Annotated in this window: 61 protein-coding genes, 1 pseudogene and 2 riboswitches (3 of these 64 running past the window's edge); of the genes and pseudogenes, 9 read left to right on the top strand and 53 right to left on the bottom strand. The window is 54.6% G+C overall.

Going from position 1 to position 55,509, the window contains the following annotated elements; genetic code table 11:
* The 19 genes from HZS52_RS15015 to HZS52_RS14930 form a co-directional block, all read right to left on the bottom strand.
* A protein-coding gene (locus tag HZS52_RS15015; protein WP_190373087.1) for a putative quinol monooxygenase crosses the window boundary here: on the bottom strand, window positions 1-159 show its 5' portion. 123 nt of this gene lie to the left of the window's left edge; the window shows 159 of its 282 coding nt (coding positions 1-159); its start codon is at window positions 157-159; the stop codon falls past the left edge of the window.
* Between the two features lie 23 nt (window positions 160-182).
* Entirely contained in the window at window positions 183-734 is a 552-nt protein-coding gene (locus HZS52_RS15010) for a GNAT family N-acetyltransferase (RefSeq protein ID WP_190373086.1), read from the bottom strand.
* A 141-nt stretch (window positions 735-875) separates the two neighbouring features.
* Window positions 876-1,367, bottom strand: a complete 492-nt coding sequence (locus HZS52_RS15005) for a RidA family protein (RefSeq protein WP_041158568.1) — start codon at window positions 1,365-1,367, stop codon at window positions 876-878.
* 145 nt (window positions 1,368-1,512) lie between these two features.
* Entirely contained in the window at window positions 1,513-1,971 is a 459-nt protein-coding gene (locus HZS52_RS15000) for an HIT family protein (RefSeq protein WP_141440954.1), read from the bottom strand.
* A 282-nt stretch (window positions 1,972-2,253) separates the two neighbouring features.
* Complete coding sequence (locus tag HZS52_RS14995) at window positions 2,254-2,781, bottom strand: GNAT family N-acetyltransferase (RefSeq protein WP_190373085.1); 528 nt, start codon at window positions 2,779-2,781, stop codon at window positions 2,254-2,256.
* Window positions 2,782-2,955: 174 nt separating this feature from the next.
* Window positions 2,956-3,339 (bottom strand): GFA family protein, encoded by a 384-nt coding sequence (locus HZS52_RS14990; RefSeq protein ID WP_479715076.1) that lies wholly within the window; start codon window positions 3,337-3,339, stop codon window positions 2,956-2,958.
* A gap of 48 nt (window positions 3,340-3,387) precedes the next feature.
* Entirely contained in the window at window positions 3,388-3,777 is a 390-nt protein-coding gene (locus tag HZS52_RS24440) for a LysE family translocator (protein ID WP_263364897.1), read from the bottom strand.
* A gap of 11 nt (window positions 3,778-3,788) precedes the next feature.
* Window positions 3,789-4,013: a hypothetical protein gene (locus tag HZS52_RS24435; protein WP_223827935.1), complete on the bottom strand. Its 225-nt coding sequence runs from the start codon at window positions 4,011-4,013 to the stop codon at window positions 3,789-3,791.
* A 51-nt stretch (window positions 4,014-4,064) separates the two neighbouring features.
* Window positions 4,065-4,442, bottom strand: a complete 378-nt coding sequence (locus tag HZS52_RS14980; protein WP_190373084.1) for a nuclear transport factor 2 family protein — start codon at window positions 4,440-4,442, stop codon at window positions 4,065-4,067.
* A 70-nt stretch (window positions 4,443-4,512) separates the two neighbouring features.
* Window positions 4,513-5,031 carry a class IV adenylate cyclase gene (locus HZS52_RS14975; protein ID WP_190373083.1) on the bottom strand — a complete coding sequence of 173 codons (519 nt, stop codon included), beginning with the start codon at window positions 5,029-5,031 and terminating at the stop codon, window positions 4,513-4,515.
* A gap of 98 nt (window positions 5,032-5,129) precedes the next feature.
* The gene (locus HZS52_RS14970) at window positions 5,130-5,549 is read right to left on the bottom strand and encodes a MarR family winged helix-turn-helix transcriptional regulator (protein WP_223827934.1); all 420 of its coding nucleotides are present in this window, start codon (window positions 5,547-5,549) and stop codon (window positions 5,130-5,132) included.
* 333 nt (window positions 5,550-5,882) lie between these two features.
* A complete protein-coding gene (locus HZS52_RS14965; RefSeq protein WP_022523101.1) occupies window positions 5,883-6,443 on the bottom strand; it encodes a hypothetical protein in 561 nt (186 codons plus the stop codon).
* 65 nt (window positions 6,444-6,508) lie between these two features.
* Window positions 6,509-6,952 (bottom strand): hypothetical protein, encoded by a 444-nt coding sequence (locus tag HZS52_RS14960; protein ID WP_190373081.1) that lies wholly within the window; start codon window positions 6,950-6,952, stop codon window positions 6,509-6,511.
* Between the two features lie 130 nt (window positions 6,953-7,082).
* Window positions 7,083-7,568 (bottom strand): YehS family protein, encoded by a 486-nt coding sequence (locus HZS52_RS14955; RefSeq protein ID WP_027957590.1) that lies wholly within the window; start codon window positions 7,566-7,568, stop codon window positions 7,083-7,085.
* Window positions 7,569-7,664: 96 nt separating this feature from the next.
* The gene (locus HZS52_RS14950; protein WP_009287042.1) at window positions 7,665-8,087 is read right to left on the bottom strand and encodes a hypothetical protein; all 423 of its coding nucleotides are present in this window, start codon (window positions 8,085-8,087) and stop codon (window positions 7,665-7,667) included.
* 265 nt (window positions 8,088-8,352) lie between these two features.
* On the bottom strand, window positions 8,353-8,787 hold the full coding sequence (locus HZS52_RS14945; protein WP_190373080.1) for a GFA family protein: 435 nt from the start codon (window positions 8,785-8,787) through the stop codon (window positions 8,353-8,355).
* Window positions 8,788-8,847: 60 nt separating this feature from the next.
* On the bottom strand, window positions 8,848-9,273 hold the full coding sequence (locus tag HZS52_RS14940) for an N-acetyltransferase (RefSeq protein ID WP_027957592.1): 426 nt from the start codon (window positions 9,271-9,273) through the stop codon (window positions 8,848-8,850).
* A gap of 432 nt (window positions 9,274-9,705) precedes the next feature.
* On the bottom strand, window positions 9,706-10,788 hold the full coding sequence (locus tag HZS52_RS14935; RefSeq protein ID WP_190373079.1) for an NAD(P)/FAD-dependent oxidoreductase: 1,083 nt from the start codon (window positions 10,786-10,788) through the stop codon (window positions 9,706-9,708).
* Entirely contained in the window at window positions 10,788-12,617 is a 1,830-nt protein-coding gene (locus tag HZS52_RS14930) for a LodA/GoxA family CTQ-dependent oxidase (protein WP_190373078.1), read from the bottom strand. Before HZS52_RS14930 ends, HZS52_RS14935 begins: the two co-directional genes overlap by 1 nt.
* A 428-nt stretch (window positions 12,618-13,045) precedes the next feature.
* On the opposite strand from HZS52_RS14930, the pseudogene HZS52_RS14925 reads away from it, so the two are divergent.
* Window positions 13,046-13,225, top strand: a pseudogene (locus tag HZS52_RS14925) (transposase); the annotation flags it as partial.
* A gap of 146 nt (window positions 13,226-13,371) precedes the next feature.
* Here the strand turns inward: HZS52_RS14925 and HZS52_RS14920 are convergent.
* Both HZS52_RS14920 and HZS52_RS14915 read right to left on the bottom strand, forming a co-directional pair.
* A complete protein-coding gene (locus HZS52_RS14920) occupies window positions 13,372-13,794 on the bottom strand; it encodes a VOC family protein (protein ID WP_141440946.1) in 423 nt (140 codons plus the stop codon).
* Window positions 13,795-13,910: 116 nt separating this feature from the next.
* Window positions 13,911-14,348, bottom strand: a complete 438-nt coding sequence (locus tag HZS52_RS14915; protein WP_190373077.1) for a VOC family protein — start codon at window positions 14,346-14,348, stop codon at window positions 13,911-13,913.
* A gap of 104 nt (window positions 14,349-14,452) precedes the next feature.
* Here HZS52_RS14915 and soxR point away from each other — a divergent pair, with 104 nt between their 5' ends.
* Complete coding sequence (gene soxR / locus HZS52_RS14910) at window positions 14,453-14,935, top strand: redox-sensitive transcriptional activator SoxR (protein ID WP_190373076.1); 483 nt, start codon at window positions 14,453-14,455, stop codon at window positions 14,933-14,935.
* Between the two features lie 23 nt (window positions 14,936-14,958).
* On the opposite strand, the gene HZS52_RS14905 is transcribed toward soxR, so the two are convergent.
* Window positions 14,959-15,366, bottom strand: a complete 408-nt coding sequence (locus HZS52_RS14905; protein WP_190373075.1) for a hypothetical protein — start codon at window positions 15,364-15,366, stop codon at window positions 14,959-14,961.
* Between the two features lie 313 nt (window positions 15,367-15,679).
* Here HZS52_RS14905 and HZS52_RS14900 point away from each other — a divergent pair, with 313 nt between their 5' ends.
* Window positions 15,680-16,876: a DEAD/DEAH box helicase gene (locus tag HZS52_RS14900; RefSeq protein ID WP_190373074.1), complete on the top strand. Its 1,197-nt coding sequence runs from the start codon at window positions 15,680-15,682 to the stop codon at window positions 16,874-16,876.
* 56 nt (window positions 16,877-16,932) lie between these two features.
* Here HZS52_RS14900 and rho read toward each other — a convergent pair whose 3' ends face one another.
* The 14 genes from rho to cbiE form a co-directional block, all read right to left on the bottom strand.
* Window positions 16,933-17,889 carry a transcription termination factor Rho gene (rho, locus tag HZS52_RS14895; protein ID WP_190373073.1) on the bottom strand — a complete coding sequence of 319 codons (957 nt, stop codon included), beginning with the start codon at window positions 17,887-17,889 and terminating at the stop codon, window positions 16,933-16,935.
* A gap of 605 nt (window positions 17,890-18,494) precedes the next feature.
* Window positions 18,495-19,295: a hypothetical protein gene (locus HZS52_RS14890; protein ID WP_223827933.1), complete on the bottom strand. Its 801-nt coding sequence runs from the start codon at window positions 19,293-19,295 to the stop codon at window positions 18,495-18,497.
* Between the two features lie 93 nt (window positions 19,296-19,388).
* Window positions 19,389-19,982, bottom strand: coding sequence for a hypothetical protein (locus HZS52_RS14885; protein WP_190373072.1), 594 nt, complete (start codon window positions 19,980-19,982; stop codon window positions 19,389-19,391).
* A 102-nt stretch (window positions 19,983-20,084) separates the two neighbouring features.
* Window positions 20,085-20,543 (bottom strand): hypothetical protein, encoded by a 459-nt coding sequence (locus HZS52_RS14880; protein ID WP_190373071.1) that lies wholly within the window; start codon window positions 20,541-20,543, stop codon window positions 20,085-20,087.
* A gap of 87 nt (window positions 20,544-20,630) precedes the next feature.
* Window positions 20,631-21,578, bottom strand: coding sequence for a hypothetical protein (locus HZS52_RS14875; RefSeq protein WP_190373070.1), 948 nt, complete (start codon window positions 21,576-21,578; stop codon window positions 20,631-20,633).
* A 644-nt stretch (window positions 21,579-22,222) separates the two neighbouring features.
* Window positions 22,223-23,041, bottom strand: coding sequence for an abortive infection family protein (locus HZS52_RS14870; protein ID WP_190373069.1), 819 nt, complete (start codon window positions 23,039-23,041; stop codon window positions 22,223-22,225).
* A 103-nt stretch (window positions 23,042-23,144) separates the two neighbouring features.
* Window positions 23,145-23,528, bottom strand: a complete 384-nt coding sequence (locus tag HZS52_RS14865) for a hypothetical protein (RefSeq protein ID WP_190373068.1) — start codon at window positions 23,526-23,528, stop codon at window positions 23,145-23,147.
* Window positions 23,529-23,642: 114 nt separating this feature from the next.
* Window positions 23,643-24,470 carry a hypothetical protein gene (locus tag HZS52_RS14860; RefSeq protein ID WP_190373067.1) on the bottom strand — a complete coding sequence of 276 codons (828 nt, stop codon included), beginning with the start codon at window positions 24,468-24,470 and terminating at the stop codon, window positions 23,643-23,645.
* 85 nt (window positions 24,471-24,555) lie between these two features.
* On the bottom strand, window positions 24,556-25,278 hold the full coding sequence (locus tag HZS52_RS14855; protein WP_190373066.1) for a hypothetical protein: 723 nt from the start codon (window positions 25,276-25,278) through the stop codon (window positions 24,556-24,558).
* 434 nt (window positions 25,279-25,712) lie between these two features.
* Entirely contained in the window at window positions 25,713-26,153 is a 441-nt protein-coding gene (locus HZS52_RS14850) for a YtoQ family protein (protein ID WP_022523082.1), read from the bottom strand.
* Window positions 26,154-26,223: 70 nt separating this feature from the next.
* Entirely contained in the window at window positions 26,224-26,988 is a 765-nt protein-coding gene (gene cobF, locus HZS52_RS14845; protein WP_190373065.1) for a precorrin-6A synthase (deacetylating), read from the bottom strand.
* Window positions 26,985-27,788, bottom strand: coding sequence for a precorrin-4 C(11)-methyltransferase (gene cobM / locus HZS52_RS14840; RefSeq protein ID WP_190373064.1), 804 nt, complete (start codon window positions 27,786-27,788; stop codon window positions 26,985-26,987). The genes cobF and cobM overlap by 4 nt, the downstream gene beginning before the upstream one ends.
* A complete protein-coding gene (locus HZS52_RS14835; protein WP_423250073.1) occupies window positions 27,785-28,150 on the bottom strand; it encodes a cobalamin biosynthesis protein in 366 nt (121 codons plus the stop codon). Before HZS52_RS14835 ends, cobM begins: the two co-directional genes overlap by 4 nt.
* An 11-nt stretch (window positions 28,151-28,161) precedes the next feature.
* Complete coding sequence (gene cbiE / locus HZS52_RS14830) at window positions 28,162-29,385, bottom strand: precorrin-6y C5,15-methyltransferase (decarboxylating) subunit CbiE (protein WP_190373062.1); 1,224 nt, start codon at window positions 29,383-29,385, stop codon at window positions 28,162-28,164.
* Here cbiE and HZS52_RS14825 point away from each other — a divergent pair.
* Complete coding sequence (locus tag HZS52_RS14825) at window positions 29,384-30,121, top strand: cobalt-precorrin-6A reductase (RefSeq protein WP_190373061.1); 738 nt, start codon at window positions 29,384-29,386, stop codon at window positions 30,119-30,121. The genes cbiE and HZS52_RS14825 overlap by 2 nt on opposite strands.
* On the opposite strand, the gene cobJ is transcribed toward HZS52_RS14825, so the two are convergent.
* The 9 genes from cobJ to HZS52_RS14780 all read right to left on the bottom strand — a co-directional run bounded on the left by cobJ (window position 30,118) and on the right by HZS52_RS14780 (window position 42,222).
* Complete coding sequence (gene cobJ / locus HZS52_RS14820; RefSeq protein WP_190373060.1) at window positions 30,118-30,867, bottom strand: precorrin-3B C(17)-methyltransferase; 750 nt, start codon at window positions 30,865-30,867, stop codon at window positions 30,118-30,120. The two genes, HZS52_RS14825 and cobJ, sit on opposite strands and share 4 nt — an antisense overlap.
* Window positions 30,864-31,589 carry a precorrin-2 C(20)-methyltransferase gene (cobI, locus tag HZS52_RS14815; protein ID WP_190373059.1) on the bottom strand — a complete coding sequence of 242 codons (726 nt, stop codon included), beginning with the start codon at window positions 31,587-31,589 and terminating at the stop codon, window positions 30,864-30,866. Before cobI ends, cobJ begins: the two co-directional genes overlap by 4 nt.
* A complete protein-coding gene (locus tag HZS52_RS14810; RefSeq protein ID WP_027957610.1) occupies window positions 31,586-32,215 on the bottom strand; it encodes a precorrin-8X methylmutase in 630 nt (209 codons plus the stop codon). The genes cobI and HZS52_RS14810 overlap by 4 nt, the downstream gene beginning before the upstream one ends.
* Window positions 32,216-32,416: 201 nt before the next feature.
* Window positions 32,417-33,583 carry a cobalamin biosynthesis protein CobG gene (locus tag HZS52_RS14805; protein WP_190373058.1) on the bottom strand — a complete coding sequence of 389 codons (1,167 nt, stop codon included), beginning with the start codon at window positions 33,581-33,583 and terminating at the stop codon, window positions 32,417-32,419.
* A complete protein-coding gene (gene cobN / locus HZS52_RS14800) occupies window positions 33,561-37,382 on the bottom strand; it encodes a cobaltochelatase subunit CobN (RefSeq protein ID WP_190373057.1) in 3,822 nt (1,273 codons plus the stop codon). The genes HZS52_RS14805 and cobN overlap by 23 nt, the downstream gene beginning before the upstream one ends.
* Window positions 37,382-38,518: a cobalamin biosynthesis protein CobW gene (cobW, locus tag HZS52_RS14795; RefSeq protein ID WP_190373056.1), complete on the bottom strand. Its 1,137-nt coding sequence runs from the start codon at window positions 38,516-38,518 to the stop codon at window positions 37,382-37,384. The genes cobN and cobW overlap by 1 nt, the downstream gene beginning before the upstream one ends.
* Window positions 38,505-39,875, bottom strand: a complete 1,371-nt coding sequence (locus HZS52_RS14790) for a cobyrinic acid a,c-diamide synthase CobB (RefSeq protein WP_190373055.1) — start codon at window positions 39,873-39,875, stop codon at window positions 38,505-38,507. The genes cobW and HZS52_RS14790 overlap by 14 nt, the downstream gene beginning before the upstream one ends.
* Window positions 39,875-40,468: a cob(I)yrinic acid a,c-diamide adenosyltransferase gene (gene cobO, locus HZS52_RS14785; RefSeq protein ID WP_190373054.1), complete on the bottom strand. Its 594-nt coding sequence runs from the start codon at window positions 40,466-40,468 to the stop codon at window positions 39,875-39,877. The genes HZS52_RS14790 and cobO overlap by 1 nt, the downstream gene beginning before the upstream one ends.
* Complete coding sequence (locus tag HZS52_RS14780) at window positions 40,465-42,222, bottom strand: AAA family ATPase (RefSeq protein WP_190373053.1); 1,758 nt, start codon at window positions 42,220-42,222, stop codon at window positions 40,465-40,467. Before HZS52_RS14780 ends, cobO begins: the two co-directional genes overlap by 4 nt.
* 334 nt (window positions 42,223-42,556) lie before the next feature.
* A riboswitch (cobalamin riboswitch) is annotated at window positions 42,557-42,747 on the top strand.
* 64 nt (window positions 42,748-42,811) lie between these two features.
* Here HZS52_RS14780 and HZS52_RS14775 point away from each other — a divergent pair.
* Genes HZS52_RS14775 through HZS52_RS14765 form a run of 3 tightly spaced genes read left to right on the top strand, consistent with a single transcriptional unit; the run spans window position 42,812 to window position 45,653 of the window.
* Window positions 42,812-43,828, top strand: coding sequence for an ABC transporter substrate-binding protein (locus tag HZS52_RS14775; protein WP_190373052.1), 1,017 nt, complete (start codon window positions 42,812-42,814; stop codon window positions 43,826-43,828).
* Window positions 43,825-44,889 (top strand): FecCD family ABC transporter permease, encoded by a 1,065-nt coding sequence (locus tag HZS52_RS14770; RefSeq protein ID WP_190373051.1) that lies wholly within the window; start codon window positions 43,825-43,827, stop codon window positions 44,887-44,889. Before HZS52_RS14775 ends, HZS52_RS14770 begins: the two co-directional genes overlap by 4 nt.
* The gene (locus HZS52_RS14765) at window positions 44,889-45,653 is read left to right on the top strand and encodes an ABC transporter ATP-binding protein (protein WP_022523064.1); all 765 of its coding nucleotides are present in this window, start codon (window positions 44,889-44,891) and stop codon (window positions 45,651-45,653) included. The genes HZS52_RS14770 and HZS52_RS14765 overlap by 1 nt, the downstream gene beginning before the upstream one ends.
* 79 nt (window positions 45,654-45,732) lie before the next feature.
* Here HZS52_RS14765 and HZS52_RS14760 read toward each other — a convergent pair whose 3' ends face one another.
* Window positions 45,733-46,344 (bottom strand): Yip1 family protein, encoded by a 612-nt coding sequence (locus HZS52_RS14760; RefSeq protein ID WP_039859168.1) that lies wholly within the window; start codon window positions 46,342-46,344, stop codon window positions 45,733-45,735.
* A 168-nt stretch (window positions 46,345-46,512) separates the two neighbouring features.
* Between HZS52_RS14760 and HZS52_RS14755 the strand changes: the two genes are divergently transcribed.
* Complete coding sequence (locus tag HZS52_RS14755) at window positions 46,513-47,403, top strand: NAD-dependent epimerase/dehydratase family protein (protein ID WP_190373050.1); 891 nt, start codon at window positions 46,513-46,515, stop codon at window positions 47,401-47,403.
* A 3-nt stretch (window positions 47,404-47,406) separates the two neighbouring features.
* On the opposite strand, the gene HZS52_RS14750 is transcribed toward HZS52_RS14755, so the two are convergent.
* Genes HZS52_RS14750 through HZS52_RS14735 form a run of 4 tightly spaced genes read right to left on the bottom strand, consistent with a single transcriptional unit; the run spans window position 47,407 to window position 51,887 of the window.
* Window positions 47,407-48,177, bottom strand: coding sequence for an ABC transporter ATP-binding protein (locus HZS52_RS14750; RefSeq protein WP_190373049.1), 771 nt, complete (start codon window positions 48,175-48,177; stop codon window positions 47,407-47,409).
* A complete protein-coding gene (locus tag HZS52_RS14745) occupies window positions 48,177-49,163 on the bottom strand; it encodes a FecCD family ABC transporter permease (protein ID WP_041158603.1) in 987 nt (328 codons plus the stop codon). Before HZS52_RS14745 ends, HZS52_RS14750 begins: the two co-directional genes overlap by 1 nt.
* Window positions 49,163-50,086, bottom strand: a complete 924-nt coding sequence (locus tag HZS52_RS14740) for a cobalamin-binding protein (RefSeq protein WP_152618911.1) — start codon at window positions 50,084-50,086, stop codon at window positions 49,163-49,165. Before HZS52_RS14740 ends, HZS52_RS14745 begins: the two co-directional genes overlap by 1 nt.
* A complete protein-coding gene (locus HZS52_RS14735) occupies window positions 50,067-51,887 on the bottom strand; it encodes a TonB-dependent receptor domain-containing protein (RefSeq protein WP_041158605.1) in 1,821 nt (606 codons plus the stop codon). The genes HZS52_RS14740 and HZS52_RS14735 overlap by 20 nt, the downstream gene beginning before the upstream one ends.
* Window positions 51,888-52,044: 157 nt before the next feature.
* Window positions 52,045-52,266: riboswitch (cobalamin riboswitch) on the bottom strand.
* Between the two features lie 107 nt (window positions 52,267-52,373).
* Here HZS52_RS14735 and HZS52_RS14730 point away from each other — a divergent pair.
* Window positions 52,374-52,670, top strand: coding sequence for an addiction module antidote protein (locus HZS52_RS14730; protein WP_190373048.1), 297 nt, complete (start codon window positions 52,374-52,376; stop codon window positions 52,668-52,670).
* 118 nt (window positions 52,671-52,788) lie between these two features.
* Here the strand turns inward: HZS52_RS14730 and HZS52_RS14725 are convergent, their stop codons facing one another.
* Window positions 52,789-54,225 (bottom strand): ATP-binding protein, encoded by a 1,437-nt coding sequence (locus tag HZS52_RS14725; protein ID WP_190373047.1) that lies wholly within the window; start codon window positions 54,223-54,225, stop codon window positions 52,789-52,791.
* Window positions 54,212-55,509, bottom strand: partial view of a tyrosine-protein kinase family protein gene (locus HZS52_RS14720; protein WP_190373046.1) — the 3' portion only. It continues 13 nt past the right edge of the window; 1,298 of the gene's 1,311 nt are visible here — the last part of the coding sequence; its start codon lies off the right edge, out of view; its stop codon occupies window positions 54,212-54,214. Before HZS52_RS14720 ends, HZS52_RS14725 begins: the two co-directional genes overlap by 14 nt.
* Window position 55,509, bottom strand: partial view of an SAM-dependent methyltransferase gene (locus HZS52_RS14715; RefSeq protein ID WP_190373045.1) — a 1-nt sliver only. Its footprint extends 425 nt past the window's final position; a 1-nt sliver of its 426-nt coding sequence is all that appears in the window; its start codon lies off the right edge, out of view — the gene reads right to left on this strand; only part of the stop codon is in view: it crosses the right edge, with 1 base visible at window position 55,509. The genes HZS52_RS14720 and HZS52_RS14715 overlap by 14 nt, the downstream gene beginning before the upstream one ends.

Below are 55,509 nucleotides of genomic sequence, written 5' to 3'. Positions count from 1 at the left end.
ATCAAATCGATAGGGGTTAATAGTGCATTGAACAACCTCAAAAACGAGGCAGCCGGGCTCAGACAGGGTTAACCGCTTATGGTTGATGAGCTCTGCTTTAACAGCGTCCAGATCCGGCTCGGGGACGATGATAAATCCTTTCAGTATGACCCTTGGCATTAAGCCTCCTCAGCGCATTACCATCAAACACCTATCGTGCCCACGGCATTGTTTTGTAATGCATGCCATTGCTGCAACGTTAACCGGTACAGCCTCACTGGACGGCCATGAAATTCAAGATTCTCGAACGCAGAAAACCCTGCTTTCTCTGCGACCTTAAGTGACGCACCATTTTCAGGCTCAATAATAACCACCACCGACGATAGCTGCTTTTGGTTAAATGCATTATAGAGTACCGCTTGCACTGACTCAGACGCCAGCCCCTGGCCCCAGTACCGTTTGGCTAGTCGATAGCCTAGACCAATCTCCTCAACACCGTTGACCTCTTCGTGACTGACACCGCAAAAGCCAACAAGCTTACCGGATCCCTTCTCGACTAAAGCCCATGGCCCGATACGGTGAGACGCATAGCTCTCCAAACACCACTCGATAAACCGCCGAGTCGCCGTTTCATCGCAAACGCCTCGAATCGAATATTTCATGACCTCAGGGTCGCTGAGAATATTGGTCAACTCGGGAACATCGTCTAAGGACAACGTTCTTATAACCAGCCTCTCCGTTTCACAAATTTGCACCCTTTCCTCCTTGTTGATGATGCTCTCGGAAAGCGCTAGCTCCGAACCCGATTGATTTCCGGCAGGAGTGTGCCTTTACTGAGCCTAAGCCCTCGGCGTTTGGCAAAAGCTACCAAAAGTGGGGACAGCTCAAGGAAGAGGTTAAGCGTCGCGATGGTGTGGCGAAGAGCCTGAAAACTCAACGATGGCTTCAATTTCCACAGCAAACCCCTTCGGCAATGAGCCAACACCAATGGCAGAGCGTGCATGCTCACCGCGCTCACCAAGAACGGTAACAAACAGGTCGGAACAACCGTTGATGACTTCAGTGTGAGAAGTAAAGTTAGGATCAGCATTGACCATACCAAACACCTTCACGACACGCTGAACCCGATCAAAGTCACCCAGCGCTTCTTTAATGAGCGCAAGGAGATACAGGCCAACCTCTTGAGCGTACATCCGAGCCTGCTCAACAGTGACTTCCTGCCCAACTTTTGGGACAACAACTCCCTCTTCTCGCAACGGAGCACCCTTACCTGACAGATAGAGCATGTTGTCCGAAATGGCATAGGAGCGAAAGCTGCCCCTTGGCGTGGTAACGACGGGTAGTTCCAATCCCAACGAACGGATACGCTCTTCCACGGTTGATTTCATTACAGGCTCCACGTATATGCTGTTAAGGTTTTAATGACAACGCGCACTGGTGCTGGTTTATTAAAGATCTAGACGATAAACATTCCACTTCTTGATCTCACTGAAACCAAAACACGATATAACAGACTTAACCATGCTAGTTTAATTAAATATTCGTCCTGATTTTGGCAGCGAGATCCGTTAAAATGTTATCGTCTTCACGTTTATAGTCATGGGACGAAATATAGCCTTCATACCGATCAAAATATTTGTTCACGCTAGACGCAATAGGCTTGAACGCCGAATGTTGACCCGTCCCGTGCATAGGGAATAGTTTCGCATGTAAATGATCCACTCCATAACCCTCGAATATCATTCCCGTACGACCAACATCATCCAATACTTCATCAAGCAGCAAAGCCACTCGCTTTGAAGCCAATACCAGCGCCGTAACGACATCATCATCTTGAGCAAACAGGTAGCTTGGAACATGATGCTTCGGAATGACCACTGAAAACCCAGGTGTATTCGGATAAATGGACAGAAAGGCCAAGTGATTTGCGTCCTCCCATATCTTGTGACATGGAACGTTACCAGCCACGATCTCACAAAAAACACAGCTCATGTTCACTCCTTGATTTCACTTTATACTCCGTTGTTCAGAGACAGCCCAGGTAGAGCGATGCGGTAAAAGGTCAGACTACAGATCAGATCCATGATTGATGCCGTCGCTAACCGGGACACCTTCCAAATCACAGGGGTTAACGCCTTCTAAGCACCCAACATTGAATCCATACACATTGGAGTTCAAGCGCGTTTGGTGATGAGTGTAGATGCCGCAATTTGAGCAGAAGTAGTGTTTAGCGAAGGCTAACTCAGAGCAAAAGCACCCCGAGACTAGCTTTTATTAACCCCTGAACTCGTAGTGGAAAACGTCCCTATACTCCCCGTTCAATTGTGGGGCTTGATAAAACTTTTCGGTTCTTGTCGTGAATCTAAAACCTGCTTTGGCTAAAGCCATTTGAGCAGCGACGTTCTCGACGTCAGTGAAGGTGCTAACTCTTATTGCGTGATTTTCTGCGAGCAAGTGCTGTGCGGTAAGTACCAACGCCTCTGCTGCGTACCCGCAACCTCTATATGGTCGCCCGATACCAAAGTGAACAACCATTGAGTCTTTACTTTTTACAACGGTTACCAACCCTATGGCACCTCCTTCCCTGATGGCATCTACAACCCAAATACACTTGCCTGTTAACGCCATACTTTCAGGAACGGAAAGATTTTGAAGCATCTTTTCAGTTTGTTCGGTTTCAGTGTGAGGGCGCCGTGCAAGGTATTTTGCTGAGCCTAAATCACCCGTATAGCTTTTAAAGATTGGGGCAATGTCTTCAGGCCAGTAGTACCTCAAAACTAGCCTTTTGGAAGCCGTAATCATGTTTGGACCCTTTACGTCGCCACAACAGCGCAGTTCCCCTGCTTCCAGACGAAAAGACTTTAATTTATATCATCTTTCAGGCGATGGATATGGATGGGGTATCCCAAAGCAACCTCGATATCCGGATTTAACCAACCGGGTAGGCACGCTGCACTAGCACTTCCTAGCTCTCCGCTACAGATCAGATTCATGGTTGATACCGTCGCTAACCGATACACCATCCAAATCACAGGGGTTAACGCCTTTCAGGCACCCGACATTGAATCCATACACATTGGGGTTCGAGCGTGTTTGGTGGTGGGTGTAGATGCCGCAGCTTGAACAGAAGTAGTGCTTTGCAACGCCCGAATTGAACTGATAGAGCTTTAGATGCTCAGCGCCGCGGAGAATGCGAAGACCGTTCAATGGTACATAGGCCATAACAGCGCCTTTGCGCCTGCAAATAGAGCAGTTACACCTTTTCGGGTCAACAAGCCCCTCAGGCAGATCGAGTTCGAGCTCCACCATGCCGCAGTGGCAGGTAGCCCTGTGCCTAGGTTGAATGTTAACTCCGCCCACTTGCTTGACCACAGCCTTCTCCCTCGTATCTATCGCTGGCGAGGCGTTTTATAAGTTAGCATCAACTTCCTTCAGACCTAGAAGCACCTCTGCGCCAATCAAAAACGATCCAGATACCTTACCTAAGTACTGGCGCGCTGATGACTTTAGTTTCGTACTAACCCATTCAGCTGATTTACCGTAGGAAAACAAGAAAACCGCATCCATGATGAGATACGTGGCACTCAGTATCGCAAACTGATGCAGAAGGGGCTCAGATGGGTTAATGAACTGTGGAAAAAGAGCAGCGAAAAAAATAACGGCTTTAGGGTTTGCGGCTGAAGTGATAAAACCTTGCCAAAACAAGCTTTTTTTCGACCGCCCCTGATTCGCCACACCTACATGGCCCCCACTCTTTGAGAAGATCAACCTTAGGCCTAAGTACGATAAATATGCCACCCCCGCCCACTTCACAACGATAAAAAATCACTGGATTGCTGAACAATGCTCACCAAACCTATCGAGGCGACAATCATTTGTAAAAAATTGGCTGACAAATCGCCAGCAGCGGTAAATAGCGACCGTTGGAAGCCATTGCTAACGCTATTGGAAAGCATCAAAAGCTGGCTAGGGCCCGGTGTACTCATCAAAATGAATACGGTGCTGACATACAGAAGCCAAATTTCCGTTCCCATAGCTCCTCACTTTTCAAAATTAAAGTGTGTAACGCCCGCAGAATCAACGATCTAAGACTGAACCTCAAAAGGAGAAATAGCCGTACCTTGGTTGTAAACCATTTTCCAGTCACTTCCCTCTTTCCGCCATATTGACGTTCGCCGAGAATAGCTTGTACCTAAGCCATTTTGACGACTGATAGCAACCCTATAAAAGAGCTGAATAAGATCAGAGCTCAATCTCCGGTGCTCAAAGTCCTGAGATATGGCCGACCATGCGGACTCCTGCGGCAAACAATCAAGGACACTATCTAACCCGAAAAAATCGCCTGATGCGCCGATCTCCAGGAAATCCGAGGACAGTAAAGACCGCAGCTTCGCCGGTGACCTGCGCACCTCGAAGCTAAGCAAGGCTCTTTCCTTTTCTATCAGATCCGCTTCGATTTCCATAGCTGATTACCCTAACGTATGAACTCGACAACCTTCGCGGCTCCTTGGTTAGAGCCTATAGAATCAATGGTTAGCCCCCCTTTTCCTCGAGCAAGTCGACATAAGCGCCTTCAATGAGCTGGGATGACTCGATACCGAGCTGATCCAATAGGCGGTGCGCGACTTCCACACCGGGCTGTGATGATTCACTGGAGGAAAGTACCACTTCAAGTTCAAGAAAGTGCCCAAGGCCCTCCACTCTATCGAGATGTACACGAGTCCTGTCAACAAGATACAGCGTGCGATGTTTTCGAACACGGCCAACTTCACCATAAGCCAGCGAAAGCGTCTCTCGCAACGCCTCAGGCTCATCGGTTTGCGAGCGAACGTAAAACGATTCTTTCGGGCCTGCCTGATTGGCGCGCCGGTAAAAAATGAGTTCGCCGTGCTTTTCTGAAAACACCCGAAGCTTCAGCCGACCAGCCTCACAATGGAAGAAGGTATCGTCTTGCACTATCTCAGTAGGCCCATTGTCCGCGATCTTAGCCACCTTGGATTCGAGCGCTTCGATGTTGTCGATACGTGCTTTGATCTCAATATTTCTGGCCATGGTAAGTGCCTCCGCCGCTTTCAGTGGCATGTTCGGTGCAAACCCTTGAAATCTGCTGACTGGTCTATCAAGAGTCAATGCCCAGTGGGCAAGCAAAACTACAACACTTCCTTTAACAGCTTATAAAACTCATCCAACTCTTTTTTATCAAGTGGTTCGAGCAATGCGGCAGAAGCGTGTTTAAACGAAACTTGCGCATCTTCATAAATTTTTGTCCCAGCTGTGGTAAGTGCCACCAGGCTGACTCTGGCATCACGAGGGTTTTCCTGCTTCTTAACCAGCCCTATTTTCTCCATAGGATTTAAAAGGCGAGTAACCCCTGATGGGCTCAACCCAACCTGTTCAGCAAGATCGCTACGGCGTACTTTTTGATTGGGTGCGGTGTATAGCTGATTGAGAACCAGATAATCGGACAGACCAATACCATGCGCAGAAAGCGCACTGCCAATCCGTTTTTGGATTTTACTTTGCAGGTTGATGACACTTAACACCAATCCTGCCTCTATATTTTCCGACATAGTCATTATTCTTGCGCGATGGTTGATTCCACAAATATATACTCAAATGATTGCGCAGTCAAACATATTGCAAGCAAATGGTCGTTAGCGGTTATTGATGACCGAGTGAAATGCCAAGTTAGCTGCTCTCATGCATGTATGCACGAGGCTGACTCTCCTAATTCATGACAAAGAGAATTAGAATCCGTCCTTCATCTTCAGGATAAAATACGACACGAAGGCACCACTGCTTCCCATTTCGAGAAAGGCATTAACGCTAAAGCCTACCTTCACCGATGCTTATATAGCGCAATTTTGCTGCCTTCATTCCCAAAAAATTGAATTAATTGTTTTCTAGGCTTTGAAGTTGGGTGGAGTGTCCCAAAGCTGCACCTCGATATAGAGCTCAAAATCTGTTTCCCAATAGCGCTCGTAAGGAATCTCGTGATCATTGGCAGGGATTCCGAAGCGTGTAACGAGCCTACTCACCTCATTAAGCAGAAACACTTGATTGTAGTAAGGCTTGTCGTCTCGGGTTAGCGCAATAAAGCTATCCGGGTAAGTCAAAGACGTTACTTCGGGATCGAGCTCAGAGAGAGGGATTCTAAGCTCACCTTGGTTTGCGTTCAGGTCACGAAACCAAGGGGATTCTCCAAGCACTAGATAGAAGGGATGATCGCGGCGCGGTTTACCTCCACGCGCAACGAAGAGTTCACGCAGCCGAGCCTCAACCTCACGTCGGACTCCTATGTAATTCCTACCGTAGCGCCGCCGGTAACCGGGATCACGCTGATGACGAGTTAGGATATCTTGAAATACAGGATCTTCCGAGCCAGCAGGAAGCTCTGAGAGACTCCGAAACGGGCCTGTCTCTCGCAAATAATAGTGGGTAGCGAAATCGGGTAGCCTGATCACTGTTTCATGCCTTCGGCCAAGCTAATAGCCATCAAACGCCCCGTTGAGCGACATATCAAAGCAACTTATTGACACGCCCTAGCCTGGCTAATGAAATCCTCTAAAAGAGCATTCGCTCGCTCGATATCCCGCTCGTAAATAAACAAGTGATCGAATACGGCACCACACTGCGGGCCAGCTTTAATGCCGTGTTCATTTAGCACTCGCAGAACAGGGCCGAGAAAACCAATCACATCGAAAGGAAGCTCGCCATCCGTTGATACAACTCGAAACGGGCCAAAGCTATCTCTTATCGAGACCTCAGTTTTTAAGCGTTCAAGAGCCGCCTCGTCGACTATCGCGGATACACCTGCCTGATCGCGAATTAAACAGCTGTACCGAGCATCGCTTGCCACGAACACGTTAGCCACATTTTGAGCGGATGTATCGCTAAGATCGAGCATCCAGTAGCGCTCAGGCCAGATTTTCAATGTCATATTCGCCCATACCGCCATTGGATCTATAGACATTACACTCTCCTGTTAGACCGCCAATAACCGCTCGATTCGACAGCTGTTAAAACGTCACATCGAAGCCGCAGCTGGCCTATACCGTATGATACAAAGTGCTGCAGTATTATATGAATTCAGGCGATTAAGCTCAGGACTCAGAGCTTGAAGCGTCCTGATTTGGCCGCAACTGAAGCTGGATGCCGAGTAAGAAATTTCGCAGCACCTGATCTTTACACTCTCGATAATTCTTATGGCTGGGCTTGCGGAAAAACGCGCTTAATTCATGGTTACTTAGATTGAAGCCAGCCAGTTCAAAAGCAGCCAAAATATCTTCAGCCTTTAAATTCAGCGCAATGCGCAGCTTCTGGAACACCATATTGTTGTTCAACTGCGATTCTGGCACGGGCTGTGGCCCTTCGCGCTTACCACGCTTAAAGCTAATGAAGCCGTTCAAAAACGCCGCTAGCTCTTTGTTCTTCATGGTGACAAAGGCGTCGTCGTCATCCTTTTTCAGCCAGGCCGTTACCTGCTCTTGAGCCACGCTGACCTCTGCCAAGGCGAAGATATCCACGATGGTGCTGTCTTTTAAATCAAAGGTGTAACGTATACGGCGAAAAATATCGTTATTGGTCAAAATAGTGTCCCTAGTCTTAGGCAAACCCAGCACAATCAGGCTTTATGTGCATCTACGTTTATCGTGAATATGATTAAAACCAGCAGCTTAAATAAACTAACCTGTGGTCAGTTTCCCAAGCAGCTCGTCAATTTCGTCTTTAAGCTCGCCATCTTCAATTTTATTGGCAGTGACTTGGGCATTTTTAAGATTACTGATAGCCGCATCGGTTTGGCCCAGTTCAACCTGCAACTTCGCCATGGAGAACGCAATGGATGACATGTGATCTTTTGAGTTAACGGCGACGGCCTTTTCAAAGGCTTTTTCGTAGACTGCCAGCGCCTCATCCAGCTCTTCCGTGAAGTCAGCCAAGGTTTCCCACTGCTCTGGATGATCTTTATCGGTGCTCTCATTCTCGGTGCAAATAGCTTCCAACTGCGCATAGAGCGCATCAAAAGCCTCTCTATCCTCTTTATCGGCAGCCTTCATGAGCTTTTCAGCGAGTTCGTAAACCGCCTTGTATATTTTGGTGTTAATCATGAACGACTGCCTTTTCTCTATTGAAAATATAGTAACAAGTAAACAAACCTGCTGAAAATCAACGTATGTAACGAAGCCATCCCACCGTCACCGGTGGCATTATACCCTTTGGGGATGGCTCTACGGGCGATCATTTTACGGTTTTTGTGCTGGGGTGTTGGTATGTTTTGCTTGAGTGGTCGTCTTAGCTGCTCGCGCCATCAGACCACTCCTTAGAGGCATTGGAGGACATTTCAGCTACCAATGGCAAAGATTCGACCTGCATTCAACGACTTGGCTTCTGCAATGCCTGGTTAAGCGATTCCAAACTATCAGGGCCACCATCTAAACGAACACAGCCATCTGATTCTGACGCCCAAGAAGCCGATGAAGAAAGGTGAAGATGAATAGATATTTGCGACACAGCCACATCATTCAGCAAACCAGCGGGAACCCACACCAACCCCGTGTCTCTCAGCTGGTTGGGTACCAGACTGCCGCAGACCGAGCAAAAATCATTCCGATAGCCAGTTGGCTTCTGAAAGGTACTGATTTTGGATTGGCCGGAAAGCCAGCGGAAGCTATCCGCTTTTACAAAAGTGGCCGTATTTGACGCAGACCCTGTCGCTTTGCGACACAAAGAGCAGTGACATTGATAGAAGTTCGGCAGTTCCCCTTCGATTTCGAACTTAATTTCCCCACACAGACATTCACCGTTCACCGAATATTCCTTAATGCTATACACCCTCGATCACAAACCGCTGCTAATCGCTACACGTTGTTAACAGTAGTGCTCCATGATGAATTCAGGATAGCCAGTTTGTTCGTCAATCTGCTCACTTAATGCAATGAAGCCATGTTTTTGATAAAAACTGATGCTGGAAGCGTTCTGCCTATAGACACTTAGCTGTAAACACGCCCTTCTGCTCTTAGCATCTTCAATCAACGCTGACCCTATACCATTTCCCTGCAGGCTTGGTAGCACAAAAACTGCTGCTAACGTATTTCCATAGAGGCAATAAAACCCTGTAATCTGCTCATCAGCCTCAAATACAAAGGTCTCTGATGCAGGGATGTATATATCCCGCATATCGCTAACTTTTGACTGCCAAAATTCAGAACCAATAAAGGAGTGGGCTTTAATCGAAGCTGAAAGCCAGATATCCAAAATTTGTTCAATATCCGCCTCACGGTATTTACGAATCATCTAAATGTTCCTAACGATGGTCAATGGCGCCAAAGGCGGTACTGAAAAGCTGCCTAGCCCTGGATAAGGTTGCACCTGAACCAGCGCAAGGCAGCTTCATAAATTTAGGCCGGTATGCTTTGTCTTCCTTAGGGTCAATCCGTTCCTTCCATAGGAGTAATTAGCTCTCATCACTTCCTGAAAGCCTTTTTGCTTCCAAGTCCCACTGAAAGATCCAGGAATTTTAACAGGTTATTCTAAAGATATTTCATGGTGCATCAAAGCTAAATCTATTACGGTTCAGCACCCCGGAAGGTGCTGAACTGCTTATTAAGTAGCATCTTGATTTAAATTCCGCTCGGCCGGGATATCGCTTAGCGCCAAGTAATGTTCGTCGTCACCAAAGTGCACCCATTTACGCGATTTACCATACCACTCGCCATGGCCTTCAATTCACTGCCTTCGTTGCCAGAAGGCCTCCTGACTGAAACGCCTTGGCCCCTGGTAGCTGGCCTTGAGATGCCAGAGATATCGCTGGCTGACTGCTTGCATCTCCTGCTGGTAGGCACCGAGTGATTGGTGCAAGCCAGACTCGATGGCCTTGGCCGCACTGGTTGCCGAGGCCAGGGAATGAAAGAGCCCTTGTGAAGCCAATGGGTCGAAGGCCAGCAGGGCATCGCCGATAGCCAGAAATCCCGGCCCCGCCTTCGGCAACTGCCCTACTTCCAACAGAGAAGTACCCGCCGGTCGGCCGCGTATACGGGCGGGAGCCAGTCCCTCCAGCACCTCAGCCAATAGGGTATGTTCCCTGGCTCGGGCCAGAAAGGCATCGGGGTGACGCAACAACTGACGGCATAGCGGATCATCGACGTCCATATGGTAGGCCAACACCCGTTGCCCTTGAGGCAGGGGCACCGTATACCACCAGCCACGGGCATCCGCCTGAATGCGCATAGTAGCGTCCTGGCTCTCGGCCGCTTGGTCCAGGAAACTGTAGAGGCACAGCAAAGGATCATCAGCATCGCGCCGTAACCCCAATCGGCGTCCCAAGTACCCACTACGGCCCGTGGCGTCAATCATCACAGGCGCCCTAAACGATCCCAGTGTTGTGTCCAAGTACCACTGGCCCTGACGGTGGCGGATATCCACTTGCTTGCAGCCCTCCCCCAGCGTCACCCCGACATCCTGGGCTCGCTGACGCAGCATCTGCTCAAATTCCTGCCGATCTAGATACCACCCAGGTCCGGCCGGATCCTGGATGGCATCCCGCCAGACCGGCTTATCATCGTCCCACACCGATACTGCAGCGCCCCGTTCCCGGTGTCCCGCGTCCCGAAAAGCCGCCATCAAATTAAGGCGCTGAAGCAGCACAGCTGCTGCTCCCGGCAGGGACTCACCAATGGGGGGCGTCCTAGCCAGGGAAGCCCGGCGTTCCAGCACCAGCACCCGCTGCTCCGGCCGCAGCAGAGTGCCGAGCGCCAGCCCAGCAGGTCCGGCACCGACAATCACTACGTCGAAGGGGCGATAGTCGGCCATTAGCGGCCGCGTCGTTGTTCGATCAACAGCTTCCGCATGCCTTTGTCTGTGTCGTGCCGCTCCTCGGTCGTCATGTCACGGCCGCCTCTATCTTCGACCTGCATCTGCGGCGGGAAGTCGGGATCCCCACTGAGTCCTGGCCGCACCTCCACGATCCCCATCTGATCGAAATCAGTCACCATTCTCGCCAACTGTTGCTTGTGGTCAGGGCCCAGGGTGCGGTCCCAGTCGGCGCGATGATGGTAGGCAGCTAGGCGCTTTTCCCTCGGCAGCGAGTCGTTCATCACCGTGTCATAGTTCTCTTTGCTCAGCACCTGATTGGGTACCCGAGCGGGCCAGAAGGTGGGCAGATAAGGATCGTATTCGGTGTCGTAGCCGGAGCGGCAACTGGCGGTGTCGGTTTGCCAGGGAATGGCCATCCAACGGGTGATAGAACCGGGGGATTGGCCGTACAGAGGACCGTTATAAGACTTCACCATGGCCGGAGTCAGGGTCGTACCGTAGTCCGGCTCCGAATCTTCGGGACTGCGGTGGCGCCAGCGGTAGGGTTCAATATACATGGTGCTGTGGCGTACCGGCCAGGTCATCTCACACCCCGGATGGAAGGCATCGGCAATGCAGAACTCTAGCGCAGCCCTATCCAGTATGGTGGGCTGCTGCTCCAACGGTACCTCGTCGATGCTCTCAGGGGGTTGCCGATTCGGATCGTAGTCCGCCTCGAAACCCCCTTCTGCCCACTTATCTAGCAGAGCCAGTTGAGTAGTGGTCAGGGCATTCATGGCGTCAGGCACCCTAGGCATGGGGACGTTCATGGCATCGCCATAGATCCAGGGCCAAGGCTTCATGGAGATATCGCCGTCCTGGGGATTGCGGAAGCTATTGGCCACGGTGCGCCTGAGTTCGGCGTAGGTTTCACCCGGCTCGGCCAGTTGCAACAGGTAGCGGGGCTCCAGGAAGTACTGGGGCATGCCATAGCCGAAGCCAGCGGCAAAGCCCGCATTCATCCATTGTAGATCGCACATGGCTTTGAGGATGGGCAGTATGTCGTCGGTAAAGGAAGGCCTGGTGGGTGCCGGTAACTGGCCAGCTTGGATAGCCACATCCGTCATCAGCGCATACATAGTACGCACTGCCTTCTGCTGGGGGCCATAATTGGGCGGAGCCACCACCACCCAGGCTGGAGTCACGGCAATCGGACGGCCATCCACCAATACTGTGGCCGTCACGGGACCGTCACTGGTGTCGTCATACCAGCCATCATTATTGGCGAAGGTGGTGGGGGGCTTTCCATGGTAGGAGGCGGAGCGCCCATAGCCGCCGAAGACCTGCAGCCGGCCAACGGCGTCGGTGCGCAACTCCCCCAGTGGCACCTCTATTCCCATGAACGTGCCGCCCTGAAACTGAGCCGCGTCGGAACAGGTATTGATGCTATGCGCGCCTGGGGTGATGGACAGATTGTGCCGATCCAACGCCACATCGGCGTTACGACGCGTAGAAGGCACTGCCATCTCCGCTTCAGGGATATCCAGCGCGAGCTCGAAGTTGTACCAAGCTGCTTTATGGTTAGCTACTTCCACCGTCCAGGTAATCTCGGTGGAGGCATCCATGGTCAGCTCCCGCACTACCCTACCGTTGCCGTCGTAAGCGTAGATGCGGAATTCGGCCACCTCGCGCTTCAAGGCACCGGTGGCGTCCCGGTAGGCGCCCGGCTCCCTGGGCAGCGGCTCGGTGACCTGGGGGCCGATGTAAAAACCCTCGCTTTGCTTGGAATTGCCCACCCTGGCGATACCAATGGCCGGGTGAATTTTGGCGTAAGCGATCTCAGACATCTGTCACTCCCTTTTTGTATGGGACGACACCATGAAGCGAAGATGTTCTGGCGCCGCATAGGCTCATGAATCTCTGAACTGTAACTGAAGAAATAGTAAAGCTGGATCAGCGGTACACTGCTGTTTACCAAGATAGAACAAGACAGCCACTTATTCACTGCAAAAGGTGAAATTTAATTTGGGTCTCATCTATTCAAATTGTGCTGCTACCTTTTACAAGGTAACTGGCCTCCCCCGCTTAAGCGTTTATTAAACACAACCCAAACCATTATCCCCTACGATTTCCAAAATCAGTCGGTGTAAACTCATAGCTGACCTCTAAACACATGAAGGCAGCTATCCAGCCTGAATTCATAAGAGCTCCTCGCAAAACCCTTGAAATAGCTCACCTACGTGCCTAGCTTAGCTATTATGGTTAAGAAGATTGTCCTGATAAACTTTGGGAAATTATTGAGCCGCTCTTGCCACTGGATCCACCCAAGCCTGATGGTGGTGGGCCATGTGTTTCCAACCGTGCCGCCTTGACCGGCATCCTGTTTGTTCTTAAGTCAGGCATCCCGTGGGAAGTGTTACCTCAAGAAATGGGATGGGGTTCCGGCGTCACTTGCAACACGATAAGAGCGGCGTACTGATCTCCGCCATGCGTTCACTTTGCTGGGCGGGCTGCTTACTGATTGGCTTTAAACAGCTCACACGACAGTTTTGAAAGAAGCTCAACAGAGCACTCGGCAACAGAGGCGGTATTGCTGTGCCCCTAAGTTTCCGATCTTTCAACCGTTAAGCCGATTTCCTGTCCATACGAAATTTCTAAAACATGTCCATCAGGATCATTTATGAATGCCCAATAGCCTACCGGATAGCCGCTATCAGTCGCCTCCCGGGACAATATTCCTTCGCGCCTAGCTTGGTCACATAAATCATCTACTTCACTCTTGCTTTTACAACCAACACCCAGGTGGGCAAAAGGCCCTAATATAGGAACCGGATTACTGCTTTGTACTAACACTAATACAAATGGCCGTGATTTATCTGACAACCAGACGACTCGCTTGTCAATTTCCTTATCTGTTCGCTCATGAATGACAGACATGTGGGCGTAGCGCTGATAAAAATCAATACTTTGATCTAAGTTACTTGCTGATAACGCAATGTGCGTAAAGCCGACATCTATTTTCATTATCAATCCAAAATTTCTAGTTTTCAAAAAGAGACTTTCTGGCTCGTTATTGCTTACAAACCCCTGCTTATCAAGAGCATGCTTGACTACTAAACACCGCTAATTGTCTATCTCTCCTACGTTGCTGTTTGCTGAGCATCGCGGTTTAAATTCCGCTCGGCCGGGATATCGCTTAGATACTCGACAAACTCCACCTCAAACCCAGCCGGATCGACAAAATAGACATTCTTGCGAAACGGCTCCACAGCTCCTGGTTTGGCAATGGCATAACCCGCGTTATTCAACCTGGCCACAACGGCATCCAGGTTATCGGTCACATAGGCAAAATGGGCCAGCCCAACACTGTGACCTTTCAGATCGCGGTTTGCCCCTTCGCCATGATCGCTTAGCGCTAGGTAATGTTCGTCGTCACCAAAGTGCACCCATTTACGCGGTTTGCCATACCACTCGCCATGGCCTTCATCGCGTACCCGCCAATGCGGGAATACCGCGCGGTAAAAATCCAGGATGGCATCCATATCATCAACGACCAGATTCACGTGTTCCAAGTACATAAGAGTCTCCTTGCGTTAAGTGAAATGGCAGGATAAAACCTCAACTTCACTTGAGGTAAAGCTGTTTTTGGAAAAAAATGGCAAAAAAGATTCAGGAGTGCGTGATGGCAGAGGCAATTTGGAGTGTTGGCAAGGTGGCAAAGCGCTGCGGCATTAAAGTCAGTACCTTGCACTTTTACGAACAGCAAGGGTTGATCCAAAGCTGGCGCAATGCGGGCAACCAGCGCCGTTACAAACCAGAAGTGCTAAGGCGGATTTCGGTGATTAAAGCCGCGCAGAAAGTCGGCGTCAGTCTGGATGAGATCAAGCGAGCTTTTGAATCACTGCCCAATAACCGCACACCGACGGTTGAAGACTGGCAACAGCTTTCAAAAAACTGGCAACAGATGCTCGATGGCCGGATTGCTTATCTGCAAAAGCTGCGTAGTAACCTGGCAGGCTGTATAGGCTGTGGTTGCCTAAGCATGACCAGTTGCCCGCTCTACAACCCGGAAGACAAGCTGGCGGAATCAGGTAGCGGCCCAGTCCTGTTGGATCAGGCAGAACAGAAAGCGAGAGCTCAGCAAGAACCAAGCGCTAGCTCATAGCGCTTATTAGCAGCCCTCAAGCATTAATCTACACGAATGAACCACTTGGGTTTGATGCGATCAAAGTCGCGACGGGTGTTTGTTTTCAGGGCTTTTTTGGAATCCAGCACCACGGCTTCCCGCTCACTCCTAACAAACACCACCCAATGCCAGAAAGGCCTGCCCTGCTCTATGCGCCATTTGATCGCCAACAGCGCCTTATCTGGAAGGCGCTCCCAGGTATCGAACGGCGTCTCCGTGGGTGCAGCGGTGATTCCCAAAGCACGCAAGAGCTTACGGACGTACTCGGTGTCTGACCAAAGCGCTGTGTCTTCGGCATAGATACCCAAAGCGTTTGCTTTTTCTTTGGCCTGGGCATAGCTAATGCCCGCAAGAACAGCACATGATGCGATGCCACAGCCGGATATTTCTTCTTGAATGACGGGGTTCATTTAGTTACCAATGCTCTCCATGATGATTCCCTAACAGCCTTCACCCACTTAAGGCCAGCCACATTGACAAGCCCTCTTGATAAAACCGATTTCAGCACACTTGGATTCTTTGTCATAGCTGAATAGCATTATTCGTTTCTATAACAATCTAATTAGTAAACTGAATCATAACTCAACGACATAGCACTCAAAATTAAAACATCAGACCCTGAAAAGCAAAACGCACTATTCGAGCAACGAGCGCTTGCTTTTACGCTATACTGCATCATTTTTCATTTTCTACACACCTTACGACCATCGGTCAGAGCTCCTAATGCCATTTTCAAAACTAGGATTATCCAGTCCTCTTGTTCAAGCGATTACCGAACTAGGTTACAACACGCCAACGCCCATTCAGGAACAAGCGATTCCTGCCATTCTCTCGGGTAACGACTTAATCGCCACCGCACAAACAGGCACAGGTAAAACCGCTGCATTTGTTCTTCCTCTGCTAGAGCGATTCAGTAACGCGGGCACGTTACGTGGCAAGCGGATACGTGCGCTGATTCTCGTGCCGACCCGTGAGCTAGCGGTTCAGGTCGAAGCCAATGTGGCTCAATACGCTAAACACACGCACCTAACCTCTATGGCGATGTATGGCGGTGTGGATACCGAAGCGCAAAAAGAGCGCCTAATCAAAGGCGTGGATATTCTAGTCGCCACGCCGGGCAGATTGCTTGATTTGGCGCATCAGCGTGCGCTGCATTTTGACGAACTTAAAGTCATGGTACTGGACGAAGCGGACAGAATGGTCGACATGGGGTTTGCCGACGATATCCATAAAATCATAGATCGCCTGCCTGAAGACCGTCAGAACCTACTGTTTTCGGCCACCATCACAGACGACGTTCGCGCCCTCGCCTACGATTTTTCGGATCGTCAGATGACCGATCTGGCGGCTGAAATATCCATTTCTCCCAACGTCCGCGCCGCCGCTAATGTCAAACAATGGCTCATCACCGTCGACAAAGACACTAAGTCCGCCTTGTTGAGCCACTTGATCAACGAACAACAATGGGATCAGGCGCTCATTTTTACCGAGAAAAAACACAATGCGGCCAAGCTGGTTACTCAACTGGAAAAACGCGGCATCACAGCGGACTCTATCCATGGCGATAGAAGCCAAGCCATGCGCGAAAAGATTTTGGCTCAGTTCAAATCTGGCGAGCTAAAGTACTTGGTCGCCACGGGGGTAGCCGCGCGTGGTTTGGATATTGATGAATTGAGCCGGGTGGTGAATTACGATTTACCTTTTAAGCCAGAAGAGTACATCCACCGCATTGGCCGGACCGGCCGCGCGGGCGCCTCAGGTGAAGCCATCTCGTTAGTCGACATGAGTGACTTTAAAAACCTTTGCGCTATTGAAAGACGCTTAAAAAACACTATTGAACGCAAAGAGATCGCAGGCTTTCCGGTACGAAAAGCAGTACCTGAATCAAACTTGAATTTTAGTAAACAAAGTAATCGTTAAAATTTACCCAAGAAGCTCACCTCTTAAAAAAAGGTGAGCTTTTTATTATAGATGTTTCATGAAGCTGGTAAAAACGCATCTAATAGCTCGGCATTAGTGGGATATTTATCCAATAAATTAAGCAACTTCTGGGCGCCTTCTACTGGCTTAAGCGTTGTCAGCGCTCTCCGCAATGTGCGTACTTTTTCAATATCCTTTGCATCAATCAACAGCTCTTCTCTACGGGTACTGCTTTTGGCAATATCGATCGCCGGGAAAATCCGTTGATTGGCCACTTCGCGTGATAACACGAGCTCCATATTGCCGGTGCCCTTGAACTCCTCGAAAATCACCTGATCCATACGGCTTCCCGTATCCACCAGCACCGTGGCCAGAATGGTGAGCGAACCGCCGTTTTCGATCTTTCTCGCAGCGCCAAACAGTTTTCGTGGTATTTCCATCGCTCGGGAATCCAGCCCACCCGACATAGTGCGACCATTGCCCCGCTGCTCGGCATTATGAACCCGCGAGAGTCTGGTAAGAGAGTCGATCACAATCATCACATTATGCCCCTCGCCTGCTTGCTTACGCGCCGTCGCAAGGAGCTGATCTGCCATACGCACATGGTGTGTGTAGCTTTCGTCTGAAGACGATGCATGTACTTCTGCCGACACACTGCGCTTAAAATCGGTCACTTCTTCCGGGCGCTCATCAATCAGCAAGGCATACAGCTTTATGTCAGGATGAGCTTCTGCTACGGCCTGACAGATATGTTTTAACATCGTCGTTTTGCCAGAGCCTGGCGGCGCAACAATCAACCCCCGCTGCCCCATACCAATGGGCGTAATCAAATCCATCGCTCGCACAGTACGCTCTTGAGAGCCAGGCTCTAAATAAATGCGTGGGGAAGGATGAATAGCGACGCCATTTAAAAAGCGTTTTTCGGGATCATCCGGGAATTGATCTTCAGCTTTGTCAGCTGGCTGGGCGTCTAACTGCCTTTTTGTTTTCAAGCCTAGTGTTTTTCTGGTCATAATATCGATGGCTCGCCTTTAATAGCCTGAATTAATAGAATAACTGCAGCGCTTTGAAAATGATATTAGGCTTGCAGCACCACTGTATCTCTCAGATAGAAGGGATGCCTTTTGAGCTTGGTATCCTGATCACCCCTCACCTATTTTCCTTGATCCCACCAAAACTTAGCCGTCTACAGAGTTTTTACAGTTTCAACGCCCAACCTCAGCGCACGAATTGGAAGCGCAGCAGAGCCGTTAAAACGGCCCACTGCAGCCCTTGTATAGCAGTTTACTCGATCCAGAATCCGGCAATCTCGCTTTCCTGCATAGCCAACTTTACGAGGCTATCGGTCTCTGAGTTTGAAGGCACAACCTTCCATAGGTGAACGCTGAAACCTTGCCCCGTTAATTCAGTGGGTAGCCTATACACGTTATCACTAGCCCTACCACACGGATGATTTTGTAAACGTACAGAAGAATCTCATCGTTCACATTCAGCTCTATCTCTAATCGAATATTGATGTTCACTTATTCTCACCTCCTGCTCGTAGCAATGAGGCAAGCATAAGCTTCAAACAATATGCCCACCTATGACACAAAAACGAAAATTTGCCGGGATTGTGTCATGGCGCTGTCCGTATTATCTGCCTCTCAGTTAGCGTAGGATCATCAAATACAGTTGCAGTAGTCTTGGTAACTATTTCTCTCAATGGCTGCCGAGTTTCACGACGGATCAACTGCGTCATCTTTTTAATAAAATAGCTACGTCTAGCGTTAGGATGATTTGGCTTTTCAAGCTTGACTGGTGATTCCTCAGTAAGCAGCAAATTTACGTCCGCATCTGATTCCAAATCCGCCAACCTGCGCAGATTCGTAGATAGCAAGCCAGGATTGAAGTCCGGACAATTTTCATATTCAGGTTGAGTCTTCGCATACTGCTCAGAGTCTATTTTATGATCAAATAGCTTTAACGAATGGCTAACCATGCTTTTAAGAACTCGCTTCCTTCGCTTATCAAAGTACTTTTCCTGAAGATATTGATCATAACTACGGAGCTCTATTAAATCCGCAAGCTTTAGAGAAGCCTCTCTCACCTCTTCTATCCAGCGCTTATACTCTTTCGTCGTGAGATTATGAGGCTTGGTCTCTATATAAAGCCATGACAACCTAACCATGCTACTGAAAACCGTTGGCTTTATTTCATATTTCGGGAGCTTCTCCCAGACAGTTTTCATGTCGGGGTAAGTCAGCAATCTATATAACAGGTCAAATTGAGCGGTATCAGGCTCAGCTTCTGGGAAGCGCCCTTGCCAATAGGCCACTTCCTCTCGCTCTTCTTCCCACTCTGAAATTACTTCTTTCGGAGCCCAGTCCGGAAACTTCTGATTATTCACAATAAAAGAATCTTCAATATTTTGACTCAAAATTTAGTTCTATTTCATGCTAATTTAAGCTAGCATCCGCAGCTACGAAATGGAAGCGAAGCCGCAATGTAGTAGACGTCGCGATTAGCCTTGTTATATTTTCTGGCATAACTGATCACCGTAGACGCGCTTACCAATCAATTCGAACACTTCCTCGTGGCTCTCATCCCAGTCGTTCAGAAGCTGGAAAATATTCGCTTGAAGATAAAAGTGACCACTAGCATGATTGGAGGAGTACCCTTCGACTCGGCCAATACGCATAGCGTGTCTGTCGAGGATAAAACTATGCTGATCGTCCCCTCTACCTCGGTTAGGCGAGTGAGCTGAAAAACTGTTTCTAAAACTTACAATCTCTGCAGTTTTGATTGGCTCCAAGCCATCAGTAACACCAAGCTCTCTGCACAATACCAAGATAGCCTGCTGTTGCATGTAACAGGCGTTGAGAAGGCCGTAATATAGTAGATATAACGTACCAAAATCTATGTTCTGAAAGTCTGCATTTCTGAAGGAAGCTTTCGCCAACTGAGTGTCCTCCAGAAGATAAAAAGCATCCAGAACGAAATTGTACGAACGTGAATTCTCAACCCCGACGAAGCGATACAAATCACTGTCACCTTTATCGTGATCTGTAGCGATACCAGATAGATCTGAGCGAATCGCCTGAATAACCTTATCAATTTTGCTCATTAATCTCCTCAAATATAACGCCCAGCTTAACCCAACAGCAGAGAAACCCACGGTCAGATTAGAGTTGTTGTTGGACGATCTACATTCGAACACTCGAAAGTGTCACGTTTCTGGGGGATCTTCAACGCACTTCAGAGCATCCCGAACCCGCAGAAGACCGGCGGAATACTTGTCCACACCCCATTTCGCCTTTGTCAACACTGTAAGCAATAGACCAAGCATAACCGTCAAGGCCCAGTTGCTGTCCCCAAAGAAGTAGGCAGTACCCAACCCAAGTACCCCAATCATCGCGGCGTAAAGCTTGCTGTAAACTGTCAAAGATGTAGCGTGGGCCTCGGCGCGTTCACCCCAATAGGCAGGATTCCGCGCTTCCCCACCTTGCTCCGCGAGCGCTACGCGAAGGACTCGATCTAGGGAGGTCACCCGCCCATAATCGACTTCTCTAACACACTGAAAGTGTTCTGAGCTTTCGCGCAGAGCTGCGACAAAAACACCGCAATTGAACCTTGCAGCCTTCCGCTGCTGTTCAAGCTCCGCGATACCTTTTTGGATAGGATCCATACGCCACCTTGACTCCTTCATCTCCCCGTCGTCCAACTCATTTTGGGCTTAGCGACCCCACGCACCTTCCAGAGCCACATTGCATGGTTACCCGCCAGTTAAAATCGCACCAATTGAAAGGATTATAACTGGGATCGCTAATAGCCCTATAATGATGAATATAACAACACTAGCTGCATTGGCTTCAGGTGTTCCCACCACGTTTAAGAAGCCAATGCTGGCTAACTTTATCTTTTCCAATGCCGCCGTAATCTGATAGGAAACCGCGATACCTAGCAGCGAAGCCTGGGCGGTCGCAGCGCAGTAAAATATCAGCGGTTCCGGCATGAAGTAAGTAGCAAACCAGCCTTGGCTAGTCACATGAATAGTGGTGGGGGGATGGAGAAGACTCAATGAAGATGCCATGTTAGAGAATGGCGCATACGGCATAACCGGCAGAGGGTCGGTCGGCGCCAGTTCTGAGTATAGCCAAACCATGTCTTCCACCCTGAAGAAATGCACCACAATGCTGAACAAGAAGTAGATCAGCACAATGCTAGAGGCAACCAAGATGTAGAACCACCAAGAACAGAACCCTCTTTTCTTACCGCTCCGCACCGACAGCTTTGTCAACTGAACAGCACAAAACACTAAAGCAATGGTGGCTATGACTCCTTTCGTATAAAAATCATGCGCTGCCTGCCTCATTGTAGGAGGCAAAGAAACAAACAAGCTGCTCGTTTGATTCTTAAATATGTATACGTATAAAACCCAGGTCAGGAAGAAACCAGCGGAGACAAATAATGAGAACAAGGGGACCGTAATTAGCTGCCGCCTCGCCAGGATTTCTTTACCAAACAAAGTTTCGAAATAAGAAGACCACAACTGCGAGAACTGTTCCAACCGTGGCGCACCGAAGGTATGCGCCTGAAGAACCCTAATCGTCGCGAGCCGATTCTTTTTCGTTGCGAGCCCGACGCCAACCATAACCCCGGTGGCAGTGGCCAAGACAGTGATCGGAACCATCACGAGCGCAACAAAGTCAACAACATTCATCTAACACCTCGCAACAGCGCCGCACATTATTTAGCTTGCTCCTTTGGAGCCCAACTGAACGCTGAGGCGCGTGAACTTTGCGAGCGTCGCCTCATGCGACTTGTTGTGCTAGTCATTATCGAGTCCCGCGAAATACCGACTAGAACATTCAGGCATAACACTGCCGGGAATGCCCCAGTTAACAATATGCAGCTCACGGGCAGTACTACTCGGCCCCTTCATGTACTCGGAGTTCAAAGCGGGGAGATGCACAGCAATGAGAAGAGACTCAACCCCACGGATCAAGTCCGGATCGTGCACGGATATGTTTGCTTCTGAGACGATGCCCGCGTGAATGAATAATTCCTTCTGAAACCAAAACCGCCCATCCAAGTGCTCTCGAAGACGTTGGCGAACGCCCCGACCCGTAATTGAGGCTTGGGTCTGACCGATATAAAGGAGAACATTGGGGCCATAAACTGGGTGTCGGCCATAAACAGCATATATCTGGGCTCCCTCCTCCAGTTCGCCTGGCAAGGAGGGCGTGTGGTATGCATCCTCTTCACGGCAATATAGCACAGCGAAGGGTCCCTCCCACTCAATATCTATCGCACGCACAAATACTCCTCCGTACAACGAAAAACCCGTCGCAACGACTGCGATTGTCAGGCTTTTTTGGCATGTAACACCTCCATGATGAAAACCACCAGTGTATGTGCAACATTAACCACAAGCCGAGCCTCAGCAACCACGATATTTGGCGGGCTGGAGCCACGCCCATGTGCTGAACCTATATGTGACCTAAACGCGCCTACGCCATCAATAATTGAGGAAATACCTTTCAGAACTTTGTGCTGGTCTGCGGCCAGAGTGGCATCAGTGTTCAAACTTAGGTGAGGCTGAACCACAGCCCACAATGGCATAACGTTTAATTTATTTGGTGCCACTAAATTAAAATGCTCTATGTAAAATTTCAGGGCCGACTCAATAATCGAGCTGGCAGCCGTGACTGATGCGTGTGGGTCAGTTTGAATATGCTCTACCGCCCTCTCAAACTCTTTTTCAATAGAGGAAAAATTGCCCGACTTCAGATAGTCTTCTAACGTTTTAGAGATGGGAGTTGAACCGGCTTGAGTAATGTAGCCATTCAGTCGGTACGAAAGCTGATTTTGCGCCAATGTCACTTTAATTCGTTCCTGTCCCTCTTCGATTCTTGAAGGCGAATCATTAAGGTACGATGACGGCGGCTCTTTATCCATGTAGTCCTGAACAATCCTGCCAAGCACCTCAAGGGCATCAACATCTGGCTCATTATTGCAACGCTTTAGCCACTCACTACATTTTCTTTCACAATTCCCTTCTGGCGCATCACCAGGAGCACCACTTTCCATGAAAAGCGTTTCTAGCTTCGAGTGACTGTAGTAATGGCCTGCAATTACCGAAGCCACAGCCCCTATTACAGAATTTGGAATATTACCGCTCAATCTCGAATCTCCATTAGCCTAACGCTGAAGGTAACGGGCCGCTTTGGAGCAGAGCTGAAGGCGGCACGGAAAAGCAATCCCCTTGATCGCTTGGTTAGCACACTCAATCAGCGTACCTGTAGTACTTGTTCTCAAGATCACCATCTGGAGAGAGAGTGATTTCAAAGCGCTTAAATAGGGCAAAAAAATCATTGATGGACATATCCGCACGAACCCTCTTCAGTTCTATTGGACTGCCTTCTTTTCCAGGCAGCCTCTGGGTATCGCGCACATGCGAGTCAATCAAGAATTCAACAAATATCGGTTCATTACAATCTCCGTGGTTTTCGCTGATAAACACTTTTATACCGACAAGGTGCTCGCCGTCCTGTATACGAGTTTTTTCAGATAGCCATTTTTCGGCGTCATCGAAATCTGCTCTATCGGCCGCTGCCGATCCCTTAAGATCATTGTATTGAACCGAAGCTTTAAAGTTCTCTGTTGCCATTTCTCGATCCTCAATTATCGCTGTGCTAACGCCAAACACAGCGGCTGGCAAAGCTGATTCGTAATTGCGCTGCAATTTAAGTGACAGGTTTTCTAGTCCGTTGCTGTTTGTTAGCTACTTATCTTCATTTAGTATTTGCGCTTTATCTGGCAGAGGCTCTTTAAAGTCTTCTGTTGAACTTTGCAACTCCGGCTCATTTGGTTCTGGAGGAGGTGGTGGGATATTCTGCTTTTGATTACTTTCCTGCTCCCCTAATTCATTATTTGGCATATTTATTGTCTCCTTATCTATCTCTACGGTTTGAAGGTTGGGAATACCACTATGAATACTTTCAATAGCATTTACCAAAGGCATTCCTTCATTGAAGGATGCGGAAACTTTCCTAGGCGATGAAGCATCAAGGTCATAGAATACAAAAATTATTGAAGAAAAAACGATTGGTATAGAGGCTAAAACCATGCCCCATATAGACTTTCTTATCACCTTCCTTCTGAATTCATTTATCTCATAATTGTGATCAATGCACTTTGAGAAGGCCTTGCTCACATACTTTTCGAATTTTTTCTCCGAATCAGGAATCTCAATATTTTGATTATATTCTGAATTGTACGCCTTCATTGCCTCCGCGTGACTATCGAGATCAGCGGCGTAATCAATTAAATCTTTTGCCTTTGGAAAAGTGTTATATTCAAACCCGGCTAATGCGACTATCGTGAGATACACAGACCAAATCAACAGTACGATCGAAACAGAAAGACCGACAAAGAATAATGTGACGGCAACACATGAGGAGCCATAGTCCACCGTTCTAACCATATAGACAAACAACGCAACTATACTTGCATAAACAGCAAAGTTAAGTTGAAGGCGCCCAAATATCCTATTCCGTGATTCGAGCTCGTTGAAATAGAGCTGAGAGAGCATGTCGTTTTTGTTAATCACGGTCTTCCTTATTAGCTAACGCCCGGCTCACGCGCCGGTTTGGAGCCGCGAAGCGGCGGAAAATTGGTCGCCGTGCAGCCGATTGTTAGGTATAGATGATGTCGGCACTCCGTTCAACTTCACTGTCTAGGTACTCTTTAAACCACCACCACTTGTACCTGACTGGCTCTGGATGATTAGCTCTCAGATTGCTTTCGACTATGCGAGAGTAATTTTCAAAGGCCCGCTCCGCCGCGCCATGGGAGTTGTCCTGTATGTAGTAGTCATGCAACACGTTGACTATGAAGCGATTCATGTACTCAAGGCACATCGTGCTGGAACTACCCTCAGTACCAAACCAATGGTTTTTGGCATTCGGTGACAACTCGACCCGGGGAACAAGGGTTTTTGTCTCTATCTGATATGCTTCCTGATAAGCGGGGCCTACGATATTTGAATCAGTGTGCCAAACGGGGCCGACCGATATGCCTCCTCGGAGCAGGTACCCCTTAGACAGCAAGATATGACTGATCTGAATAACGCGCATCACCAGAATCGACAATCCGCGGTAACTTGGCATTTGGCTTGAGGTCAGCGGAGCACTCAGAATAATGCTGTCTGATATGTAGAGGTGTTTCGGAATTAAATCCTTGGGTACCGTGTGATCTACTGTTCCATCCAGCTGTGGAACAGCACTCTCCAGCACGTCAATTAATGACTCTAGTTCCGTATGCTTGTGCGCACTTTGGCCCGCCACGTCGACGACCTGCTTAAAGCCAAGAACGTCAATGAAAGCTACGGCTCGGTCCTCAAATTTGATCTTCCGCACTGCCTCTCCCTTCGTACGTAACAATGATTAGACTGCGCTTTCTAATATTGGATAAACGCGCTGCGCTGTTTAACATTCTTATCATACGCGCGAAACAACTCTAACCAGCTGATATACAATAAAATTAATAATTGTTTGGCAGCATATCCAAAACTCACGTACGCGCTCGTTTTGCTGATCTAATCATACTCTATTCATAAAATTAGCTTAGGTCACGAGACTTTGAAGAAAAATTGAGCTGGTGCAGGCTTTGGGCTGCTGGCGCTGCCTTCACGCCGGGCCGCCGCTGCGGGTGCCTTTTGGCCCGCGTTACGCCGCGCTACTGGGTGGCTAGATTGATTATGTGGCAGAGTCTTCGCGCGCTGAAGCGCCCTCCCACAACACCGATACAACAGCACTAATGCAGTGGCGGGGTTGTGGGAGTAGTTTTGGATTTATGCTTTTAGAACGTAACGCAGGGTTTCAACCACTTGATCGGTGGTAGTACACCAGGCTTGCGCCCCGGCATCGACTTCTTTCAGTGGGTGAACAATATCTTCGCTGTGCAGGGTGATGTATGGCTTGGCGAGGGCTGCGCAGTAGCCTGCGTCGAAGGCGGCGTTCCACTGTTTGTACTGGTCGCCGAAGCGTACAACGACCAGATCCGCCTGCTCGATCATCGTGCGAGTGCGGATGGCGTTGACCTTGGATGACTGGTGGTCGCGCCAGAAGCCATTTTCCGGCTTGCCCAGGTGGTCGCCGGCGGCGTCAGAGGCGGCGTGGTCGGTGACTGGGGCTGTAAATACGATATCCAGGCCTGCGGCCTCGGCGCCGCGCTGGATTTCTTCGCGCCAGTCGGTGTGGATCTCGCCGGATAGATAAACGTAAAAGCTCATAGCCATTCCTCACAAGTTAGTTGGTCAGTAGCACTATTTTATGGAAAATCATTCCATATTAATACCGGCGTTATAGCAAGGGCTGTTTGGCCAGCAGATAAATATCCATTATCCAGCCGTGGGTGTCGCGCAGCTCCGCCCGGCGTTGGATGATTTGGTCGCTGACCTCATTTAGCCAGCCTTTGACTAGGCACTGTTTATCCATGCCCAGGTAGGCGCCCCACCAGATGTAGGTGTCCTCTTGCGGCAGCGAGGTAAAGGCCCCGCCGTTATCCAGCATTACGGCAACGGTGGCGGCATCGCTTGGCCAGCCACGCTCGCGCAGGCGGCGGCCGGTGGTGATGTGTACCGGCTCGGCAAGGGCGTTGAGGGGGATTTTATGTTCAGCAGTGAGCACTTGCAGGCTGGTGATGCCCGGCACTACCTCTACATCCACCTGCTTACCCGCAGCGCTTAGGCGCTGGGTAATGCGCAGGCTGCTATCGTAAAGCGAGGGGTCGCCCCACACTAGCATCCCGACCCGCCCACCGTTGGGTAGATGTTCATCGATTTGCTGCGCCCAGACGCTGGCGATGGCAGCGTGCCAGTCGTCCACCGCGCCCAGGTAGTCATCACGGCCATCACGACTAGGCAGATCGAACTCGACGATCTTGATGGTCACTGGCGCTTCCAGCAGCCGTTCGCAGAGCAAGCGGCGTAGATCGATAAGATCCGACTTGGCTTCACCTTTACGAGGCAGCAGGATCAGGTCGGCGTTATTGAGGGCGCGCACGGCGGCCAGGGTGACGTGATCGAGGTTGCCGGTGCCGATGCCTATGAGCGAGAGCGTGATCATGATTCGCTCTCTTGATCTTGGCTTGCCGCGGCAAAAGGCGAATCCGCCGATTGAGGGCGGAAGCGGCGGTCGTAGCCTACGGCATAGAGGCTGCTCTCCTGGAAGTCGTCGCTCTCCAGCACCGGCCCCACCAGAATTAGCGCGGTGCGCTGCATGGTGTCATCGATCAACGCTTCTATACTGGCTAGCCGCCCACGCACTACCCGCTCATCGGGCCAGCTTGCCCGCCACACAATCGCCACCGGGCACTGCTCGCCATAGTAAGGCGTTAGGCTTTCGACGACCTGGGAAAGGTTATGGATGGAGAGATGGATGGCCAGCGTTGCTCCCGTGCGAGCAAAGTTGGCAAGCGTCTCATCGCTGGGCATGGCACTGGCCCGACCGGGCGTACGGGTGAGCACTACCGACTGGGCGACACCGGGCAGCGTCAGTTCCTGGCCCAAGGTTGCCGAAGCAGCCGCAAACGCTGGCACGCCGGGGGTAATGCTGTAGGGGATATCCAGCTCGCGCAGGCGGCGCAGCTGCTCGCCCATGGCCGACCATACCGATAGATCCCCCGAATGCAGCCGGGCGACATCCAGGCCTTCGGCGTGGGCGCGGCTGATCTCCTGCATAATGTCATCCAGCGAGAGCGGCGCGGTGTTAATCACCCGCGCCCCTGTCGGGCAGTGTTCGAGGATTTGCTCAGGCACTAATGAACCCGCGTACAGGCACACCGGGCAGGCGGCGATCAGGTCGCGCCCGCGCAGGGTAAGCAGATCCGGCGCGCCGGGGCCGGCGCCAATGAAGTGTACCGTCATTCACTATCTCCTTCTGCCAAAGCCGCAGTGGCCTGTCGATCTGCTGAAATTACCCTTGGCCCGAGTAATGTTGCACCTGGGCCTGCCGCTAATAGCGCTACGGCCTCGGCAACGCTGCCCGTGCCGCGGGCCTGCAAACTTTGCGCTGAATGAGTCAGCGTTGTCACCGTTGGTAGCTCGGCGTCGGCTACGGTGATGACCTCAATGCCTCGCAGTCGGCCCAGTTCTTCGACTAACGGCAGCATTGAATGAGCCGCCGCCAGCTTATCGATTGCCCCGTACTGGTCGGCAAGTTGATCAAGCGCCTGACCGAGCGAAGCAAGCGTGGCCTCGCTACGAAAGCCAAATCCCGCTATTCTCAACGCCAATTGCTTCACCGAACGCCCCGCCACTGAACGATCGGGTAGCTGGCCTTCCAGCCCCGCCGGGTGCCGATGGGGGCGGCGTTAGCAAGTTCGAGGCGCAGGAGTTCGCCGCCTACTCTGTGCTGCCAATGCGCCAACAGCGCTTCGGATTCCAGGGTGACGGCATTGGCGACGACTCGCACGCCCTCGGGCAATCGCTGCCATAAGTCGTCTAACAGCGCTTGGGATAGCCCGCCGCCGATAAATACCGCATCGGGAAGCGGCGTATCGTTTAGCACTTCCGGCGCGCTGCCCTCTTTTACTTCCAGCCAATCAACGCCCAGGTTATCTGCGTTGATGCGCGCTCGCGCTGCCCGTTCTGCGTTTTGCTCAACGCCCACCGCCTGATTATCCGGGTGAGCGAGCAGCCACTCAATGGCGATAGAGCCCGACCCGGTGCCGATATCCCATAGCCGCTCGCCGGGCATGGGGGCCAGCGCCGCCAGGGTAATGGCGCGAATGGTCTGTTTGGTGATCTGGCCATCGTGGTCAAAAAAATGATCCGGCAGGCCGGGCGTCAGCGGCAAGGCGGGGCCGCTGCCTGCTACTTCCAGCCCCACCGCGACCGGGTGGGCAATATCCTGTGGCAAGGCGGCATCTACACGACAATGGCGAATGCGCTCGCTATCACCGCCCAAAGATTCCAGCAGCGTTAGCTGGGTATCCCCAAAGCCGAATCGGCTGACCAGCGAGGCAAGTTCGGCCACCGCCTCGCCGTCTCTTACCAGTACCAGCAAACGCCTACCGGCTTGCAGGTAAGGCCGAATGCGGGTCAGTGGTTTGGCGTGCAGGCCCAGGCAGGTGCAGCGCTCTAGCGGCCAGCCTAAGCGTGCAGCCGCCAGGTTGAAGGTGGAAGGGGCTGGAAGTGCCAGCCACTCGTCAGCGCTGAGATGCTGCGCCAGGGTGCTGCCCGCCCCAAACCAGAACGGGTCGTTTGAAACCAGCATGACCACCCGGCGACCGCGCTGATTGAGCAGTTCAGGAATGCCATCGGCAAAGGGCACCGGCCACTCAATCACCTCGGCGTTTAGGGGCGACAAAAGGCGCAGGTGGCGGCGCGCGCCGAATACCACCTCGGCACTTTCCAATGCGGCGCGGCTTGCCGCCGTTAGCGCCTGTGTGCCACCCTCCCCCCAGCCTAAAAGGGTCAGCCAGGGAGCCTGACCCACTGGAGCGTGAGAAATTTCAACCATGATCAAGATCCTAATTCTCGGGGGAACCTCGGAGGCCAGCGCCCTGGCCAGTGCGATTGCCAAGCGCGGGCTTCCCGCCATTTTCAGCTATGCGGGCCGCGTTGCCACGCCTAAACCCCAGCCGCTGCCAACCCGCATTGGCGGTTTTGGCGGCGTTAGCGGCCTTGCCGACTTTGTGGCCCGGGAGCGCATCACCCATATCGTCGATGCCACCCACCCCTTTGCCGCGCAAATGAGCACGAACGTGTTAGCCGCCGCGGCACAGTGCGGCGTAAAGGCCATTGCCCTCACCCGGCCTGCCTGGCAACCCGTTACCGGCGACCAATGGCAAAGCGTGGCAAGTATCGATGAAGCCGTCAGTACCCTGGCGGGCCCGCCCCAGCGCGTGCTGCTCGCCATTGGGCGAATGCATCTTAGCGCCTTTGCCGCCCAGCCCCAGCACCATTACGTACTGCGTTTGGTTGACAGGCCTACCAGCCCGTTGCCGCTGACGGATGTCAGCACCGTGATCGATAGAGGCCCGTTTACGCTGGAAGGCGATCTCGCCCTGCTGGAAAATCAGCGAATCCAGCGCATCGTATGTAAAAACGCCGGCGGCGAAGGTGCGGCGTCCAAACTCACCGCGGCAAGAACCCTCGGCCTGCCCATGGTGATGATCGAGCGGCCAGCACTGCCTTCCCGCCACGAAGTTCATCGCATTGATGACGTCTTTAGCTGGCTCAGCGACCACGGTTAATCCGCCGAGCGCGGCGTATAAACCAGCGGCGCCCCTGCTCGCTCGATCAAGCGCGTCTGCTGTGAGCCGACAATCACCAGAGTGCGCATATCGGCCATGTCCGGCGTCGCCTCGCCTAGGGTGGTGACGCGAATCGACTCTTCCGGCGTGGACACCGCCCGGGCGAAGATGATCAGCCTATCCGGCCCGCAGGCTTCCCGCAGTACGTCCAACGTGCGCTCGAAACCCGCCGGGCGCGCCTTGGAGCGCGGATTATAGAACGCCATGGCGAAGTCAGCCTCCGCGGCCAGACGCAGGCGCTTTTCAATCAGCGCCCAGGGCTTCAAATTGTCAGATAGATTAATGCAGCAGAAGTCATGCCCCAGCGGCGCGCCGACGCTTGCGCTGGCGGCCAGCATGGCGGAAATGCCCGGCAGCACCTCAATATCCAACGTGCGCCACTGGGCATCGCCCGCTTCCAAAGCCTCAAACACTGCAGCGGCCATGGCGAATACGCCGGGGTCGCCGGAAGACACCACCACGACCCGATTGCCCTCAAGCGCCAGCTGTAGCGCCTGCTCCGCCCGGCGGATCTCTTCGCGGTTATCCGAGCCGTGGCGGACTAATCCAGCACGCGGTGCGACCCGATTAACGTAGGGTACGTAGCCCACCACGTCGGTGGCTTCCTGCAGTGCGGCCGTTACCTCGGGAGTAATCATGGCCTCTGAGCCCGGCCCCAGGCCGACGATTTTCAGCCAGCCGCTCATGGCCGCCTCCCGTGGCCATGGATCAGCACAATCGAGAAGTACGGCACGCTCTCGCCCACGTCCGCCAGCGGCAATACGCGTTGTTGCGTCATGGCGGCGTACTCGATCAGCCAGGCTTCGCCTTCGCGGCCAGCGTGAACCAGGGCCCGGCGTAGCTTGGCCAGGTTGCGGCCAATCTTCATCACCACCAGCGCATCTGTCTGGGCGATGCGCTCGGCCAATGCCTCTTCCGGTAGCGTGGCCATCAGCACGGTCAGGATGTCATCGCCCCAGGTAATCGGCTGGTCGGTAGCCGTCCACGCCGCCGACATGCCGGTAATCCCCGGCACCACCGAGACGGGCACGCGGTTCAGCAGCCGTGTGTAGAGATGCATGAAGGAGCCGTAGAAAAACGGGTCGCCTTCACACAGCACCACCACATCGCACCCTGCTTCCGCCATCTCGATTAGCTGGGCCACGCTGCGTTCATAAAAGGCCGACAGCAGCTCGTTGTAGCGCGGGTCGTCGAAGGGGATTTCCGTGGTGACCGGGTACTCCATGGGCAGCTCGATTGCGCCGGGGGGGATCATGCCCTCCACGATGGTGCGCGCATGGCCGCAGCGGCCCTTTTTACGGAAATACGCCACGTGGGTCGCCCCGCGTATCAGGCGGTCGGCGCGCACGCTCATCAAGTCTTGGCTGCCTGGCCCCAGGCCAACGCCGTATACCGTTCCCTGGGTCATTCGATGCGATCCGCCATGGCGTTGATGGCCGCCACCGTCACGGCGCTGCCGCCCAGACGACCGCGGACGATACAGCTGGGCAGCGCCGGGTTAGCCAACAGCGCTTCTTTGGATTCCGCCGCGCCGACAAAGCCTACCGGGCAGCCGATAATCGCCGCTGGGCGCGGGCACGCCGGGTCTTCGAACATATTGAGCAGATGAAACAGCGCGGTGGGTGCATTGCCAATGGCGACCACGGCGCCTTCCAGGTGTGGCCGCCACAGTTCCAGCGCCGCCGCCGAGCGGGTATTGGCCATTTCCTGGGCGAGGCCTGGCGTGCGCTCATCGTTGAGGGTGCAGATGACTTCGTTGTCAGCGGGCAGCCGCTTGCGGGTGATGCCTTCCGAGACCATGCGGGCATCACAGAGAATCGGTGCGCCCTGCTCTAGCGCGGCACGGGCCTTATTGACCACGTCGTTTTGAAAATGAATATAGGCGGCCAATTCCACCAGCCCGGCGGCGTGAATCATGCGCACCGCCACGGTCTCTTCTTCCACTGAAAAGCGGCCAAGCTCGGCTTCACTGCGAATAATCGCAAACGACTCCCGGTAAATCGCCGGGCCACTGGTTTCATACTTATAGGGCACCCAAACTCTCCAAATAAACTAATTCGCTGCTGGTCTGCATGCTGGTCTGCATGCTGGTCTGCATGCTGGTCTGCAAGACACCCGTGCCAGGGCAGGTTTACGCGAGGGCGCTGTGAACCCATCCTTGGGCGCTACTTTTTCCATCCGTGGAAAAAGACCCTCGCTACAACCTGCCCTGACACTCAGCTACCGAGGAACAACCTAACTGTTTTCGCTGAGCTTTCTCAAAAAACCAACCACCTCACTCTCAGTGAGGCCTGACTTAACCGGCGTGCTATCAGCGCGGCCGTTAACAACAACATTAAATCGACCTGCTTGCCCGACCAAGCACACATCGGCTGGGGCGCGCCGGGCGCAGCCTTTAGCGCAGCCAGATATATGCACCGTTCCTTCCACCCAGCCGCTTAGCTTCTCGGCAAGCGGCTGGGTGGCGACACTCGCCTGTTCGCAGTAGGGCGCGCCGGGGCAGGCGTCCATCGCTAGCCGCGGGTCACTATTATGACGGATCAAGCCATCCACCGCGGGTAGTGTATCGCAATCCTTCAACAACAGGCGCCGCCAGGGGGTGACCTGCACAGCACTGATACTTGTTTGCGAGCCACTTGCCGGAAAGACCGCCTCGCGCAGCGTATCAGCCGCCACCCGGCCAAAGGGAAGCCCCACCACCATGCCCTCGCCATGTTCGCCCAGCGCCAGCTTCTCGCCGGGGGATGCGGGGGCGGTATCAGCGGGCGCCCAATCGGGCAGCGTTGCTGTATGCCGCCGCATGCGGCCTGACTCCCAGCCGCCGGTGTCCACGAACCAGTGGGTCAGGCGTATCAGCTGCTCGACGGCGGCATCAATATCGCTCACCACCGTGCCTAGCGCGTAACCATCGGCGCGTACCAGCAGGCCGCCTTCCGTTGAGCGCTCGATGCGAAAATCAGCGGCGCTATCGCCCAGTACCGGCGCTTCTCCCGCGTCAATGGCGATGCCGACCTTGCCGGGCATGGATGCCAATTCACTGCCCCGCGCCTGCAACAAGCGGGCAATGGTATGGGTGTCATCGCCCTTTTGCCAGGCGGGCGCCAGCATCAGCTGTGGCAGGCGTTCTGCTTCCGGGTCATCGCTCACCAACTGATGCTCGACCAGAAACGCCATCAGTAGCGGCCAGCTTTCGTCGGTCACCCCACGCAGCTGCAGGTTGGCCCGGCTGGTTAGCTCGATTAAACCGCTGCCGAAGGTCTCGGCGGCGTTGCACAGTGCCACTACCTGTTCCTGTGAAAGCTCACCCAGCGGCGGACGCACGCGTACAAGCCAACCATCGCCGGTGGCCATGGGTCGCCACGCGCCGGGGCACCAGCCTTTAATGCGCGGGCTGGGCGACATGACCATAGGTCTCTTTGGCTTCGTCCATTTCCAGCAGCAGATCCTGAAGCGCCTGGCCGTGCTTGCCGGGGGCTTGCCACATGCCCCGTTGGGCGGCTTCGAGTAATCGCTCGGCCATCTCTTCCAGGGCGGCCGGGTTGTGCTCGCGCAGGAACTGCTGATTGGCGGCGTCGAGCACCAGGGCGTCGCTCACCTGGGCGTACTGGTAGTCGGCAATCAGATCGGTGGTGGCGTCGTAGGCAAACAGGTAGTCCACCGTGGCGGCCATCTCAAAGGCGCCTTTGTAGCCGTGCTCGCGCATGGCGTTGATCCACTTGGGGTTCAGCACGCGCGAGCGAATCACCTTCGCCAGTTCTTCTTTCAGAGTGCGAATCTTGGGCATCGCGGGGTTGGCGTGGTCGGCGTGGTAAATCTCCGGTGCCTTTCCGCTTAGCGAACGAGTGGCGTTGGCCATGCCGCCCTGGAAGGCGTAATAGCTGTTGGAATCGAGGATATCGTGCTCGCGGTTATCCTGGTTTTGCATCACCGCATCTAGCCCCTGGAGCTGCTGCTCGAAGGCGCCGCGTGCGGCCGTACCCGACTCCTTAAACTGGCCGTAAGCGTAGGCGCCTGTCTCCATGTAGGCCTCGGCCAAATCGTCGGCGCTCTCCCAGGATCGGTTTTCAATCAGCCGGTTTAGGCCCGCACCATACTCGCCGGGCTTGCTGCCAAATATTCGGTAGCTCGCCTCTTGAGCGGCCATCTTGGGGCTTAGCCCCTGGTCTTCCAGTTCCTGCTGGCGGGAAAGCACCGCCTCGCGGATGGTGTTGCTGTTGCCCGGCTCTTCATAGCGCGCCACCGCCTGCACGGCGGCGTCAAACAGGCGAATTACGTTGGGGAAGGCGTCGCGGAAGAACCCGGAGACCCGCAGCGTGACATCGACCCGTGGGCGATTGAGCAGCATCGAGGGGATCACTTCAAAGTCGCTCACCCGCTGGGAACCCAGCGACCAGATGGGCCGCACGCCCATCAGCGCGAAGGCCTGGGCGATGTCATCGCCGCCGGTGCGCATGGTGGCGGTGCCCCAGATGGAGAGCCCCAACCGGCGTGGGTAGTCGCCGTGATCCTGTAGATAGCGTTCGACAAACGCCTGGGCGGATTTTTCGCCCAGCGTCCAGGCGGCGGGCGATGGAATCGAGCGGTTATCGACGCTGAAAAAGTTGCGCCCGGTGGGCAGCGTATCCAGCCGCCCCCGGCTGGGGGCGCCGCTGGGCCCGGCGGGCACGAAGATGCCCTCAAGGCCGTCGAGCAGCGACTGAATCTCCATCTTCACCCCGCGCTGCATGGTGACCCATAGCTGGTCCCGGGCGTAGCGCAGCTGCGCTGCCGTATCGGGGTAATCCTGGGCCAGGTCATCCAGGCTGCCGTTGGCCAAGACGTAGTCGGCCACCCAGCGCTCGGCCAGCAGTTCCAGGCGTTCACGGGCATCAGCCCCGGTGCGCCAGGGGGTATCGAGCTGCTGGGTTAAAATGGCCGGCTCGGGCCCCTGCCAGGGCTCATTGCCCGCGGCTAACGGATCAAAATCCAATCCTAAATCGCTGGCCAGATTGTGCAGCAGGCCTCGGCTGGCCACCGCTTCGCCACGGGGTAGTCGCAACAGCGCCACCAAGGTGCCCGCCCGCTTCTCTTCAGGCGGCAGCGTGCCAAGAATATGCAGGCCGTGACGGATCTGCGATTCCTTGATGTCGCACAGGAAGGTATCCAGCGCGTTGAGAAGCTCGGCATCGTCGCTGGCGTGCGCCAGTTCCTGGTCGATGCCGGTATCACGCAGGTGGGCGAGAATCTGGCTACGTATCAGCGCTTCCCGGCGGGGATCCATATCCAGCGCTTGATAATACTCGTCGGTGAGTGCTTCCAGCTCGGCCATGGGGCCGTAGAGTTCGGCCCGCGCCAGGGGCGGCATCAGGTGGTCGATAATCACCGCATGGCTGCGGCGCTTGGCCTGGGCGCCCTCGCCGGGGTCGTTGACGATAAACGGATAAAAGTGCGGCAGCGGCCCCAGGGCAATATCCGGCCAGCATTCCGCGCTCAAGGCGATGCTCTTACCCGGCAGCCACTCCAAATTACCGTGCTTACCCACGTGGATAACTGCATCGACCTGGTAGTGCTCACGCAGCCAAAAATAAAACGCCAGGTAGCTGTGAGGCGGCGCCAGCTCCATATCGTGGTAGGACTGGGTGAGATCGTCGATAAAGTCGCGCTCCGGCTGGATACCCACGAAGGTCTCACCCAAACGAACACCCGCGATCATCAAGCGTCCCTGGCGGCACTTGGGGTCTTCGTGAGGCTCGCCCCAGCGCGTCCACACGGTTTCCTGCAGCTCGCTGGGCAGGGTTTGAAACCAGGCCAGGTAGTCGTCAACGCTGATGCTCTGCCAGCAGGCGCGCTGGTCGAGGCTGCCGTGATCGTTGGTTACCGCGCCCTGAAGCTGGCGGATCAAGTCATTGCCGTTTTCCGGCAGCTCGCTGAGCGGGTAACCCGCCTCCTTGAGGGCGCTGAGAATCTGCAGCGTCGACGCGGGGGTATCCAACCCGACCCCGTTACCAATGCGGCCATCGCGATTGGGGTAGTTGGCCATGATCAGCGCGACACGCTTCTGCCCGTTGGGGGTCAGCCGCAGCGAACAAATCCGCCGCGCCAGCTCGGCCACAAAGGCGGCCCGCTCCGGGTGGATGACGTGGTGGGTCACCGCCAGCTGGCAGCGCGGGTTGTAGTGGGCTTCGGCTTTAAAGCCCACGGCCCGGGTGATGATGCGCCCGTCCATCTCGGGGAGTACCACCTGCATCGCCACATCGCGGCTATGCAGCCCGGCGGCCATGCCCTGCCAGTCTTCCGACGTGCTGCTGGCAAGAATCGCCTGGAGCACCACGGGTCGGCCTACAAAGAGGTTGTCAGGCAACTCCTCACCCAGGGCATCCAGCCCGTCGGCGTTGCGATTGACCGCAAAGCTGGTGGTGTTGATCACCAGCATGGCGCCGGTCTGCTCAATCAGGTGATTGATAAAATCAATGCACGGCCCCTCTTTCAGGGACGCCACGGCGACCGCTAACGGCTCAAGCCCCTGGTCTTTAAGCGCCGCCAGCAAGCCGTCGGGTACGGCGGTGTTCGCCCCCTGCAAATGGCTGCGATAAAACAGCAGCAGGCACACCGGCCGCCCGGGCACCTGGTGATCGCGCCACTCGCTGAGGCTGGTCGCCTGCTGCTCCTGCGACGCATAAATCACCGCTGGCGGGATGACCTTGGGCTCCTGCCAGTCGCCCATGTGCTTATCCATGTATTCATTGGCGACAAAGCGCAGCAGTTGCTCGGCGTTATCAGTGCCACCCTCCCGCAGGTAGCGCCACACGCGGTAAGCGTCATCGAAGGCGATGGTGGAATCTTCCAGCAGCGCATCATCCGGGGCATCGCAGCCCGGCACCATTATCAGTTGGCGCTCGGGTTTGGCCGCCGCCCAGGCCAGCAGGCGTTCGTGACCGTACTGCCAGTAGGCCTTGCCGCCCAGCAGCGAGACGATGACCAACCGGGCACCTTCCAGCACCCGATCTTCGTAAAGATCGTAGGCGGCGGGTTTTACCAGGTTCATCCAGTTGGCCAGCCGCACCGAAGGGTACGCCTCACCCAGACGATCCACCGCCTGGGCCAGCGCCGACAGGTTGCTATCGGCGGCGGAGAGTATCACGACCTCGGCGGGGCTCTGTTGCAGGTCGATGATGCCTTCATCATCGACAAAGCCTCCGGGCTTGGCGGCAAATAAGTGCATTAGCTGGCCGTATGCGCCTGTTCAGGGTTCATTTCAGCCGCGGCAAGTTCGTCCTGCAGCAGTTGGCTATCCAGCGATTTGCCGATGATCACCAGCTGGGTCTGGCGTGTCTCGTCCTGGGTCCACAGCCGGTCGAAGTAGCCTTCCAGGCGCTCGCCCACCGCCTGGATGACCCGGCGCATGGGCTTGCCGGGAATCGCTGCAAAGCCTTTGGCGCGGTAGATCTCGTGGCTTTTCAGCAGCTGTTGCAGCTTGTCGGCCAGGATGTCGCCATCGACTTCGCCCAGGGTGATCACGCAGGAATCAAAGTTATCGTGGGCGTGGTCGTGGTGAGCGCCTTCGGCGTGGTGTTTGTCGTGGTGATTGGTGATGCTATCGATATTTTTTTCGCTGGCCGCGCCGATGCCCATCAGCGCTTCCAACTGGGTGGTGTCGGTCGTGAGGGTCTGATCGATAAACAGGGTTTTCACCGAGGCACTCACCCGCGCCTGAATCACCGCTTCCACCTTTGTGCGCTCTTCCGGGCTGAGCAGGTCGGCCTTGCTGACCAGCACCAGATCCGCCGCGCTGAGCTGGTCATCGAGCAGCTCGCGCAGGCTGGGGTCGTGATCCAGGCTCTCGTCGGCGAGGCGCTGGGCGGCCACCTTATCCACGTCGCTGGCATAGCGGCCGGCGGCCACCGCAGGGCCGTCGATCACGGTAATAATCGCATCCACGGTGCAGTGTTGGCGCACGTCGGGCCAGTTGAACGCCTGCACCAGCGGCTTGGGCAGCGCCAGACCGCTGGTTTCGATCAGGATATGGTCGATATCGTCGCGGCGGGCGACCAGCTTTTTCATGACCGGTAGAAACTCTTCTTCCACGGTGCAGCAGATGCAGCCGTTGGCCAGCTCATAGATGCTGCCATCTTCCCCGTCTAGCTGCCCGCCTTCATTACCTTCTTCACACCCCAGCGCACAGCTGCGCAGCAGGCTGGAGTCGATATCCTGCTCGCCGAACTCATTGACGATCACGGCGATCCGCTTGCCGGTGACCTGGCGCAAAATATTGGCCAGCAGCGTGGTTTTGCCGCTGCCGAGAAAACCGGTCACGACCGTGGCAGGAATCTTATTCAGCTGTACGTTATTGGGCTGCATGGGTAAATGCCTCGCTGTTTTGCGGTTCGCAGTACGCCGGGCTGGCAGAAAAGAGCCTTGCCACAGCGTCAGGATTATTAGGGAAAAACAGATGTAAATAGGTCGCCGTCAAGCGCTTTTGACGGTAAATCGCCTCCCCCGGCGCGGGGTGCCGCTGGCGGCGGCCGTGGCCAATTGGCTCGGGGGTGCCTTCTGCCATGGAGCGGTGGTGCGCGTGACCGCGAACCGGGCCTTCCGGCAGCTCGGCGGTTTGCATCCCCTGGCAGCCACGGCGCCCGCGCATGGCTCCCTGCCCAGGCAGCAGGCCCAGCATGGTATGGGTGATATCGTTGTAGTCGGTCAGGGTTTCCAGGCAGTACAGCAGCCCGCCACACTCGGCCAGAATGGGCTTGTTGGCGCGGTAAAAAGCCTCAATGGCCGAACGCATGGCGTCGTTATCCGCCAGCGTTTGAGCGTGAAGCTCCGGGTAGCCACCGGGCAGCCACAGGGCGTCGCACTCGGGCAGGTGGCTATCCGTCAGCGGCGAAAAGAAGCGCAGGGTGGCACCCATCTGCTCCAACAGGTCGAGGTTGGCCTGATAGACGAAGCTAAAGGCGGCGTCCCGGGCCACGCCAATGGTGTGGCCTTTGAGCAACGGCTTAACGGCCGCGAGTTGTTCCTGGGGGGCGGTAAAGGTCACGGGTGAAAGCGCCGAGAGCGCGTCCAGCAGCCCGGCCGCTTCCAGCGCTTTGGCGCCCGCCTCGAAGCGGGCTTCCAGATCCTCGCGAATCTCCGCCGCCTGCACGAGGCCCAGGTGGCGCTCGGGGAGTGACAGCGCGGGGTCGCGGGGCATGGCGGCCAGCAGAGGAATCGTCGGCGGCAGCGCGCCTTCGATCAGCTCGCGGTGGCGCTGCGAGCCGCAGGCGTTGGCGATCAGCCCGGCGATATGGATGTCATCGCGAAAGCCGACCAACCCCGATACCAGCGCGGCGGCGGTTTGCGCCATGCCTTTTACATCCATGACGATCGCCATGGGAATATCGAACAGGGCCGCCAGATCAGCGCTTGAGGGCTCACCGTCGAACAGCCCCATGGCGCCTTCGACTAAAATTAAATCCGCTTCACAGGCGGCGTCATAAAACCGCTGGCGGCAGTAGGCTTCGCCTGCCATCCATAGATCCAACTGGTCCACCGGCTGGCCGGAGGCCTGGGCGAGTATCTGCGGATCCAGGTAGTCCGGGCCGGTCTTGAACACCCGCACTACCTTGCCCTGGTTGCGCAGCAGACGCGCCAGGCCCGCCGTGACGGTGGTTTTGCCCTGGCCTGAGGCCGGGGCAGCGATAAACAGCGCGGGGCAGCGAGCGGTTGGCGTCGTCATCAGTATTCGATCCCCGCCTGGGCTTTAACGCCGCCGCGAAAGGCGTGGCGCTCGTCCTGAACGACGCTGATAGTATCCGCGATTTCCTGAAGCGGCGTGGCCATGGTGCGCCCAGTAATGATGACGTTCTGGTGCGCCGGGCGGCGCTTAAGCGCTTCCACCACCGGTTCGGGGTCGAGATAGCCGTACTTGAACATATAGCTCATCTCGTCCAGCACGAGCATGTGATAGGCGGGGTTCTCCAGCAGCCCTTTGGCGACGGCCCAGGCGGCCTCGGCGGCTTCGATATCCCGCTCGCGATTCTGGGTTTCCCAGGTAAAGCCGTGGCCCATGATGTGCCAGTCAAGCTTGGGATGATCGCGAAAGAACAGATACTCGCCGGTTTCGCGGCGGCCTTTGATGAACTGGATCACCGCGCACTGCTGGCCGTGCCCCAGTGAGCGCGCCATGGTGCCGAAGGCGGAGCTGCTTTTGCCCTTGCCGTTGCCTTTCAGCAGAATCAGCACGCCGCGCTCTTCCGTCGCCTTGCTGATGCGCTCGTCGACCACGTCTTTTTTGCGCTGCATGCGATCTAAATGGCTTGCGTCGCTCATGAGAAGTTCCCAGGTTGATGTGCAGAAACAGTATGCGCCATAAAGGGTCTGCCAAACGAGGCCGGCCAGTAACGCGCGCCCAACTGCTGGGCGATGCGTGCACCCTGCCCGCGTTTGACTTTGGATTGTTCGGTGTCGATCAGCAGGCAGTCCGCTAGCGGGGCGAGATCGTCAACGGTTTCCCGGGTGCGGCCATCGGTGATCAGATAGGTGCGCACCTTCAGGCCGGGCTCGCGGCGCTGCCACTGGCGGATCAGCCGCTTGGCTTCAATAATCGCCTCCCGCAGCGGGGTGCCGCCACCGCCTTTGGCACTATCCAGAGTGCCCCGCGCGTTTTTGGGCGCTCGGCGGCGAGAGAGTATCGGCACCACGCCGCCGTTGCCAAACCCCAGCACCGCGACCTGCTCCCGCGCGGCGTAGGCTTGGCTGACTAGCGACTCGACCAGCCCCTTTGCCTGGCCCAGCAGGCGCTGACCCAGGGTGGAACCCGACGTATCCAGAAGTACCAGGTGTGCCGTCGCCTGCCCAGCGCGGGTCTTGCGCATCTTTAGCTGCTGCCAGGGCCACTGGCCGCGATTGGCGATCAGCGTTGCGAACCCGTCCAGCCGTGAAGTTGCCACTTGAGAACGCCCCCAGCCCGACGCCCCCCCTTTGCCCGCGCTAGCGTTGGTATCGGTGCGGTTGGCCAGCTTAAAAAGATCTTCGCTATCGGGCAATTTCACCGCTGGTTGGATAATCGCTTCCTGGGCTATGGGAGGCATTGCGCCCCACTGGCCCTGTTCAGCGCTCTGTTGGGATGAACCAGCGGTCGATGCGTTATTGCCCGACGACGAACCGCTCTCGTCTTTCGAAGGTGTTCCATTAGGTGGAGATGATGGCGGGCTCTGCTCAGGCGGTTGGGTACGCCGATGAGCCAACACCCAGGGTTCAACGGTGTCGATATCCTGCTGCTCCACGCTAGCCACACCTCGCCAGGCCGCATGGGCCTGGGCCGCCCGGTGCCAGATAACGTCCGCCCGAAGACCTTCAACGCCCGCGGCTTCACAGCAGTTGGCAATCGTTCGATACACCCAGGTGTCGGTGGTGATCTCTTTGAGCAAGCACTGCGCTTTAGCAATGCGCCCGGCCAGAGCGGCCTGGGCATCCTCAACGCGTTCGAGCGTGCCAGTGGGGTCGCGGTCAAAGGCTTCCCGTTGCTGCACAATGGCAATGCGCTCGTCGATGCTTATGGTTCCAGCCTGTTCAAGGCAGAGGCCAAAGCGGTCAAGCAACTGAGGACGCAGCTCGCCTTCGTCCGGGTTCATGGTGCCGATAAGGCTAAAGCGCGCCGGGTGGGAGTGGCTAATGCCATCGCGCTCAACAATATTGGTACCGCTGGCGGCCACGTCTAGCAGCAAATCAACCAGGGTATCCGGTAGCAGATTGACTTCATCCACATAGAGCACCCCGCCGTCGGCTTTAGCCAGCAGCCCGGCATGAAAGGTAGCTTCACCATTGGCGAGTACCTTTTGCAGATCCAGACTGCCAACCAGCCTGTCTTCGCTGGCACCCAGCGGCAGAGTGACAAAAGGGGCATGCTTTCCTTCGCTATCGCTGGGCAGAATGGCGGCCAGCGCCCGAGCTAAGGTGGATTTAGCGCTGCCCCTTGGCCCACTAATCAATACCCCGCCGATGCGCGGGTTAATGGCGTTAAGGAGCAGCGCGGTCTTCAGCGACTCCTGGCCGACCACCGCCGCAAAGGGGAACTCACTCACCGGCACCTCCCGTGCTGGCCAAGCCCGCTAACCGATCACTACTAGCCAACTGATCTGGGGAGCATGGAACTTGAATATGATTCATGGCAACTAGCTAAGTGTTAATAAAATCATTCATAAAGAAGCGGGAACAGAAAAGGCGTTCAGTATAGAGGAAGGGGTGGCGGCGAGGCCAATTTGTTGCAAGCTATTAACTTTGCGAGGACATATATCACTTATGCTAAGGATACAGTTGGATTTTTACGCTCCTACATAACACAATGTTATAACATCTCATTTTAAACAAAGACTCATAAGATCCTTAGGCTTTCTGTTGTTCGCTATCCACCTGCAACCTAGAATGGCCAGTGTCGGTGTTCCCACGGAACTTAATAGAGAATCCGCCGCGGCTTGCCGCGAACCGGAACTGCCCCCGCAACTGTAGGCGGCGAGCGATGCTCTTTGATGCCACTGGACACAGAGTCTGGGAAGGCGAGCTAGCCATGACCCGTCAGTCAGGAGAACTGCCGATATATTACTTACATCGAGCAAAGTGGCTCGGTCAGTATTTTCTGCCCGAATGCGGAGCTCATCATGCACGGGAGTGTACATGATGTTGAGATTGACCACGGCCATCGCCGCGAGCGCTGTTGGCCTTGCACAGGCGGCTTACGCCTCCACCGACTACCCCCTTACGCTAACCAATTGCGGCGTTGACTTCAGTGTGACGTCCCCCCCGGAGCGAACGGTGACGGTTGGCCAGTCAGCCACGGAGATTCTCTATTCGCTGGGGCTCGCTGATCGAGTGAATGGCACCTCGGTTTGGTTTAATCCGGTTCTTCCCCAGTTTGCTGATGCCAATGAAGCGATCGAGCGGATCGCCAACGACGACCCGAGCTTCGAGGCCGTGGTCAATAAAAGGCCTGATCTGGTGGCGGTGCAGTATGAGTGGCACGTGGGCCCCACCGGCAGTGTCGCCACCCGTGAGCAGTTTCATGAGCTGGGTATTAATACCTATATTATGCCCGCCGATTGCGACACCAAGGATAACTCTACCGGCGGCGATGGCACCCGCACCGCCGCCTTCTCGACTGACTCCATCTATAAAGGGATCACCGAGTTAGCCGAGATCTACGATGTTCAAGACGCTGGCGAGGCGCTGATAGCCGACCTTACCGCCCGCGAACAGCGCGCTATCGACTTGGCGAGCAGCCTTGATTTACCGGAAGACTTGTCGGCGGCATTCTGGTTTTCATCGACAGACCTGGGGGTTAGCCCTTTCGTGGCGGGGCAACTGGGTGCACCAGGGTATATGATGGAAAAACTCGGCATTCGTAATGTCATCGAGTCTGACGAAGAGTGGCCCACGGTGGGCTGGGAAAGCATCGCCAGAGCCGATCCCGATGTGCTTGTTATCGCCAGTATGGATCGCCGCCGCTTTCCTGCCGATGACATTGAAGCAAAACGTGAGTTTTTACGTAGTGACCTGGTCACCCGCGAGATGAACGCGGTTAAAAATAACCGTATCGTCGAGATGGACGCCCACGCCATGAGCGCCACTATGCGCACTATTTACGGCCTTGAATCACTTGCCGAGGCACTATCCAATATGTCGTTTAACGAATGAGCATAGCGCTAACGAGGGCTTCCTCCGCACACTTCGGGTTGCGCTGGCTATGGATAACGCCGCTCGTGCTTGTGACGGCACTGATCGCGGGCACCGCCATCGGCGAGACGCCGATTCCCGTGGATACCATTGTCAAAGTGCTCGCCAACCAGCTGATAGGAACGGATTACCCGGTTGACCGAATCGACGCGGGCATTATTTGGAACTATCGTCTCAGCCGCGCCGTGGTTGCCGCCTGTTGCGGCACCAGCTTGGCCCTGGCCGGGGTCGTGCTACAGGCGCTGCTGCGTAACCCCTTGGCTGACCCCTACTTGATGGGTATTTCCGCTGGGGCTTCTACCGGGGCGGTGGCGGTGGCCGTCGCCGGGCTGGGCGCAGGAGCACTTTCGCTCTCCCTCGGCGCCTTTATCGGCGCCCTACTCTCCTTTGGTATCGTGGTGATGCTCGCCCATGCAGCCAACAGCGGTGTGGGTGGCGGGCGCGGCGTTCAGGCCGCCGGGGCAATTATTTTGGCGGGTATTGCAGGCTCGCAGCTGTTCAATGCGCTGACCGCTTTTATCATTACCAAGTCAGCGAGCGCCGAGCAGGCCCGGGGCATCATGTTTTGGCTGATGGGCAATCTATCCGGGGTACGCTGGGCCGATGTATCCTTGGCGGTGCCTGCTGCGCTATTCGGGCTGCAGGTTTGCCTGTGGCACCGGCGTTCCCTGGATGCATTTACCTTCGGCGCAGACAGCGCCGCCTCCATGGGCATCGCGGTGCGCCCGGTGCGTGGCATGCTGATTATCGCCATGGCGCTGGTCACGGCGGTGATGGTGTCTATCGTAGGGGCGATTGGGTTTGTGGGTCTGGTGATCCCTCACGCGATGCGTTTTATCGTGGGGAGCCGCCATACCCGACTGGTGCCAGCAACCGCTCTGGCAGGCGCCGTGTTCTTGATCGGTTCGGATATTCTTTCCCGGGTGCTGATCTCCGGCCAAGTACTTCCCATCGGGGTGATTACCTCACTGATCGGCGCGCCCGCGTTTGCGCTGATCCTGGTTCGCGGCAAGAGGTCCTGATGCGCTTATCGGCTGAACAGCTTGCGTGGTCAGTGCACGGCACGCCATTGCTTGCTGACGTCAATCTTACCGTCGAGCCCGGCCAGACCTTTGGGCTGGTGGGGCCGAACGGCTCGGGGAAAACCTCCCTGTTGCGTCTGTTGGCGGGATTGAACAAACCCAAGGCAGGACGGGTGTTGATGGATAGCCAGCCCCTGCACACGCTCAAGCAACGGGCGATCGCACAATCCGTTGCCTTGGTGGAACAGCAGGCGGACACTACCGACCGCATTACCGTGCACCAAGTGGTATCACTGGGTCGTACACCTTTCCTTTCCGCGTTGCGTCCCTGGTCAACGGAAGATGATGCCATCGTGGCGCAGGCGCTGGCAGATGTGGATATGGCGCACATGGCCGATCGCCTTTGGCATACCCTCTCTGGCGGTGAGCGCCAGCGAGTTCATATTGCCCGAGCGCTGGCACAACAGCCTAAAATTCTGCTATTGGATGAACCCACCAATCATCTGGATATTCGCCACCAGCTTTCGATTCTTGAATTGGTCAGGCAACTACCGATCACGGTGGTTATCTCACTGCATGATCTTAATCAAGCCATGGAATGTGACCGCATCGGCGTCATGGATGGCGGCCGCCTGATCGATAGCGGCCTCCCCCAAGACATACTCACGCCTAACAGGCTACAACAGACCTTTGGGGTCTATGCCCATGTGATCGATGATCCTGTCGATGGCAAGCAAGTCATGCGTTTTCACAGTGCGATTTAGCTAGCTCCTAGTCTGCTAGGAAAAATGCTCAGTTACCGACAGCGCAAACTTTCGTGCCCCCCGGCGCTACAGTCCTCATTCACCGAAAAAAATGCCAAACCACACTGTGATCCGTGCCCATACTCCACAGAAGTACAACGACGACAAGCAGCGCCTCCAGCACCAAAACACCGATACCCAGCGTCGTGGTCGACAGAATAAACCCCTGCTTATGACTGATTCCCAGAAAGCTGGGCGTTCCCTTGTAGAGCAGATAGGTGCTATAGAGCAGGCCGATCACCATCCCTAGCACACACAACCAGAAAACCGGATAGAGCGCAAAAACGCCGCTGAGAAACATCGGGGTCGCAATATAACCTGCGAAGATAATACAGTCGCGGCGGCTAGGTCGATTATCAATACGGCGGGCCATCCAATGGATCACACTCCCCACCACCCCCACAGCCATTAGCATCAGCGCATAAAAAGCCACGCCTAAGGCAATACCGTTGGCAAGGGAGACTTTATAGGTTGCCGAACCACCATAAGTCCAGCCTACCTGGGTGGTGCCTATCAGGGCACAGACAACAGGAACGGCAGCGAGTAACAGGACATGGTGAGCATAGAGATGACTGACAGACTCATGCTCCTCACTGATCTTATACCACTCCCGTTCAGGATGATGGAGAAGCCCCCAAACATGATTGACCATAACGACCTCCCGTTTTTGTGGACACGCTATTGTTAGGATCAGACGATGATCGATCGGATCAACAAGGTTCCGAATCATTTTTAGTGTAGAACACAAAATCATTTTCGGAGGTGAGGATTTTTCTTTGCTAAGGTGGAGGAGCTCATTCTATTCATTGGTGGAGTTCATATGCGTATTCTGTTCACCGGCGGCAGTGGCAAAGCTGGTCGTCATGCGACCGCTTATCTTCGCGATCAAGGCCATCGAGTTACCAATTTGGATTGGGTGGCGTCTGACGTGCCCGGTATTACTACCCTGAAAACCGATCTGACCGATGCAGGGCAAGTGTTTAATGCTTGCCAAGCCTACGCTGGGTTCGATGAGCTTGAATCCGGCACCGGCGTGCCGCGTTATGATGCGATTGTCCACTTCGCGGCCATACCAGCCATTCTGCATAGGCCGGACAACGAGACCTACCGCATCAATGCGCTAAGTACCTACAACATTCTTGATGCCGCCACCAAGCTAGGCATTCCCAAGGTCATCTTCGCCTCTAGCGAGACCACCTACGGTGTCTGCTTCGCTGATGGCGAGCAAAAGCCCGACTACTTGCCCGTCGATGAAGAGCACCCCACCGTGCCTCAAGATAGCTACGCCATGAGCAAGGTGGTAAACGAAGTAACGGCACGCTCCTTCCAGGCGCGCTCGGGCATCGACATCTACGGCCTGCGCATCAACAACGTTATCGAGCCCCACGAATACCGCCAGAATTTCCCAGCCTACATGGACGATCCCGCCCTGCGCCGCCGCAATATCTTCGCCTATATCGACGCCCGCGACCTGGGCCAGATGGTCGATTGCTGCCTGAAAACGGATGGCCTCGGCTACCAGGTGTTTAACGTCGCCAATAACGAGCTATCAGTAGGCCTGACCAACGCCCAGGTAATAGAGCGCTTCTACTCCGGCGTACCCATCAAGCGAGAAATGGATGAATTCGAAACCTTCTACTGCATCGAAAAGGCCCGTCGTCTGGTCGGCTTTGAACCACGCCACTCCTGGCGGGAAGAGCTGGAGCAGTAAGTATCACCCCTTTATCGGCACAAACACCGGTGCACCATCCACCTCTACTACTGCTAGCTTTTGGCGGTAGAGATCTTCCAGCGCGCTGGGCACCAGCATGTTATCCCGCGAGCCCCAGCACGCCTCGCCATTGGGATAAAGCAACAGCACATGGTCGCACCAGCGGGCAGCAAGGTTTAGGTCGTGTAAACACATGATGACCGCCTGCCCCTGAATGGCCTGTTCTGCCATTAGCGCCATCACGGCACTCTGGTGATGAAGATCCAGATGGTTGGTGGGTTCATCCGCTAGCCACACATTGGGCGCTTGCGTCAGCACCGTGGCAATCGCCACCCGCTGGCGCTCGCCACCGGAAAGTGTGCTTACCAAGCGGTCACGGAGGTGCGCAACATCCAGGCGCTCAAGGGCGGCTTCCGCGCGGGCGTAGTCTTCAGCCCCCTCCATCTGCCACGGCGAGAGATAGGGATGACGGCCAATCAGCGCGGTTTCCAGCACGGTTGCGGGAAAGCCATCCTGGCGATCCTGAAACACCAATCCCAAACACTGGGCGATATGCCGGCGGCGCAGCTGACCAAGCACTGACTCGTTGAGCTGAACGCTGCCCGAACGTGGGGCATGCAGCCCCGCCAAAGTATGCAGCAGCGTGGTTTTACCCGCCCCGTTAGGGCCCAACACACCCCACACTTGGCCTGGTTCAACAGTTAAATTAAGCGGTGTGCCACCTTCACGTCCCGGCACGTCGATGATGAGGTCTCGGGTAGCCAGTACGCTCATCAGCGGCTCCGGTAGAGCAGAAACAGGAAGGTGGGCACGCCCAACAGCGCAGTGATCACGCCTACGGGCAGCTGTTCCGGAGCGATCATGGTGCGGGCTAGTGTGTCCGCCAACACCAATAGCGTGCCCCCCGCCAACGCACAGGCGGGCAGTATCAGCCTCTGGTCGTTGCCTAACAGCAGGCGCAGCATATGCGGCACCACTAAACCGACAAAGCCAATGCTGCCGGCGGTGGTCACTGCCGCTGCGGTGAGTAGGCTGGCGGCAATATAGATACACCACTCCAGCGGCCTAACCGCAACGCCCAGCGCGGCAGCCTGCTGAGGGCCTCGGGCCAGAACATTCAGGCTACGCCCAAGCGGAATCAGTACCACGCAGGTAACCAATAACAATAGCAGCGGCGGCCAAGGGGTACGCGCGTAGGAGAGATCGCCCATCAGCCAATAGAGCATACCCGGCAGGCGTTCGGCGGGGCTCATCGCCAGCATCAAGGTAATCACCGCGCCCCACCCCGCCGCGACCACCACACCGGTGAGCAGCAACCGCGAAGGCGTCCAGCCGCCGCTGCCGTGGGCCAAACCAAACACTAACAACGTCGAAAACAGCGCGCCGCCAAAGGCCGAGCCCGAAATCGCCAGGCCGCCTAGCCCGCCCAGCATGGCTGCCAGTGCGCCAATCGAGGCGCCACCGGAAAGGCCAAGCACGTAAGGGTCTGCCAGGGGGTTACGCAGCAACACCTGCATCAACGTACCGGCTACCGCCAGCAAGCCACCCACCGCAAAGGCACTTAGCGCTCTGGGCAAGCGCAGCTCGATCACCATGGTACGCGCCAAGGCATCGCCCTGGCCTTGCACATTGTCACCCATCAACACCTGCCAAATTTGCGCAGGAGAGAGTTGCGCACTGCCGACACCCATGGCGAGGATCAGCGAAGCCAAGGCCGCTAGTAATAGCAGGCTCAGCGGCAGGCCCAAGCGTGCGAGCATTAACTGCGCTCACGTTTTTGGCGGGCGATATCGAGCTTCTCACAGAGGAGCTGGGTGCCCTCCATCAGTCGCGGCGTGGGCCGCTGAATCAGTGAGGGCGGCACAAAAAAGAGATTATCTTCCGCAACCGCCGCCAAGTTGGGATACTGCTCCCAGTGGGTCAGCCAGTGGCGGTTCTCTTCCCCCATGCCACCGGCAACAATCGCTTCAGGATTAGCTGCCAGCACGGCTTCATCATCGATACGGGGTACCAGGCGTGCCTGTTCGCCAAACACATTCTCACCGCCACAGATCTTAACCACTTGGCCGATCAGGTGCTGATCGTTAACGCTCATTAGCGGCACATCCCACACTTGGTAAAACGTGGGTACCGGCTCCCGGTCTCGATAGTGCTCTTCAAGGGCGTTCATGGTATTGCGGAAATTGTCGGCCACTGCTTGTCCCGCTGTTTCTGTACCTGCCAACCTTGCCAAGCGCTCAATGGCGCTGGCCACGCCTTCTACATCGCGGGGCTCGATATAGAACACTGGCATGCCCAGGGCTTCAAGGGTTTCAAGCTGTTCGGCGGGGTTACCCGTCACCCAACCAATCACTATATCGGGTGCAAGCCCCACCAGCTTTTCTAAATCAATTCGGGTATGGCTGCCCACTGACGCCACTTGCTTGGCTTCCGGGGGATAGTCACTATACGAGACGACGGCGACCACTTGATCTCCTGCGCCTGCCGCATAAGTCAGCTCGGTTGCGCCAGGCGAGAGCGTAGCAATGCGCTGAGCAGCATTATACAGACAGACCTCACGGTCACGATCATCGACTGCGCAGCGCGAGTGCTCGTGTGCCGGTGCAACAGACACCATCAATAGCAGCGCGAGGCCCAGGGCTCCGCGCGCAAAACCACTTTTTCTATTGGCCAAAGTGAACACTCAAGAACCCTGCTCGGCCAGCGTTGATGTAATCACGGGTGGTTGAATACTCTTTATCAAAGGCATTTTCTAGCGTAACACGAGCGCTCCAGAGTGGCGCAAACTGCCAGCCAGCGCGCAGGTTAACCAGCCCATAGCCTCCTAAACGCTGGGTATTGGTGGTGTTATCGTAACGGTAACTCTGCGCTACAAGTGATCCGCCCAACGACCAATCGCCAAGTTCCCGATCTGCATCCAATCGCACACTTTGAGTGGCCCGGCGGGCTAATCGATTGCCGGTTGCCCGGTCTTCCGGATCCAGGTAGGTGAAGGCAGCTTGGAGTGTCCAGTCGTTGACCTCTACGCCGCTTGACAGCTCAGCCCCGCGTATACGCGCGCTGTTAACGTTTTGCGGCGCCCATAAGCCACTCGACGTTGGCGCCCAGGCAATCATGTCGTCGTAGTCGTTTTGAAAGGCGGCCAAGTCCCAGAACCACTGGCTGTATTGGCCGCGAACGCCCACCTCGACGGTTTCAGAGGTTTCCGGATTGAGATCAGGGTTACCCGAATCCGGCCAATAAAGGTCATTGAAGCTCGGTGCTTTAAACGCAGTGCCTACACTGGCACGCAGCGTGTGGTAGCTATCCAGATCGTAGCCCAGCGCCAAGCTGCCGGTGACTTCATCACCATAGGCTTCGTTATCGTCATAACGCAGGCTTGCTTGAATGGCGAACGGCGAAAAGTCAAGTAACCCTTGGGTAAACACTGCTTTGTTATCACGGCTGGTAACGTCAAAATCGTTGGTGCTTGAAACGCGGTCTTCGCTGATTTCAGCGCCAGCGATCAACTCATGGGCACCAAACTGAATGTTGTTCTGCCAACGTGCGGTTTGCGTGCGGGTATCGATGATGGAGGCGCCGAAATTATCGATTGTGTCCAACTCATCGCGGGCTTCGCTAAGGGTCAGTCGGCTCTGCCACGTATCAGTTACCGGCAACTCAGCGTAGACGCCTGCTACCTGCTGGACGAAGTCATTCTCCCCACCGTCATATTCGTTGTTACCGCGAGCGCGCAGTGCCAGCACGCCAACTTCAGCGCCACTCTCAAAGGTATGCGCAACGCGGGCTAGCGCTGAGGTATTGTCGTAGCCTTTGTCCTCACCACCCCGACGAATGGGCTGGCCATCGGTATTGAAATGGCTAGCGGCAAAGCTGTAACGCGTGCCCCCCTCGCGCCCTGAAACGCCTGCGCTTAACCTCTGGGTATTGAATGAACCACCGCCGACTGAAATTCTCGGTTGCGGCCCCTCTTCGTCACCATCAGGGGTAAAAAGCTGTATCACGCCGCCGACGGCATCCGCTCCGTAAAGACTACCGCGGGGGCCGCGCACGATTTCCGCACGATCAAACATACGCGGATCCAAGTACTGAAATGCAGCACCGCCCGCCGTGGCGGATCGTAGCCGGATACCATCGATCATTAGCACAGAGGCATCGCTGGGCGCACCCCGTAGATAAACGCTGCTACTTTTACCAAAGCTGCCGTTACTCGTGACATCAACGCCCGGCTGGCCGCGCAGAAGATCGGTCAGGCTGGTGGGGTCTTGGCGGCGAAAAGTAGCTTCATCCAGCACGCTAACGGAAGAGAGGCTTTCATTGGCGGTGCGGGGCGCTAACGCAGCGGTAACGACGACAGGATCAAGCGTGGCCAAATCGGTCGTTGTTTCGGCGTATTGGGCTTCGGCTTGGATGTGAAAGGCTAGTGGTAAAGCAGCCATACTAAACGCCGCCCGTTTGGCGGTGGTGTGGTAACGATGGTTCATGTGAGACCCCTTGCTCGTTGTGCTCACCCGCACAGCGCAGTTTTTTGACCGAGCGGAGGATCAAACAAGGGAGTCTCGGTCGCGCTGCATGATCGCATCGCACCACCGTTAATCGCCCTGAGAGCGCCCACCGCACCTCGGCATATATCGGTTCAGGTTGAACCATTACTCTCGGGCCGGTCTCCGGGCTGACGAGCGAAAGACGTCTTCATTCTTTCCGAACGACCACCTTCCCGTGCGTTAGCACAGTGGCGTCTTAGCCGTTCTTATCTCGATCACCGTTGCGGGGGCAGCGTTGGAATCACGCAAGGCGTTCACCAACTTCCCGTTTCACTAGCGGCTTTAATCCACCGCCAGCACCTGAGAGTGGGCGTAAGCTAGCAACTTGCCCAAAGGAGGTCAATTGAAAGGGAAGGTCAATTTTACTGTTGCAAAGCTTGTAGTTTATAAACTACATTCACGTTTATCGGGGGGATGGAGGTAAAGATGAGCGAACAACTTTACGATTACGATCCTGCTGCAGCGCTGGATAACGAAGAAGCCATTGCGATATTTCTTGCAGATGCTTTTGAAACCGGTGATGCCAGCTACATTGCAAAAGCTGTTGGCGTAGCCGCCAGAGCGAAAGGCATGTCTCAACTGGCGACTGAAACGGGATTGTCACGCGAACAGCTTTACCGCTCCTTTGGCGAAGCAGGTAACCCAACGCTCAAGACTATGTTAGCGGTAACCCGTGCGTTAGGGGTGAATATCACAGCCCGCCCCCACAAACCAGCAGCTTAACCTGCTAGCCCCTAGATGCTCTTTTCAGCGACTGATTCGTCAGCTACTTAACCGCCATCACCAACCCATGTCGGACATACCATACTTGCTCTGTTTGAGCGGCGGCGTTTGATATTGATTATTTTTTCGGTTTAACACCACCCCGGCGCCCTAGCCCAAAACCCACTCGATATAGGTCGGGCATGTCGATTCGGCCGTCTTTGCGTTGCTCAAAAACACCAACGGATAATAAATCGTCGCGAACGCCAATCCAGCCTTTCTCCCCATGCTGCGGCGGCAATCGGCCACCTGCATCAGCATCTTTGGGGCCACTGGGGAATCTCTCCTCCCAGCGCTGTTGAATAACTTCAAACGTAATGGGTACTGTCATTCCTCGTAATGGAACAAGTACTTCGCGCACCCAAGGGTAATCTTCAGTTAACTCACTGACCCGAATTGCAGATGCCTCTTGCACGCCTCGTTTGATACTTTCAAAGTGCAAGGCATATGGATGCTCTGGATAGCGTTCATGGGTGTCCTCTATCGCTTGTCGAATAGCCGCAATAAATGAACGCGGTGACGTTCGCCCTTGCCCATCAGCTAAGTGTCCAACCGTCCAACTGTAGGGCACGCCTCGCCGGTGGTCTCTTCCCATCCAAGGCCCTGCTAATGCCTCAAACAGTGCTCGCTGTGCAGGTGTTTCTCTTTTAATCTCATCATTAAGGATAAATAGCCCATCCTCTTGCCGAGGATCATTTAGCAAGGTACGCGAATACAACTCTCGCAGCAGCTGACCATGTTCGTTCGGGCCATTTAAAAAATATTGCCAAAGCAAACCATGTAAGTCATGGCGCGCCCAGGATAACTCAGCTTTAGTAGCCAAAAGCTTTGAAGCGTCAGGGAAATCTGTCACCGTTCGCTCCAACTGATCGTCACGGAGGAAGATTTTGGCAAAAATACGAGGATAAGGCTTTAGCCAAAGGGCAACACGCAGTAGATCACGTACGATCTCATCCATGATATGCCAATCACTACTGATTCTATCCAAGGCATCGAAAAGTATGAACGCGTCCTTTTGTTCCTCGTTAAGTCGCTCGCTAGCAAGTATCATCATTTGGGCAACACGCTCTGGATTACCACTAACCCATTCGACGCTTTCTTGCCAACTTGAGCGAGGAATGCTCTCTTTTAGAAGCTCTGCTAACCAACGTACAACCACGGCTCGCCAGACGGCATAAGGCTCAGCGCCAGCCTTCATTAGTTGATCTAGTGTAGCCGCATCTGGATAACGGTCAGGCTCAGGACGTTCTGAGAAGCCTATCCGAATTTCTGCTTGATCCAGCTTTGGAATTGAGGAGCCCAACCGGCTTCTTAAAGCTCGATCATTCAGGGCAGCCGTCCAGACCGACTTCCCTACCCCTCGAGTACCCACCACCAACTGACACTCGGGTCTTAGAGCTTTTAAATGTGTAGGTGGCACATAGAGATGCTCTTGCGGGGGAGCACCTCCATTGTAAGACGTATCAACTGGCAGCGCCTGCAAGATGGCTTCCCTTATTTTGCTAAGCCCTGTCATCTTTTTTCTCCTGAAAAGAAGCGGAGACACCTAATCCATTAATTAATGAGCCATATATAGAATCGACCTCATGACGATCTATTTGCTCCAAGCGACTGTGTAAGGACGTTAAAGCGGCAAAGCCACGGTGCCAATTAATCGGCCATGGGTAATGCGGAGCAGTTTCATCGCTATCATCGAAGTTCCATAGCGTTTCGGTCGTCTCGCCGGGGGGAACATCATCGTACAAAGACTCAGCAAACAAATCCCAACTGTGTTCATTCAAAGATCCAAAATACTCAGCAGCGCCAATGTCCGGAATCATCGCGCCGACTAGTTGCAAGCGTTCACGAATATCCTGGGCAACCCCTGCTTTATGCCAATAATCAAACAAGATTCGATATCCCGACCATGTTTGCTCACCATCAATGGCGAATAAAAGCACTAGCCCAGCGCCCAGGTCTGTCACACAACTTGACGCAACATCGTCAATCCCAGAGCGGGAGTCGATCAGAATAATATCCGGCTGCCAGCGGTACTCTAATTGACCGATCAATCGGTCAAGGCGCTGAGACCATACCTCACGCACTCCGACGTCGTTGTGTTTTGGCATCCAGACCCGACCCAGCTTGGCGATATAGTCACCGGGATCAGCACCGTGGGCAGGTACAACAAGTATTTCTCCATCGTGGGCAAGCTCGCTAGTGGCGACCATGTCCTCAAACACAGCAGCTCCATTATCGACCAAATCCTCAACCAGCCAATCAGTAATACCATACTTTGGACGCCTTTCCTCTGGTAACAACCCTGACGACAGCCCGGGAGATTCAAGATCCAAATCCAGCACCATCACGCGCTTACCCGACTGAGCCAGTGACCAAGCCGATGCGGCCATTGCGGTTGAACGACCAACGCCTCCTTTAATGGAAAAAAATACCACTCGAGGCACACCATCAGCTACCGCTGCAATATTTGCCCAACGCCCTTCGGTAGCAAGCCGGTCGACAACATAAGCACCTTCGATGCCTTCTAGATCAAATTTTGAGACACCGGAAAACAGAGTATTTATGTCGTCTTCAAACAGAACCATCTGCTCATCGGGAAAAGCGTGAGCACCAAGCTGCTCCGAGAGAGCTGACGCAATTAATTGGCATTGCTCAAGTGCTTTCTTATCCTGCTTAACGCTGGCAGATAACACCAAACGAACGCGACCATTAAGATCACGATTAGCAATAACTGGCTTTATTTGCGCGATCAACTCGGCATGGGGAGCCAGAACATCGGTAAGCACACGCAGAATGTTAT

The organism is Vreelandella titanicae, assembly GCF_014697095.1.
Lineage (GTDB): Bacteria > Pseudomonadota > Gammaproteobacteria > Pseudomonadales > Halomonadaceae > Vreelandella > Vreelandella titanicae.
This window is presented reverse-complemented; position numbering and strand designations above follow the sequence as displayed.

What these genes read in the sequence shown, in the direction of transcription:
- HZS52_RS14750 (WP_190373049.1), bottom strand. Translation starts at nt 48,177, where the DNA reads ATGAGCGTACTGGCTACCCGAGACCTCATCATCGACGTGCCGGGACGT.
- soxR (WP_190373076.1), top strand. Translation starts at nt 14,453, where the DNA reads ATGGCAGAGGCAATTTGGAGTGTTGGCAAGGTGGCAAAGCGCTGCGGC.
- HZS52_RS14760 (WP_039859168.1), bottom strand. Translation starts at nt 46,344, where the DNA reads ATGGTCAATCATGTTTGGGGGCTTCTCCATCATCCTGAACGGGAGTGG.
- HZS52_RS14920 (WP_141440946.1), bottom strand. Translation starts at nt 13,794, where the DNA reads ATGAAAATAGATGTCGGCTTTACGCACATTGCGTTATCAGCAAGTAAC.
- HZS52_RS14900 (WP_190373074.1), top strand. Translation starts at nt 15,680, where the DNA reads ATGCCATTTTCAAAACTAGGATTATCCAGTCCTCTTGTTCAAGCGATT.
- HZS52_RS15000 (WP_141440954.1), bottom strand. Translation starts at nt 1,971, where the DNA reads ATGAGCTGTGTTTTTTGTGAGATCGTGGCTGGTAACGTTCCATGTCAC.
- HZS52_RS14905 (WP_190373075.1), bottom strand. Translation starts at nt 15,366, where the DNA reads ATGAACCCCGTCATTCAAGAAGAAATATCCGGCTGTGGCATCGCATCA.
- HZS52_RS14825 (WP_190373061.1), top strand. Translation starts at nt 29,384, where the DNA reads ATGATCAAGATCCTAATTCTCGGGGGAACCTCGGAGGCCAGCGCCCTG.
- cobO (WP_190373054.1), bottom strand. Translation starts at nt 40,468, where the DNA reads ATGAGCGACGCAAGCCATTTAGATCGCATGCAGCGCAAAAAAGACGTG.
- HZS52_RS14995 (WP_190373085.1), bottom strand. Translation starts at nt 2,781, where the DNA reads ATGATTACGGCTTCCAAAAGGCTAGTTTTGAGGTACTACTGGCCTGAA.
- HZS52_RS14885 (WP_190373072.1), bottom strand. Translation starts at nt 19,982, where the DNA reads ATGAGCAAAATTGATAAGGTTATTCAGGCGATTCGCTCAGATCTATCT.
- HZS52_RS14940 (WP_027957592.1), bottom strand. Translation starts at nt 9,273, where the DNA reads ATGATTCGTAAATACCGTGAGGCGGATATTGAACAAATTTTGGATATC.
- HZS52_RS14745 (WP_041158603.1), bottom strand. Translation starts at nt 49,163, where the DNA reads ATGCTCGCACGCTTGGGCCTGCCGCTGAGCCTGCTATTACTAGCGGCC.
- HZS52_RS14935 (WP_190373079.1), bottom strand. Translation starts at nt 10,788, where the DNA reads ATGGCCGACTATCGCCCCTTCGACGTAGTGATTGTCGGTGCCGGACCT.
- HZS52_RS14960 (WP_190373081.1), bottom strand. Translation starts at nt 6,952, where the DNA reads ATGTCTATAGATCCAATGGCGGTATGGGCGAATATGACATTGAAAATC.
- HZS52_RS14790 (WP_190373055.1), bottom strand. Translation starts at nt 39,875, where the DNA reads ATGACGACGCCAACCGCTCGCTGCCCCGCGCTGTTTATCGCTGCCCCG.
- HZS52_RS14915 (WP_190373077.1), bottom strand. Translation starts at nt 14,348, where the DNA reads ATGTACTTGGAACACGTGAATCTGGTCGTTGATGATATGGATGCCATC.
- HZS52_RS14735 (WP_041158605.1), bottom strand. Translation starts at nt 51,887, where the DNA reads ATGAACCATCGTTACCACACCACCGCCAAACGGGCGGCGTTTAGTATG.
- cobN (WP_190373057.1), bottom strand. Translation starts at nt 37,382, where the DNA reads ATGCACTTATTTGCCGCCAAGCCCGGAGGCTTTGTCGATGATGAAGGC.
- HZS52_RS14730 (WP_190373048.1), top strand. Translation starts at nt 52,374, where the DNA reads ATGAGCGAACAACTTTACGATTACGATCCTGCTGCAGCGCTGGATAAC.
- HZS52_RS14865 (WP_190373068.1), bottom strand. Translation starts at nt 23,528, where the DNA reads ATGGCAACAGAGAACTTTAAAGCTTCGGTTCAATACAATGATCTTAAG.
- HZS52_RS15005 (WP_041158568.1), bottom strand. Translation starts at nt 1,367, where the DNA reads ATGAAATCAACCGTGGAAGAGCGTATCCGTTCGTTGGGATTGGAACTA.
- HZS52_RS14770 (WP_190373051.1), top strand. Translation starts at nt 43,825, where the DNA reads ATGAGCATAGCGCTAACGAGGGCTTCCTCCGCACACTTCGGGTTGCGC.
- HZS52_RS14930 (WP_190373078.1), bottom strand. Translation starts at nt 12,617, where the DNA reads ATGTCTGAGATCGCTTACGCCAAAATTCACCCGGCCATTGGTATCGCC.
- cobM (WP_190373064.1), bottom strand. Translation starts at nt 27,788, where the DNA reads ATGACGGTACACTTCATTGGCGCCGGCCCCGGCGCGCCGGATCTGCTT.
- HZS52_RS14725 (WP_190373047.1), bottom strand. Translation starts at nt 54,225, where the DNA reads ATGACAGGGCTTAGCAAAATAAGGGAAGCCATCTTGCAGGCGCTGCCA.
- HZS52_RS14755 (WP_190373050.1), top strand. Translation starts at nt 46,513, where the DNA reads ATGCGTATTCTGTTCACCGGCGGCAGTGGCAAAGCTGGTCGTCATGCG.
- HZS52_RS24435 (WP_223827935.1), bottom strand. Translation starts at nt 4,013, where the DNA reads ATGGGAACGGAAATTTGGCTTCTGTATGTCAGCACCGTATTCATTTTG.
- HZS52_RS14880 (WP_190373071.1), bottom strand. Translation starts at nt 20,543, where the DNA reads ATGGATCCTATCCAAAAAGGTATCGCGGAGCTTGAACAGCAGCGGAAG.
- HZS52_RS14765 (WP_022523064.1), top strand. Translation starts at nt 44,889, where the DNA reads ATGCGCTTATCGGCTGAACAGCTTGCGTGGTCAGTGCACGGCACGCCA.
- HZS52_RS14970 (WP_223827934.1), bottom strand. Translation starts at nt 5,549, where the DNA reads ATGTCGGAAAATATAGAGGCAGGATTGGTGTTAAGTGTCATCAACCTG.
- cobW (WP_190373056.1), bottom strand. Translation starts at nt 38,518, where the DNA reads ATGCAGCCCAATAACGTACAGCTGAATAAGATTCCTGCCACGGTCGTG.
- cobF (WP_190373065.1), bottom strand. Translation starts at nt 26,988, where the DNA reads ATGATCACGCTCTCGCTCATAGGCATCGGCACCGGCAACCTCGATCAC.
- HZS52_RS14950 (WP_009287042.1), bottom strand. Translation starts at nt 8,087, where the DNA reads ATGATTAACACCAAAATATACAAGGCGGTTTACGAACTCGCTGAAAAG.
- rho (WP_190373073.1), bottom strand. Translation starts at nt 17,889, where the DNA reads ATGACCAGAAAAACACTAGGCTTGAAAACAAAAAGGCAGTTAGACGCC.
- HZS52_RS14775 (WP_190373052.1), top strand. Translation starts at nt 42,812, where the DNA reads ATGATGTTGAGATTGACCACGGCCATCGCCGCGAGCGCTGTTGGCCTT.
- cobI (WP_190373059.1), bottom strand. Translation starts at nt 31,589, where the DNA reads ATGACCCAGGGAACGGTATACGGCGTTGGCCTGGGGCCAGGCAGCCAA.
- HZS52_RS14805 (WP_190373058.1), bottom strand. Translation starts at nt 33,583, where the DNA reads ATGTCGCCCAGCCCGCGCATTAAAGGCTGGTGCCCCGGCGCGTGGCGA.
- HZS52_RS14850 (WP_022523082.1), bottom strand. Translation starts at nt 26,153, where the DNA reads ATGAGCTTTTACGTTTATCTATCCGGCGAGATCCACACCGACTGGCGC.
- cbiE (WP_190373062.1), bottom strand. Translation starts at nt 29,385, where the DNA reads ATGGTTGAAATTTCTCACGCTCCAGTGGGTCAGGCTCCCTGGCTGACC.
- HZS52_RS14975 (WP_190373083.1), bottom strand. Translation starts at nt 5,031, where the DNA reads ATGGCCAGAAATATTGAGATCAAAGCACGTATCGACAACATCGAAGCG.
- cobJ (WP_190373060.1), bottom strand. Translation starts at nt 30,867, where the DNA reads ATGAGCGGCTGGCTGAAAATCGTCGGCCTGGGGCCGGGCTCAGAGGCC.
- HZS52_RS14980 (WP_190373084.1), bottom strand. Translation starts at nt 4,442, where the DNA reads ATGGAAATCGAAGCGGATCTGATAGAAAAGGAAAGAGCCTTGCTTAGC.
- HZS52_RS14875 (WP_190373070.1), bottom strand. Translation starts at nt 21,578, where the DNA reads ATGAATGTTGTTGACTTTGTTGCGCTCGTGATGGTTCCGATCACTGTC.